We start from the raw sequence: 47,772 nt of genomic DNA, 5'->3' as shown, positions 1-47,772 counted from the left end.
GCCGAATCGTCGGCGCCGAGCAACGGCAATGCGCTGATACGTTGTTGCGGATGTGCCACGACCGCGTCCAACAGCCGATGGAAGGCACTGGCTAGACGTTCCATGCTGACCGCATCGAACAACTCGGCGCGATAGTGCCAACGGACCGTATAGCTATCTCCGTCGCGCTCGACAGAGATGTCGAGATCGACGTTCAACGGAATGAGCTGCGCATCTGCCTCGTACCGCAGCACCTGTACGCCGGGGAGGTCGAACGCCGGAATCGACTCGGTGCCGAAAGACAACATGATCTGGTAGAGCGGCGAAGCGCCCGGAACCCGTGCCGGCGCCACCTCGTGAACCAGGCGGTCGAACGGCAGCGCTTGGTGTGAGAAGGCGGACAGCACTTCCGTCTTGCTTCTCGCCAGCAGCTGCATGAAAGTCGGATCGCCAGATACATCGCTGCGCAGCGCCAGCGTATTGACGAAAAAGCCGATCAGAGGCTCGGTCTCTGGCCGGTCGCGGCCGGCAACGGGCACGCCGATGAGCAGATCGGTCTCTCCGCTCCATCGCCACAACAACGCACCCAGCATGGCGCGCAGTGCCATGAAGAAGGTCGCGCCTTGACCCTGTGCCAATGCGTGCAGCGCTGCGGCGGACGGCTGCGCGATGCGGGTGAGGAAATGACGACCGAATGCCTCAGCCTGCGGCGCACGCAGCCGATCCAACGGAAGCGCATGCAATGCTGGCGCACCATTCAAGGCACTGCGCCAGAAATCCAGCGACGGTGCCAGCACTTCGTCGGTAATCGTTCTCCGCTGCCAGACGGCATAGTCGGCGTACTGCACAGTCGGCGCTCGCAAGGCCATGCCGGGATCATCACCTCGCGCTGCCGCGGCATAGGCGGCACCAAACTCGCGCGCCAAGATCTCGATCGACCGGCCATCTGCAGCGATGTGATGGATGGTCAGCAGCAAGGTGTGGTCATGTGGCGCGAACACCACCAGGACCACGCGCAGTGGCAGTTCGGCGGCAAGGTCGAACGGCGTCGAAGCCTCGGTTCGCCAATATGCAAGCGACGCCTCGTTGCGCGCATGTTCCGGAATGGAGGAAGCATCGACGATGCGCGGCACGACCGTCCGCGCCAGCGTCACTTGAACAGGTTCGCCATCGCGTTCGGCGTAGATCGTGCGCAGCACAGCATGGCGCTGAACCACGGTCTCTAAAGCTACGGCCAGGGCGCTGCGATTCAACTCACCCAGCAAGCGCAGGGCTGCCGGAATGTTGTAGTGCGCGCCGGCACCTTCGATGCGGTCGGTCAGCCACAATCGCCGCTGCTGGAACGACAATGGTGGCGACATGCCGGCGGGCGCTGGCATGATGGGCTCGGATGCCACCGCAGTCCGCTCCAGGTAAATTGCCTGATCGTGGATGGTGCGATGTTCGAATACGTCGCGCAGTGTCCAGCTACGCCCGAACTCCTCCGTGAACGCAACCGCCAGACGCGAGGCCAGCAACGAATGTCCACCTAGCGCGAAGAAATCACTGTCGATGTCCACGTGGGCAATTCCCAGGATCTCGCCCCACAATCCGGCGATGCGTCGTTGCACTTCAGTGACGGGCGCACTCTCCGGCTCGGCATCGGTCGCGACGGGCATCGGCAGTGCATTCCGATCGACCTTGCCACTGGTGTTCAGCGGCATCCGGGCCAACCGCACCCATGCAGCCGGAATCATGTACTCGGGCAGATCGCGCCGCAGGAACTCCCGTAGTGTCGCGAACAACGCAGCATGGTCCAGACCGTTATCGGCGACGGGGACGACCCAGGCCACCAGACGCTTATCTGCGCCCTCGCCCACCGTGCCTACGAAGGCCGATAACAGCTCCGCACATTGATGCAAGGCGGCCTCGATCTCGCCCGGTTCAATACGCAAACCACGGATCTTGACCTGTGCGTCGACGCGACCAAGAAACTCAAGCGCACCGTCGCTATTGCGCCGGACACGGTCACCGCTGCGATACCAGCGCTGCCCGGCTAATGCGCCGCAGCCTTCGACAAAGCTTGCCGCGGTCAGGTCCGGGCGCCCGAGGTAGCCACGCGCCAAGCCTGGTCCGGCAATCCACAGTTCGCCCTGCGCGCCCATCGCCGCAAGACGACCGGCACGATCAACCACGTGCAATACGTAGCCCGGTAGCGCCGAACCGATCGTCACCGGCGCTTCCGGGGTCAACTCCGTTTGGCAGACGACCACGGTCGCCTCTGTCGGACCGTAGGCGTTGAACAGCCGGCACTTGCGCGACCACGCGTCTGCAAGTCGTGCTTCGCACACGTCGCCGCCGATGATCAGCGAACGCAACGCGTACTCTGGCCGGATGTCGAGATGAGCGAGGACCGCCGGAGGAATCAAGGCATGGGTGATGCCTTGTTGGAGAAGATAGCGCCCTAAGCCTTCACCGGAACTGCGCGTGTGCTCCGGACAAATGTACAGGGTTGCCCCTGCAGCGAATGCACGGCCCCAGTCCCAGGTCGCAGCATCGAAGGCGATCGAGGAGAACTGCAGCACTCGATCGTCCACGCCGAGTTCGTAGGTGTCTTGAAGGGACTGTGTTAGATGCGCCAAGCCGGCGTGCTCTAGCATTACGCCCTTGGGTGTTCCACTCGAACCAGATGTATAGATCACGTAGGCCAGATGCCCGGGACGCAAGCCGATCGCTTCAGGATCCAACCCTTCGCCCGCATCCTGCACACGCTCGTCGATGAACGCCTCCAACGCCAGCACCGGCGTGCTGCCCAAGTTGGCGATGCGCCCGGAGAGCACCGTATTGGTCAGGCAAAGCACGGGATTGGCATCCGCCAGTATCGCAGCAATACGTGTATCTGGCTGGGACGGATCGATTGGCAGATAGGCACCGCCGGCCTTAAGAATGCCTAGTACACCCAGTATCAAGCTCCAGTCACGCTCACCGCACAACGCAACTCGATCGTCTGGACCCACACCATATTCGCGCAGCGTCCGGGCCAAACGATTGGCACGCCCCTCAAGCTCGCCGTAAGACACGCGACGATGGTCGTCGACCACCGCGATCGCCTCGGGTCGACGCAATGCCTGAGCACGAAACAGTTGGTGGGCGTAAGCTAAAGCCGGAGTCCTCGCACACGGCCCGAGCGCCAGGCGCACGCAACTCGCCGCCTCGTCTTCGGGCATCGCGGCAACGTCGTCCAGAGTAATCCCTGGCGTTTCGATCAGTTGCTGCAGCACTGTCTGGAAACGTGCAGCGAACATGCGAGCCTCAACCGCATCAAGGTATGCCAAGTTGTGGTCAAAATGGAATTCGATCGGCTGCAAATGCCCGTATTCCCACACTGTAAGCGTCAACGGGGTTTGGCTATAGCCGTGACTAAGGTAATAGATCTCGGCGCTTCGTTCGCCCACCTGAAAGCGGCTGTCGAGCTTCAGATAGTTAAAACTAGCGTCGAACAAATGACGCCCGCTACCGGCAACGCCAAGATCGCGGCCGAGGTGCCCGATTGGATAGCGCTGGCGACGATAATCACTACGCTGTCGTTCTGTGATCACCTGCAGCAGTGCAGCGAAGCTGCTTTCACCCGGCAGGTTGAACGCTAGGGGAATCATTCCCGTGAATACGCCAATGGCCTGCTTCTGCGCATGCCCACGCCGATTGTGCACCGGTAGGCCGATCACCGCCTCCTCGCTGTCAGCTAGGCGTGCAACGCACACCGCGAACGCGCCGAGCAATAGTTGCGGCAGTCCCACGCGATAGTGCGCAGCCAGATCTGCCAAGCGAGCATAGTCTGCGACCTGTACGACGATTGTTTCACGGCCGCTAGGCGTCGCTCGTCCGGGTTCAAAACGCCGCCTATGATATGGCTGCAGCAACGGAACCGGCACTGCACCTATGCGCGCCTGCCAGTAATCCTGGTCCGCGGCATAGCGTCCGTTCGCCAGATAGACCTGGTCCTCTTCTGCCATATCACGCCATGTCAGCGACAACGCCTGGACTTCGCGGCGATAATGCCCTGCCAGGCAGCGCGCAAGATTGGCAAAACCCCACCCATCAATGATCAAGTGATGCGCAATCACACAATACCAGTGCTGCCGCGCAGAGATCCGCAGCACGCAAGCCAGGTATAGCTCGCTATCGTGCAGGTCGAACACGCGCTGAAAGCGCTCTTGCATCCATTCCTTCGCTTGACTCTCGGGATCGACGAATGCAGAGAAGTCGATCTCGGGCAATTCAGCATTTCGCTGTGCTGATACGTACTGCAGTACTCCTTCGCGACCGGCTCGCATGCGTAGACCGAAGGCGTCGTTGTCGCGAACAAGTAGTCGATGCGCCTCGCGCAGCCGCGCCAGGTCGATTTCTTGCAGGCTGATATAGCCACCGATGTTATAGACCGGATCGGCAGGAAAACGCTGCTGGTCGAGATAGATATCCGACTGCGCAAGGGTCAGTGGAAATGCAGCGATTTCGGCTCTTCTCATAAGACGATCCTGTCTCCCTTATCGCTCGGCCAGCAACGATTCGTACGCCCAAGTGCGCGCGAGAGCCTCGTCGGGAATGACGAGGCCCTCGCGCATCACGATCAGTTGATCGGCTAGGTGGAAATAGCGGTCGTCGTGCGAAATCGCAACCACCGCTTTGCCGCGTGCCTTCAGTTCTGGCAGGATGCGGTTATAGAAAACGTTCTTGAACGCAGGGTCTTGATCAGCGGCCCATTCGTCGAATAGATACATTTCGGCGTTCTCGATCATCGCCACTACTAGTGCGAGGCGACGCTTCTGCCCATCCGACAACGCTAGCGTGGAGAAGCGTCCATTCTCGAAACGCACCTTGTGATCAAGTGAAAATTCGCGCAGATAGTCATCTATCTCCGGACGCGCCTGCTCCAGATCAACCCCCAAAGGACGGTCGAACAGAAAGTAGTCGGAATAGATTGCGGAAATACCGCAGCGAAAACCAGAAATGTTGTCCCGGTCTACGCGCTCGGTGTCGAAGTACACGCTACCGCTATCGGGCAGGTAATGCAACGTGATGAGCTTGCTCAGCGTAGATTTTCCCGATCCGTTACCGCCCACAATGAAGGTAATCTCACCGCGGCGGATTTCCAGATCCAAAGGACCAACCGTGAAACCCCTGTCTTCGCCACGATCTGGGTAATGGTAGGTTGCGCTTTCCAATCGCAGGCTCGACCAGCCACTGCGCTTAGGGGCGGCATGGTCAATAGACTCCTCGGGAATGCGGTCGAATAACGCATTGAAGCGCTTCAAAGCGATCTGTGCCGTAGCGAACTGCGGAACGAAATTGAGGAGTGCACCCACGGGGCCGGTAACATAGAGCAGTGCCATAATCACCCCGCTTAGTTCCTGGCTATCAATCGCGTGATGGTTGACGAACACGAAGCTGACTGCACCGATCACGAAGAAAACAATCAGTCCGCCGTAGTTCACCGCCACGCCCATGATCGAGTGGCCGGTTTTTGCCGTTTCTCTAACACGCGTCTCGTTGTATGCCAGGACCCGTTCGAAGTAATCCACGCGCTTGTCGCGATTGAGCTTCAGTTCCTTGGCGCCGTGGACCAGGCCACGAATTGACTCATGCAGGTCGTCGAGATTGCGCCGCGCGCGAACCAGATAGCGGCGCCCGATCATCATCGGCAACTGATACGTCACGATGCCGAAACCGATGCAGCCCAGGACAAACCAGAATACGCCCGAATTCAAGTACAACAAAAAACCGAGCATACCGACCAAGGTGACGCCATTGGTCAGCAACTCGGGCAGCAAGCGAGCCCCGGCGATGATCACCGGAACATCGGCGGTGATCGATGCGATCAATCGCGGCATGCCGACGCGTTCAAGTTCGGCGATCGGTGCGCTGGAAATCCGGCGGTACATCCGGGTACGCAAATCAGTGGTCACATCCATCGAAATGCGCGTGAGAATGACCTGGGAAGCTGTGCGTGCGATCAATATGAGCACGCAAACCAGAGTAAACAGAACGGCATAACGGTAATTGGACACCTGCCATATGAGGAACACCGCGATGTCCGGATCGACTTTGGCGAACTGATCCTTACTCGGATCGATGGCATTAAGCACCAGCGGGATGATCAGCGCGTAGCAAACCCCAGCCAAGGCTCCCAGCAGGATGGAGAGAAAGACACGATTCGGTGCACGCTTGGCGAAGGTGCCCAGCAACTTCATCGTGCGGCCTCCGAGTTACCGGATAGCGCCGGCGTCAGATGGAGTACCTCACCCGCATGGGAGTGCGGCCAGGCACGCAACACCCCATCTCGGAAAGGCTCGACCATGTCGTCGTAATGGGTACTTGCGATGTTTCCCGATTGGCCGGTCGAGTTCATGTAAAAGTGCATCTCATCCTTGTCACCCAGCGCCATAACCTGACGAAAACCGGCACCAAAATCCTGAGTAAACTGCCCGGAACGATCATAGCGGTAAGACGCCACGTTGATGGTATCCGGCGAACCACCATTAGCTATTCTGCGCTCGAACACGCTGCGCAGCACGTTGATATTGCTGAAGGGAGTGTGCTTGTAAACCATAGCGTGCAACTCTCCCCACTTCCAATTGTCCATGGAAGAATCGCCGGTCATCTTCAGAAGCTCCCACAGGGCATCGTTGAGCGAGCTGTCGAGTACATCGTCGCAAGTATCGGGTTCCGGCGTCTCCAGGCTCTGACACCAGCTGTCGGGTCCATCCACTAGCATTGCCCCCAAAGTATCGAGGTTGACGTCGCCAGCAACGCTCTTGACATAACGATTCTGCACTTCCTGATTCCAGTTTCCGCGCAGCTCGTCGGCCATTAACTCGCGACGGAGGGTATGTACCCAGGCATTGAAGATGCTGGCCGCCTGGCTACTACGCGACATGTCTCCGTTCCAGGCGCGCAGAAGCGAGAACGCCCTGCGCTGCTGATCGTTTGAGGGCTGCAGGCGCAGCATGCGGGCTAGTAGCCGACGCGCCGGCTCACTTACTGTGTCTTTCTGAATACGACCCATGGCCTGCGGCGTCAGTGGTTCGTGCTTGTCTTTCAGGGCGAGCAGCAGGCGTTCGATCCGAAGTGAACGATCTGGTGGAGCCCATTCGCCGTTGAACGGATACGGATAATCAGATCCGAAGAATTTTTCGTTCGCCGACACTAGTACGCCGCTGGCCGGGTTATAGCGACGCGGCATTGCATCTGGATCGATGAATCCGCTCCATGCATGGTGCCCACCCCAGCCGGGGACGGGTACCTCACCCCCACCCGCAGGGCGGATCGGGATGCGCCCTGCTGTAAGGAGGCCGATGTTGCCTGAACCGTCGGCGTAGAGCAGGTTTAATGCAGGCGCAACCAGCGGCGCGAGCGCTTGGCGGAAGCCGTCCCAATCCTCCGCGTAGTTGAGCCGATAAAATGCTTCGTAGGAGGTATCGTCAGCGTCGAGGGCAGTCCACCGCATCGACACTGGATAGTCGAACACCTTGAACAGGTCGCTCACCACCGGGCCGTGACGCGTGCTGCGGACCTGGATACGCAGCGGCCGCAGCTTGGGACTGAGGATTGCAGGAAAATCCTGCCGTATTGCGATCAGCTCGGTCGTGCTGCTGAAGTTTTCCCAACCTTTTTCGGTACGATAGCGATTCGTATCGCTGGGGTCTGCTTGCTCGAAGTACAGGTCCTGCACATCCGCCATGGAATTGGTGCCACCCCAGGCGATATGCTGATTTCGGCCAAAGATCACCATTGGCAACCCCACGATGGTCGCACCGCGTGCGTCGATGCGGTCGCCCTTGATTGCCGCCATGTACCAGAGCGAGGGCATCTGTAACCCCAGGTGAGGATCGTTCGCCAGCATTGCTCCAGCGTTACCGGTCAGACGCCCTGACACGGCCCAGGCATTGCTACCTACATAGCGCCCACCGAGACCGAAATCGCGCTCCAGACGTTCTTGGAAGCCTGCCATGCGTTGCAGCGATGCTTCAACCGACGCAATCGCAAGCGGGGACTGTACCGACGGCTCCGCTTGAAGGTTCGGGTATAGCGTGGCGAACTTATGCTGATCGAGCATTTGCCGAGCCAGCATGTGCTCAACCTCCTGACGATAATTGCCGCCAAGATTGAGCGCGAACACTTTGATCCACGCCAGCGAGTCGTACACCGACCATGGTTCGGGTTCGATTCCCAGCGTTAAGAATTCCAAAGGTAGGCTGGGATTTCCTGCCAGCCAAGCGTTGATGCCGTCTGCATAGGCCTGTAACGAATCCTGCGCCTGGGGACTCAATGCTTTCCACGCATCATGAGCCGAGCGTCGCAACCCCAACGTTCGGAACCAGATATCTTGATCGATACTGTCCTTTCCGAAGACTTCGCTCAAGCGACCGCTGGCAATGCGCCGTTGCAGTTCGAGCTGCCACATCCGATCTTGCGCATGTGCATAGCCAAGAGCGAAAAAAGCGTCGCGGTCGTTGTCAGCAGAAATACTGGTGACACCTGATTCGTCGCGGTGTATGTCTACCGGCGCTCGCAATCCAGGCAGGGTGAGAGTTCCGCTCTGCTGAGGCAGGCTGGACCTAACAATCAAAGCACCCAAAACTGCCAATATCAGCAACGGAATGGCTATAAACAGGGTGAATCGCAGTAGTAGTGGGTATTGCCTCACATCGGTTCCCCAGCCTTTCCCTAGCTGAATCTCTTTCCCTAGCCGAGCCGCAGCGATCAATATCGCTAGCGCGTTTAGATGCAATCACCCAGGTGGAACTAAACGACGTGGTTACCCTCACTTAAATGCGGAAAACTCCAGACGGGTCGCCCTGAACAATTTATGATATTCACAAAACGCGCAACATCGTTCTGGGTTCTCCATACCTTCTTTTTACCAACGGACATCGCAGTACGCATGCGCAGGCGCGGCTCCAAGTTTCCGTCTTCCCCTGGATGGTAACTCAACACGGCAGCGAATAGCGCACTCTGGTATTGAGACAGGCATCACAATTACTCATGAATAGAAAATTCTAGCGATGTTGCGTGACACAGAGAGTGCATACATGAAATGTGTTCATGTGACTTAGTCAGGTAGAAGATAGAACTACCTCCATCAACCGCTCTCAAGCTTGCCATCTAGATCCACGGTACGACAGACCGTTGAACATACGCTATCCACTGAAGATTTTGTCATAGCGAGAGACGTCGCCGGCATGCCCGCCCCTCTCATCGTCACTAAAAGCGTCAAGCGATGAAGAAGCCACCAAGCTCTACCAAGAGGCAAATTGCTGATGCGCTAACGCAAGCCGAACTGGGAATTGTGGTTGGCGAATCCCGCTGGACATGGCATAGCGGAGGCTAGCGTGGCGCAAGAAGTTTGGTTGACTTGGGACGTCTGAGCTCAAGCACATTCCAGCTGTGGCAAGAGGAAAATCGTAAGCTCAAGCATTTGATGTCCGGATGCTATACATCCCTGATTCTGCAGATGGAACGCAACCGCCAGGAAGTTGCACCGGCAGATGTGCAGCACTCCATCCAGAATCTCGTGGCGCATCTGCAAACTCGGGTTGCCGAGATTGAACAGGCCATCGACGATCACGTCGAACAGGACCCGGATTTGCTTTAGCAGCGCAGGTTTTTGATCAGCATCAACGGCATGGTATTACCAGCGACGTCTTATTGTTTGCCGAGCTATGCTAAGTGGAGGGCTTTGCCGATGCAGGCGCGGTAACTTCCTTTGCCGACCTCAACCCACGACTGCAGGACTCGGGCAAGCATCAGGGCAAGGCATGCATCTCTCGCGCAGCCTGAGCGCAGCTGTGCGCCGACTGTACATGCAGGTATCGGTGGGCATGCGTTACAAACCAATGGTACGCGCACTCAAACAGCGCCTGTGCTCCCGCGGTAAGCACGTCAAGCAAATCGCCTGCGCGCCAAAGGTAAGTTGCCGACAACGTATTTAATCGCTGAGCATATGAGAACAGGGGGCACTGAATTTCTACCGGCGCCTTACGCTGACGATAACGCTTTAGCAGCAAGCTTCAACGGACGCCTGCGGCAGGAAGCGTCTCAGGAGAAATGGTTCTTGTCGATGAACGAGACACGGAGCAAGCTCAAAAATTTGCGGCGCCTCTATAACGAGAAGCGCCCCCATCGTGTACTGGTATGTGACACCCCTGCTTAAGTTCGCCCGAAATTACGGATCTCAAGCGAACTCCTAGACACCGCAGAAGCTGGAAACCTCGAGTTTACAACATGCCTGTTTGCTGGCAGGCGATCGCGCAGAATTCACGCCAGCGCTGCGGCATCTGCTTATTGCCAGCGTCAGATAGCCAAAGACGAAAATCTTTTCTCCTTCGGAACATCGTTTGGCCAATGTTTACGGGGTGTCACCCTACATGTTAGCTGACACGCTCGAGTCCCATAATGCGCCCAAGAGCGTTGTATTCCTCAGAACGGGATATCGTCATCCGCAAAGTCGTCCATCGGCGGCGCGGACTGCTGCTGGGCCGGCTGCTGACGGCGCGGGGCGTAATCCTGACCGCCGCCCTGACCGCCACCGCCGCCACCTTGCTGCTGGCGCGGCGCCTGCGCGCGCTGCGGGCGATCGCCACCCATGCCGCCGCCACCGCCGCCTTCACCACGGCCGCCGAGCATCTGCATCTCGTTGGCGACGATGTCGGTGCTGTACTTTTCCACGCCGTCCTGGCCGGTGTACTTGTCGTAGCGCAACTCGCCTTCGACGTACACCTGCGAGCCCTTGCGCAGGTACTCACCGGCGATTTCGCCCAGCTTTCCGAAGAACACCACGCGGTGCCACTCGGTGCGCTCCTGGTTGTTGCCTTCGCGGTCCTTGCGCATGCTGGTCGTGGCCAGGCTCACGCGGGTGATCGCCATGCCGGCCTGGGTGTACTTGGTGTCGGGATCGTTGCCGAGGTTGCCGACGAGGATGACTTTGTTGATGCCGCGGGCCATAGATATTTCCGAGATGGTGCGCCGGCGCCAGTGGGGCGCGGCGGTGAATGTCTTGGCGCCAATGTTACCGCACTCCCCGCGCCCGACACCGGCGCGTTGGCGCACCTGTGGGCCGGGGAATACCGCGCGGACAGGTCGGGATCCGGCATCTCCGAGCCATGCCGGCATCAAGCGCCACAAGGGTTTGCGACCGATGTGAAGGCCGGCGACAGCGCCGGCGGGACGGATCTGGCCCAGGCACCTATAATCCACGTACATCACGAACGCCTGCGCATGACCATCGCCGAAGACCTCCCCACCGTTCTGGGCCTGCCCCAGATCCAGTCCCTCGCCGCGCCCGACATGGCTGCGGTGGATGCGTTGATCCGCCGTCGTCTGGCGTCGGACGTCGTGCTGATCAACCAGATTGCCGATCACATCATCTCCGCCGGCGGCAAACGCCTGCGTCCGATGCTGGTGATGCTGGCCGGCCACGCCGCCGGCGGCTCCGGCCCGCAACACCATCAGCTGGCGGCGATCGTCGAGTTCATCCACACCTCCACGCTGCTGCACGACGATGTGGTGGACGAATCGGATCTGCGCCGTGGCCGCAGCACCGCCAACGCGCTGTGGGGCAATGCGCCCAGCGTATTGGTGGGGGATTTTCTGTATTCGCGCAGCTTCCAGCTGATGGTCGAGCTGGACCGCATGGAAGTCATGCAGATCCTGGCCGACACCACCAACCGCATCGCCGAGGGCGAGGTGTTGCAGCTGTTGCACGTGCACAACCCTGACACCGACGAAGCTGCCTATCTGCGCGTGATCGAGCGCAAGACCGCGGTGTTGTTCGCGGCCGGCACGCGCCTGGGCGCACTGGCCTCGGGCGCGAATGCCGGCGTGCAGCAACGCCTGTACGACTACGGCATGCAGTTGGGTTTTGCCTTCCAGATCGCCGACGACGTGCTCGACTATGCCGCCGACGCCAGCGACCTGGGCAAGAACCTGGGCGACGATCTGGCCGAGGGCAAGGCCACCTTGCCGCTGATCCACGCCATGGCGCACTCGGATGCGACCACCAGGGAGCGCCTGCGCCAGATCGTCGAACAAGGCGATGCCGGCGCAATGCCCGAAGTGCTGGCGGCGATTCATGCCACCGGTGGTTTGGACTACAGCCGTCAACGTGCCGCCGAATATGCCGCCGCTGCCGAACAGGCATTGGACGGCTTGCCAGCCAGCTCTGCGGTTGCCGCACTCCGCGGCCTGGCGCGTTACGCCGTGGAACGCACGCATTGATCGAGCGGCGTTGGCGCCGCACCGGTCGCCAACGCCTTCGTTGAAGAAATCTTCTAGCGCAGGGAATGCGTAGTTGGCTGCGCGCAGGCCCTACAGGCACACGGCGCCAACGCACTCGCCAGAGTGAAGCGGATGGACGAAACCGCGCCTGGTGCGAATGTTGTGATGCGCTGATCGGCACCTGATCGGTGCCGATAAAACCTACTGCACACCCAATCCAGGAATCGCACTGATCACGGCCGGGTCGAACCCCGCCAACTGCGCGAAGTGCCGGCCGCGCGCGACGTAATCGCGATACGCGCCGAAGCTGGGCGCACCCGGCGACAGCAACACCACCCCGCCCTGCTCGCCCAGCGCATCGCGCGCCAACTGCATGGCGTGCTCCAGATCGTTGGCAGCATGCAAACCGAAGCGACCGGCTTCCGCCAACGGGGCCAGCAGCGCATGGATACGCGGCCCGTTGGCTCCCATGGTCACGATTTCCAGCGGCGCGTGCTGCGCCATCTGTTCGGCAAACTCATGCCAATCAAGCCCGCGATCGTGTCCACCGACCAACAAGGCCACGCGACGCTGCACAAAACACGTCAGCGCCGCCAACGAGGCATGCGGCGTAGTGCTGATCGAGTCGTTGACGTAGCTGACGCCATCCACGCTGCCAAGCAACTGCAGGCGGTTCGGCAATGGGCGAAACGTCAGTGCGGCCGGCGCCAGTGCTGCAGCGTCCAGACCCAGCGCTTCCACGGCAGCCAACACTGCACACAGATTGCGCCGATTGTGTTCGCCCGGCAGCGGTACGTCGGCGGTATCGAAGATGGCCTGTTCGCCGCGATAGACCACATCGCCGCGCAGATGCCAGCCATCGGGATGGTTGAACCAGCGCACGTCGCTGTCGGGCAGTTGCAAACCGACAAGATGCGGGTCGGTGGCGTTGAGCAAGGCGATGCGCGGGCGGCCTTCGATCACCAGCGACAGCTTGTCGCGCACGTAGCGCGCCTCGTCGCCATGCCAGTCCAGATGCTCGGGAAACAGGTTCAACACCAGCGCCAGTTCCGGACGCGCGCCGCTGCGCCAGACTTCGCCGGTCTGGTAACTGGACAACTCGATCGCCCAATACACCGGTGGCGGCTGTGGCGCCAACACTTCCAGCAGCGGCTGACCGATGTTGCCGACCAAGGCGGTGCGGTGCCCGGCCGCGCGCAGCAGATGCGCCAGCAATGCGGTGGTGGTGCTCTTGCCTTTGGTGCCGGTGACGCAGATGGCGCCGGGCACGCTGCCATCAGGCTGCGCGTGTTCGGCGAACCACAATGCGGTGCCGCCGATGAACTGCGTGCCGTACTCGGCTGCCGCAGTTTGCGCTTGCGCGCCATACGGGCTGATACCGGGCGACTTCACCACAACCTCGAACCGGCCCAGCGCCTGCGCGCTGGCATCGGTTTCTACATGCAACGCGGGGTCGGCCAGCGCATCGAGCTCGCGCGCTTCTTCGGCGTTGCAGAACACCGTCAGCGATTGCGTGGGGAGCACGGCGCGCAGCGCGTGATACGCCGCGCGTCCTTCGCGCCCCCAGCCCCATAACGCAACCGCCCTGCCCTCAAGCTGCGAAATTCGCACGCACGCGCTCCCACAGCGCCGACGGAATACGGTGCTCGCCATCGATGGCCATCAACGGCTCCAGCTGCAGCTCCTGCTGGTCCAGTTGCGGCTGTATCTCACGGCTGAAGCGCATCACCAACGCGTCTTCCTTCCACTCGGCACGGCTGGCCAGCACCGCCATTGCCGCGCGCGATTCGCGGCCTTCGCCGACGCATTCGAACGGCTTGTGATCCTGGAATTCCAGCAGCGCATCGTAGCCGCCAGCCTGTGCGGGATCGTCGAGCAGATTGCGACCGAAGATATTGACCAGGCGCGTCTTCGGCATGAACGGGGCCAACGCCAGAAACACGAAATGGCACTTGGGGCACACCCCGCACCAGCGATGCACCGGGCGCTCGCCCATGATGTGGAAGTTGCGGTTGCAGCTGGAAAAATGCGCGTCGTAGTGGTCGGTCTTGGCGAACTGACGCGCCACCGCCAACTCCGACAACGGCCGCAGCAACGAGTAATAACGCAGATCCGCCGCAACATGCCGCTGCACGTAATCGCCGAACGCCTGCTCGAACGCCCAGCCCTTGGACCACTGATGATTGACCTCGCCGGTGCCGGGAATCTGGCTGCCATAACTGGCCGAACGCTCGTTGGAAAACACCACCTGATCCACGCCGTTGAGCAACGCAGCCAGCACAAGAATCGCCGAGTTCACCGCAGTGACCGGAATATGCCCGTTCCACGCGCCCTGGCGATTGAGTTCGAACAGCTCCGATGCCAGCACGCGGCCGATATTGAGCACCGGTAAACCGGTGCGCTCGGCGCAGGCGCGGATCAGCTGCGAGCCACCGATCCAGCTCACGGTCTGCTCGATGCCGGCATGCCGCAGCGCTTCGATACTGACCAGCGAATCCTTGCCGCCACCGATGGCGACCAAGGCATGCTCGCGCAGGCCGATCGCAGGCGCATCGCCAGCAGTTTGTGTGCCGACCGGAAAGTTGATCTTGCCGTGCAGGTTCAAGCCATTGCGATAGGCGAACTCGCCCAATCCATGCAGATAGACGCTCTCCACCAGCGCAGCGGTGTCGGCATCGATCGCATACTCATCGATCTGGATGGTCGGCGGCACGGCAGCCTTGAAGTAACTCACGCCCGCGATGAGATGCAGGATGCGCAGCGCCTGCTGCACGGCAGTGGCGTGCGCACCGTCCAGCGCGAACGGTGCGCCCGGCACCGCGACGGTCTCGACCAGCTCCGGGCCTTGATCGAAGGCATACACCAGCGTCGCCACGCCGGTCTGCGCATCCAGTGCGCAACGCACGAAACGAAAGGTGGAAATCTGGTGTTTGTCGAAAGCGCTCATGGACTACCTGCAGGAACACGTACGCGACGCAGATAACGTCGGCACAGGACATATTCAATCATGGAAAACGGCACCGCGGCCCACAGCAGGGGCAGGCACCCGAACAGCACCGCCAGCAACAGCACATCCAGACGTCCGGCCGTTGCACCGCCAGACACCGCGAAGGCAATTGCAAGATACAGCGCCACCGCCGGCACATAGCTCAGCGCACTCAACAGCACCGTGCGCACCGCCATTCCACCACTGCGACGCGTGGGAACCGGCGCATCGCCTCGACGTTGCCAACGCAAGGCCAACCACGCACCGATACCGGCGGCGACCAGCGCGGGCAGCGCCCATTTGAACGTATCGGACCACAGCATGCCAAAGCTCAGTTGTTGGAGCGCGGTGGCGAACATCATCGCAACACCACCGGCCAGCGTGCTGAGCGCGATGAACTCAGCCTGCGGGCGCATCGATCACCTCTTCGCGCGGCAATTCGCGCTGGTTGTAGGTGCTGGCCATCGAATACCCGTAGGCACCGCTATCGGCCACCAGCATCACATCGCCCGGCGCGGTGGCGGCAGGCAGACGACGACGCTTGCCGAACACATCGGAGGATTCGCAGATCGGACCGACGATATCGAATGCGCCATCGGCAGGCGCGTCCAGCTGGCTGAGGTTTTCGATGTCGTGCCAGGCGTCGTACAGCGCAGGGCGAATCAGCGTGTTCATGCCCGCATCCAGACCCACGCGCTGCACGCCGTCCTTTTCGATCACCTGGGTCACCTGCGCCAGCAACACGCCGGCTTCGGCCACCAGATAACGCCCCGGCTCGATCGCCAGCCGATAGCCCGGATGCACGGCCTTGACCTCGGCCAATCCCTTGGCCCAGACATCCAGATCGAACGGCTCGTCTTCGGCGCTATACGGAATCGGCAGGCCGCCGCCGATGTCGATGGTTTCCACCGTGCCAATGCGGCGCGCAAAGCCGGCCAGTTCGTCGTACATCATCCGCCAGTGCTCGCCGGTTTCCACACCGCTGCCCAGGTGCGCATGCACACCGGTGATGGTGACCTCGAGCGTGCGCGCCACTTCCACGAACTCATCCACCCGCGTGGACGACAACCCGAACTTGGACGCCTTGCCGCCGGTGTTGACCTTCTCGTGATGCCCGTCGCCATGCCCCAGGTCGATGCGCAACCACACGTTGCGGCCGCGGAACACCTCCGGCCAGCGCTGCAGCGCTTCGACATTGTCCACGGTCACGGTCACGCCCAGCGCAAAGCCGGCTTCGTATTCGGCCTTGGGCGCAAAGCTCGGCGTGAACAACACACGCCGCGGCGACAGCTCGGGCAAGGTGTCGAACACGCGGCGCAGCTCGCCGTGCGAAACGCATTCCAGCCCGAAACCGGCCTGCTCCAGCGCCATCAAGATCGCCGGATGCGCATTGGCCTTGATCGCGTAATAGCGCTGGTCCACTGCAGCAATCTGCGCCAGTGCATGCGCCCGCGCACGCACGGTGGGCAGATGATACACATAGCGTGGCGTGCCGGCTTTTGACAGCGACAACAGATGCGCGCGCTCGGCATGCCACCACGGTGTGGGCCGCGGGCGCACCGAGCCGATGATCTCGCGCCAACGCGGGCCGAACACTTCGCCTTCGCTCACCGGCATCGCGCCGCTGTCGATCAACTCCGCATGCAGGATCGGCAGCAGGCCATCGGCATCGGCTTCGTCGATGACGAAGGTCAGATTTAGGTCGTTGGACGACTGCGAAATCATGTGCACGCGCTCCTGCCCGAACGTGGCCCACACGTCCGACAGCTTGTGCAGCAGCGAGCGCATGCCGCGCCCGACCAGGGTGATCGCAGCACACGGCACAATGATCTTGACCTTGCAGATCTGCGACAGATCGGCCGACAGCGCCGCCAGCACATCGGTGTTGACCAGGTTCTCGGACGGATCCAGCGACACGGTGACATTGGTCTCGGCCGAACCGATCAAATCCACCGACAAACCATGCTTCTTGAACAGCGTGAATACATCGGCCAGGAAGCCGACCTGCTGCCACATGCCGATGCCTTCCATCGACACCAGCACGATCCCGTTGCGGCGGCTGATCGCCTTGACGCCCAACACCGGCTCGGCATTGCCGTCGATACTGGTGCCCGGTAGATCGGGGCGCTCGGTGTCCAGAATCGCCATCGGCACGCCGGAATCGCGGCATGGTTTGATCGAGCGCGGATGCAGCACCTTGGCGCCGGTGGTGGCGATTTCCTGCGCCTCGTAATAGTCCAGGCGGGTCAGCAGCCGCGCATCCGGCACTTCCTTCGGATTGGCGCTGAACATGCCGGGCACGTCGGTCCAGATTTCCACCCGGCTGGCGCCAAGCAGCGCACCGAAATACGCCGCCGAAGTATCCGAACCGCCACGCCCCAGAATCGCGGTGCCGCCATCGGCGTGCCGCGAAATGAAGCCTTGGGTGATCAACAAACGCGTGGGCTGCGCATCGAAACGCGCACGCCAATCGGCATCGGATTGCCACTGGCACGACACCGACAAACGCTTGGACCATTCGCTTTGATTGGGCTGCGCCGGCAACGCCGACAGCCACTGGCGCGCATCCAGCCAGCCCATGTCCAGGCCATTGGCGTGCAGATACGCCGCGCCGATGGTGGAGGACAGCAACTCGCCCTGCCCCAGCACCTCAGCCTGCCAGTCCAGCGTGCGCGTTGCCGCGCGCGCATCGCCCAGCAAGGCATGCAGCGCGGCGAGTCGCTCGCCCAGTACCGCATCGGCGTCCAGTTCCAGATCGGCCAGGAATTCGCGATGACGCTGCTCCAGCGCGGCCACGCGCTGTGCGCTGTCGGCGGCGCCATCGGCAATCGCGGTGAGTTCGTTAGTCACGCCCGACAGCGCAGACACCACCACCAGCACGCGGCCGCCGGTCTCGTTCGCCCGTTTGCTCGCCAGTGTTCCAATCGTGTCCCAGCGATGACGACGCGACACCGAGGTGCCGCCGAACTTGAGGACGATCCAACGATCGGTAGTGTGGGGAGCTGACATTGAGATAGGCGTTTAGAATGGGGGAAAGATGCCCGGTACGCCGGGCGGAACCTCCGATTCTACTGCCAATATCGCCCGCATGACCCCGGGTGCGATCACAGCACGCCGAGCGCTGCTTCCACTGCCGTAACGGTTTGCGCTGCAACCATCGCCGCGCATTCCCTCGACCGGAATTCCCCCCCATGAGCAAGTACCGCTACCTGCAACTGGATGTCTTCGGCGGCCAACACGGCAACGGCAATCCGTTGGGCGTGGTCCTCGAGGCAGACGCCTTGTCGTCAGAGCAGATGCAGCAGATTGCCGCGTGGCTGAACATGTCGGAGACGATCTTTTTCCTGCCAGTCAGCGCGCCCGATGCGGACTACCACATCCGCATCTTCACGCCACGCGCCGAGCTGCCGTTCGCCGGCCACCCCAGCGTGGGTGCGGCATGGGCGGCGGCAACGCACGGGCTGGTCGCGTTCAAGCCGGATGGCCGGATGCGCCAGCAATGCGGTGCGGGCGTGCTGCCGGTGCAGGTGATCGACCGGCATGGCGCACTGCTGGTGCGGCTGCGGGCACCGCGTGCGCGGGCGATCGAGACCGGCGAAGTGCATGCCGCAGCGTTGCACGAAGCATGCATTGGCCTGCACGCGGCCGATCGCCCGGCTGCACTCTGGAACAATGGCCCCAACTGGTGGCTGCTGGAATTAGCGGATGCACAGGCGGTACGCCAGGCGCTGCCCGATCTGGCCGCCATCACCCGTCTGAGCCAGGCAAGCGCAGCCACCGGGCTGGTCGTCTACGCGCCGGATACCCATGGCGACGCCGACCTGGTCGTGCGCGCATTTTGCCCCGGTGATGGCGTTCCGGAAGATCCGGTCACCGGCAGCGCCAACGCCTGCATCGCCGCGCGCCTGCACGGCGAAGGTCGCTTGCCGGGCACCGGGTCGCGCTATGTCGCCAGCCAGGGCCGCGAGGTCGGCCGCGATGGGCGCGTCCACATCGACGTCGATGACGAAGGCGAAGTGTGGATTGGCGGAACGACGCGACAAGTGATCGACGGTCGTATCGATTGGTAAGCTGCCGCGCCCTGTCCGCAGATCAGCCACCATGACCACCCGCCGTTTCCTGCAACTGGATGTGTTCTCCGCCCGCCCCGGCAGCGGCAATCCGCTGGCCGTGGTGCTCGATGCCGAAGGCCTGGACGATGCGGCGATGCAGGCCATCGCACGCTGGACCAAGCTGCCGGAAACCACCTTCGTGTTTGCGGCACCGGATGCGCACAGCAGTTATCGGCTGCGGATGTTTTCGCCGCAAAAAGAGGTGCCGTTTGCCGGCCACCCCAGCGTCGGCACCGCGCATGCGGTGCTGGAGGCCGGCCTGGCCGCGCCGCACGATGGCGTGCTGATCCAGGACGGCATCGCCGGCCAGCTACCACTACGCGTGGAGCAGATCGACGATCACCGCAGCATCGCCATCCGCACCCCGCGCGCGCGCGTGGCCGAGCAGGTGGAGGCCGACGACCCGCGCCTGCGCGATGCCTTGCGTGACTGGCCGCTCGGCAGACTGCCGCCTGCACTGATGGACGGCGGCCGCACCTGGTGGGTGGTGGAGCTGGCCAGCGAGGCCGCGCTGCGTGGCCTGCAACCGGAGTGGGAGGCGATCGCTGCGCTGGCCGAATCCACCGGCAGCATGGGCGTGTTCGCTTACGCCCGCGCCGCCGCGCCGGGCGCCTACGACCTCGCCGTCCGCGCCTTCGTCGGCAACGGCCGCCGCTTCGAAGATGCGGCTTCCGGCGCAGCCAATGCGGTGCTCGCCGCATGGCTGGACAGCCGCCAGGCACTGCCGGGCAAGGCGCGACGCTATGTGGTCAGCCAGGGCCGTGAAATCGGCTTCGATGCCTTGCTGGAATTGCGCATCGATGCCGACGGCGATGTGTGGTCTGGCGGCCAGGTGCAGACGGTGATTCGCGGGACGCTGGATTGGGCTTGATTGTTTGATTGCTTGATCGAGTCATCGCACACGGCATTGCATGCGCACTGTGGTTTGCGCAATAAAAAACGCTGCGAACGATCGCAGCGTTTTTGTTTTCGACAATGCAGCGTCCGTCAATCGACACACGCTACGCCTTCTCGCACCGATCAGTCAGGACGCACGTCCACACGCACACGGATGCGATCGCCAGGGTTGTAGTCGCTACGCGTGTGATAGGTACGGCCGGCGTATTCGTAGGTCACATCGTAACCTTCCACACGGTCGCTCTCGCGACGGTAGGAGACCGGCTCGCACACGCTGACGTTGCCTTGATAATTGCGATTGTTGGCCTCGTAGATCGAGCGGCCTGCCGCAACACCGGCCATGGTGCCGACCGCAGTACCAACCAAGCGGCCATTGCCGCCGCCAACCTGGCTGCCAAGCACCGCACCGGCGATACCGCCGATCACGCTGGCCACACCGCGATTGGACACGCCCGATTGGCCATAACCACCACCATCGCGATAGTAGCCATCGTTGCTGGTGTAGTAGCCGTTGGAAGGACGGTTGTAGCAGCGTTCGCTGCTGCGTTCGTTATACGAATCGGTCACGATGATCGGATCGACACGCACCACGCGTGCGTATTCGTAACGACCGTCCTCATACCCACTACGACCGCCATCGCGGTAGCCGCTGTCATAGCGCTGCGCCGTTGCGTTGCCCGCAACCGCCAGACCCATCACCAGAGCACCAAGCACAAGAGTTTTCATCGCGGCACTTCTACAGGGAGGACACGCTGCCGATGCTCGGCCTGCGCCAGTGAAACCGCCCTGAACCTGACCGGCCCTGCAAAGCCCTATTCAGGTTGCCGCCAGCTGCGTGCGCCGGCATGCAACACCGGCGCAGCGCAGCCCTGTATGCATCAGCTGGAAAATTCGGTTTCCAGGCTGATCGGCACTGCGCTCAGCGCCTTGGACACCGGGCAATTCTTCTTGGCGACATCGGCCAGTTCGCGGAACTTGGCTTCATCGATCCCTGGCACCACGGCCTTGAGCTTGAGCCGGATCTGCGACAGCTGCGGGCCGCCCTCCATCGACAGATCCACGTCGGCGCGCGTATCCAGCGAGGTCGGCGGAAAGCCGGCCTCGGTCAGCTGTGCCGACAACGCCATGGTGAAGCAGCCGGCATGTGCGGCCGCGATGAGTTCTTCCGGATTGGTGCCCTTCTCGTCGCCGAAGCGGCTGCTGAAGGCATAACGCGTGTTTTCCAGCAACCCACTCTGTGGCGTGCTGAGCTGGCCCTTGCCGGTCTTGAGGTCGCCTTCCCAGTGAGCGGTGGCGTGACGTGAAATACCCATTGCGATCTCCTGCGATGAAAGGAGCTGCCACGATAGGCCAGTGGGTGTTACGGCTTGGTGCCGGGATTTGGGATTTGGGATTGGGGATTGGGGATTCGCAAAGGCGAAGCGCGCTGCGCGATCTTGGCAGCAAGGTTCTAGGTGCTTGCGATGCCTATCCGAACAACGACCGCGCACTATGGCTACGCGGTCGCGTTGCTGCGTTTGCTTAGCCGAGCAAGGTTTCCAGCACGGCCATGCGCACGGCGACGCCGTTGGCGACCTGGCGCAGCACGCACGATTGCGCGCCGTCGGCGACCTCGTCGGTGATTTCCACGCCACGGTTGATCGGGCCTGGATGCAGCACGACGGCATCGCGGCCGGCACGCGCCAGTCGCGCGCGGGTGAGCCCGTAATCGGTGTGGTATTGCTCCAGCGACGGCACCAGGCCTTCTTCCATGCGCTCGCGTTGCAGGCGCAGCATCATCAGCGCATCGACGCCTTCGAGCATCGCGTCGAAATCTTCGCCGACCAAGCAGCCGTCCAGCATGTCGTCGTCGGGCAGCAGGCTGGCCGGACCACATACACGAATCTCGCCGACGCCCAGGGTGCGCAACGCGTGCAGGTCCGAACGCGCTACACGCGAGTGCTTCACGTCGCCGACAATTACCACCTTGAGCTTGGAAAAATCGGTGCCCTTGGCCTGGCGCAGGGTGAGCATGTCGAGCAGGCCCTGGGTGGGATGCGAGCTGCGTCCGTCGCCGGCATTGATCAATGCAGTGCCCTCGCCTGCAGCCTCGGCCAGCGCTTCCACCGCACCGTCGTCGGGATGGCGCACCACGAAGCCACGCACGCCCATCGCCTCGAGATTCTTCAAGGTGTCGCGCGCGGTCTCGCCCTTGCGGGTGGACGAAGTGGAGGCATCGAAATTGAGCACGTCTGCACCCAACCGCTGCGCGGCCAGATGAAACGAGCTGCGCGTGCGCGTTGAGGGTTCAAAAAACAATGTGCACACCGCAGTCCCGGCCAGCACGCTGCGCTTGCCGACGCGGCCTACCGCGGCATCGCGAATCTGGCCGGCACGATCGAGCAGTTGCAGCAGCGTGGTGCGCGGCAGTCCTTCCAGGGTGAGCAGGTGGCGCAGGCGTCCGTCCGAATCGAGTTGCATGGTGGTCATCGCAGGTCGGGAAATATCAGGAAAGAAGAGTGGCTTGGTCGGGCGCGGCCAACCAGCGTTCGACAATGACCGCGGCCGCCATCGCGTCCAGCGCTTCGGCATCGCGGCGACGCTTGCGTCCATCGGCGCGCTCGCGCGCGAAACGCTGCGCGGCTTCGACCGAACTGGAGCGCTCATCGATCAACACTACCGGCAGCGCATAGCGCTCGCGCAGTTGGCGGGCGAAGGCGTGCGCACGCTTACGCGCGGGTTGGTCTTTATCGTCAAGGGTGAGCGGGTCGCCGATCACCAGGCCGTCGGGCCGCCATTCCTTGTGCACACGATCCAGCGCGGCCCAGTCGGGACCGGTGGCATGCACGTTGATGACGGCGACCGCGCGCGCGCCGGCACCGAGCGCGGTGCCAACGGCCACACCAATGCGGCGCGACCCTACGTCGAAGCCCAGCACCGTGCCATCCGGGCGGATCGCGCCCGCCTCAGGCATGCCCGGAATAATCCGTCAGCCGGAACAGATCCACGCCGATGCGCCCGGCAGCAGTCTGCCAGCGATCTTCCAGCGCGGTGGCGAACAGCACGTTGGCATCCGACGGCGCGGTGAGCCAACTGTTCTCGCCCAGTTCGAACTCGAGCTGCCCCGCGCCCCAGCCGGCACAGCCCAGCGCCACCAGCGCATTGCGCGGGCCGTCGCCGGCCGCCATGGCTTCGAGAATATCGCGCGAGGTGGTCAGGAACACGCCCTGCCCCACTTCCAGGCAGGAATCCCATTCGCGCGCATCGTCGTGAATGACGAAGCCGCGCTCCGGATGCACCGGCCCGCCGCTGAGCACGATCTGCTCGCGCAGGTGCTCGTCGACGGTGTCGATGCCCATTTGCGACAGGACTTCGCCCAGCGTGTATTCGGAGGGCCGATTGACCAGCACGCCCATCGCGCCGTTCTCGTCGTGCTGACAGATCAGCGCGACGCTGCGCGAAAAGGTGGGGTCGGACAGCGCCGGAAGCGCAATCAGCAGTTGGTTGGCCAGAGGCGTGGGCAAAACGGACATGGCCGCATTCTAGCCGTTCGCTCCGCCGCGCGCAGAGCCGCTGCCATACTTGGCGCTTGCCTGGCGCTGTGGGCGGCCGATGCTGACGATGGACCGGACTGCGAACGCGGTGCCGGTGCCGTTTCTGACCTGCGCGTTCAGGTTGTCGCTGGCGATGCAACCCCGGACTCGTGCGACGCAGTGTGCGCTGCTAGCTTGTCCATCCAGACTTGGCGCTGGACGGCGCTGTATTCACACGGTTTGACCCATCTTTCCATCGCGCCGGCCCACCACCAGGCGCACATCACAGGCACCCCCATGAGCGGCTATTGCAGCATCGCCCCAGGCCATCCGGTCCACGGCCACTATCACGCGTACGAATACGGCTTCCCGCAGCGCGACGAACGCGAGCTGTTCGAGCGGCTGGTGCTGGAAATCAATCAGGCCGGATTGAGCTGGGAAACCATCCTGCGCAAGCGCAGCAATTTCCAGCGCGCCTACGACGGTTTCGATGTAGACACGGTTGCCGCGTACGGCGAGACGGAGATCGCCCGGCTGATGGGCGATGCCGGCATCATCCGCAACCGGCTCAAGGTGCTGGCGGCGATCCATAACGCGCAGGTCATCCAGACGCTGCGCGCCTCGCACGGCAGCTTCGCGCACTGGCTGGATGCACAGCATCCGCTCGCCAAGCCAGACTGGATCAAGCTGTTCAAGAAGACCTTTCGCTTCACCGGCGGCGAAATCACCGGCGAATTTCTGATGAGCCTGGGTTACCTACCTGGCGCGCATCATGAAGATTGCCCGGTGTTTGCGCATATCCAGGCACTGTCGCCGCCGTGGATGCTGAGCGAAAACGCGTAGCGGCACGAGGATCGAGCGCATGCCGGCAGATAGAGGCATGCCGCATACGTGGCAGTGCCGATGGATTACATGCCGCCCGGGATGCATAGCATGCAGTTGCCTAGCACGGTTGCGCCAGCGGCACGCCAGCCATCGCCTGAGTCACACGCCCATATAGCGGTGCGGGCGATGGTTGAACATCAGCACCAAACTCAGCATCAACGCACCCAGCGCCGAATACAGCACCTTGTCCGGGGTGAGGATGGTGAAGGCCACCAGCATCAGCATCGCATCGAAACTCATCTGCACCTTGCCCGCGCTCCAGCCGCGCTCGCGCTGCAGGTACACCGCCAGGATGCCGATGCCGCCCAAACTGCCGCGATGGCGGATGAAAAACAGGATGCCCAGGCCCGCCAGCGCACCGCCGACGATGGCCGAAAACAGCGTGCTGATATGCGCGTACTCGGCCCAGCGCGGTATCAGGTCGGTGAGCGCACCGCAGGCACCCACTGCGGCGAAGGTCTTCAAGGTGAATTCCCAGCCCATGCGGCGCACGCTCAGCCAATAGAACGGCAAATTGACCAGCACGAACACCAGACCGAAATTCCAGTGCAACGCGTAATGCAGCAGGAATGCGACACCGGCCATGCCACCGATCATCAAGCCGCCCTTGGCGAAGATCGCCAGGCCCAACGAGGCCACCAGCGTCGCCAGCACCATGCCTTGCGCGTCTTCGGCCACCGAGTGGTGATAGGCATGATCGTCGGCCGCGGTGCCGGCCGAATCCGGCGGCGGCGTCAACGGGCCGGAGGTGACCACAGCGCCGTCATCGGGCAGCGGTTCTTGCTCCGGACGCAGATCGGAATCGGGAAGGCTCACAGGTTCGGGCACTGCAATGGGGTGCGATATTAGACACTATCGGCCCGCCTGGTTACATCTGAAACGTCACCGCAGGCGCGCACTGCTGCGCTGCATGTTCATCGACCACAGCGCGGTCTTTACCCTGTCTTTTTGCAGCAGACGCCTGCGTGCAGAGATGACGCGCCAAGTTCCGGCAACCTTGTGCAGGTGAATTTCTTCAGCGTGCTACGCCACGACCATGCACCGGAATGCACCATGGCGCAGCGGTCCTGCGCGACTCACCGAACCTCGGCAATCTCCACACCATCCATCCCCTGCGCCAGGGTCTTGGCGTCGCCGCCCTGCGAGAGCTTGATGCGCAGGCGCACTTCGTTCTGGGAGTCGGCGTAACGCAGCGCGTCTTCGTAGCTGATTTCGCCGGCCTGATACAGCTCGAACAGGCTCTGATCGAAGGTACGCATGCCCAGGTTGGTGGACTCCTTCATGATCTCCTTGAGCTTGTGGATCTCGCCGTCGCGGATGTAATCCTGCACCAGCGGGGTGCCCAGCATGATCTCCATCGCCACGCGGCGGCTGCGCCCGTCCGGAGTCGGAATCAATTGCTGCGCGACCACACCCTTGAGATTGAGCGACAGATCCATCAGCAGTTGATTGCGGCGATCTTCCGGGAAGAAGTTGATGATGCGGTCCATCGCCTGGTTGGCGTTGTTGGCGTGCAGGGTGCACAGCACCAGATGGCCGGTTTCGGCGAATGCCACCGCGTGGTCCATGCCTTCGCGGGTACGTACCTCGCCGATCATGATCACGTCCGGCGCCTGGCGCAGGGTATTTTTCAGCGCATTTTCCCAGCTGTCGGTATCGATGCCGACTTCGCGCTGGGTGATGATGCAGCCTTCGTGCTTGTGCACAAATTCGATCGGATCTTCGATGGTGATGATGTGCCCGGTGGAATTCTGGTTGCGGTAACCGATCATCGCCGCCAGCGATGTCGACTTACCGGTACCGGTGGCGCCGACGAAAATGATGATGCCGCGCTTGGTCATCGCCAGCGTCTTGATCACCGGCGGCAGGCTCAATTCTTCCACCGTGGGGATGCGCGTTTCGATCCGGCGCAGCACCATGCCGACCTGGTTGCGCTGATAGAAGCAGCTCACACGAAAACGCCCGACCCCTGACACGCCGATGGCGAAGTTGCACTCGTGCGTCTTTTCGAATTCTTCGCGCTGCGATGGCGTCATCACGTTCAACACAAGATCGCGACTTTGTTGCGCCGTCAGCGGTGTCTGGGTGATCGGGCTGATCTTGCCATTGACCTTGATCGCCGGCGGCATGCCCGAAGTGATGAACAGATCCGACGCCTTCTGGTGCGCCATCAGCTTGAGGAACGAGGTGAAGTCGATAGTGCTCATGGCGTGCTCCTTTGGAGCAGGGATTCGGGATGGGAGATTCGGGATTCGCAAGAGCGGGGTCCGGTCCGGGAGATCGCCATTGCGAATCCCGAATCCCGAATCCCGGCTACTCGAATATCCGCTTGTCCTTGGCGTACTCGCGCGCCTGGTTGCGCGTGATCAGGCTGCGCTTGACCAGGTCCTGCAGGTGCTGATCCAGCGTCTGCATGCCGTATTGCTGGCCGGTCTGGATCGACGAATACATCTGCGCCACCTTGTCCTCGCGGATCAGGTTACGGATCGCCGGGGTGCCGACCATGATTTCCCAGGCGGCGGTGCGTCCGCCGCCGACCTTCTTCAATAGTGCCTGCGAGATCACCGCGCGCAGGGATTCGGACAGCATCGAGCGCACCATCGGCTTTTCGCCGGCCGGGAACACGTCGACGATACGGTCGATGGTCTTGGCCGCCGAGCTGGTGTGCAGGGTACCGAACACCAGATGGCCGGTTTCCGCAGCGGTCAGCGCCAGGCGGATGGTTTCCAGATCGCGCAATTCGCCGACCAGAATGATGTCCGGGTCTTCGCGCAAGGCCGAGCGCAGCGCCTCGTTGAAGCCGTGCGTGTCGCGGTGCACTTCGCGCTGGTTGATCAGGCACTTCTGCGAGGTGTGCACGAATTCGATCGGATCCTCGACCGTGAGGATGTGGCCGTATTCGTTCTTGTTGATGTAGTCGATCATGCCGGCCAGCGTGGTCGATTTGCCCGAACCGGTCGGCCCGGTGACCAGGATCAGCCCCTGCGGCTGGTCGATCAGCTGGCGGAAGATCGGCGGGCAGCCCAGGTCTTCCAGCGTCAGCACTTCGGAGGGAATGGTGCGGAACACCGCACCGGCGCCACGGTTCTGGTTGAACGCATTGACGCGGAAGCGCGCCAGCGAGGGAATCTCGAACGAGAAATCGACCTCGAGGAATTCCTCGTAATCGCGGCGCTGCTTGTCCGACATGATGTCGTACACCAGCGCATGCACCTGCTTGTGGTCCAACGCCGGAATATTGATGCGACGGACATCGCCATCGACACGGATCATCGGCGGCAAGCCGGCCGACAGATGCAGGTCCGATGCCTTATTTTTGACAGAAAACGCCAATAGTTCAGCGATATCCATGCGCTGCTTTTCCCCTAGGCTGCGATTGGAAGGTACTCCCCGAGCGGCAGTATAGCGTTCTGCCCCCGCCCTGGAAGAGCCCGCGCATCGGTTTCATTGCAACGAACTGGCCGCCTGCTGCCGGCGTCCACTGCGGCCAGCCCAGCCCGCCAGATTCACGGCAGAACCTGCCTACGCCCAGCAATCGTCGCGCCGGCTGCCATGCCGGCATGAACGGTAAAGCTGCGAGGCCGGTTCTCGAGACCCCGCAATCATCTCCAGCTTGCGCAAGCGCCGGCCAAGCGCCGATCGCCGTACGACGCAGCGCGATCCAGCTACACGCCGATTGTGCGCAAACGCACCGTCCGGCCGCGCAGTTATGCCTGAAATTCAAGCTGTCATCCACACAACATCGTGACGCAATCCGGCTGCGCACAATGGCGCAGGCGGAGCGGACTGAACGATGACGCGTTGCCCCGGGGCCGGCACATGTACAGCCCGTGGCACACGTTGGCGACCGCTCCTGCATCCGTTGCAGCGCCCTCCCCAATGAGTGAAACACCATGAAATCGCTGCTGATCGCCAGCGTCGTCGCTTTGCTTTGCCCTTTTGTCACACATGCGAACGAAGCCTGGAACCACGACGACATCAAACCCATCCCCGAGAAGGTTCCCGCAGGCCCGATCGGCCAGCGCGACTGGGATTACCGACCGTACCTGTTCGTGCACAACGGCTGCGTGCCGTTTCCTGCAGTCGACCAATGGGGGCATCCCAGCAAGGGTTTGAAGCCCACCGGGGCGTCCAATGGCGGCTGCAGCCACAGTCCCGGCCAGGTCTACGTGCGCTCGGGCTGGTACCGGGGCGTCTGGGCCATCATGTACAGCTGGTACTTCCCGAAAGACTCGCCATCCAGTGGTTTGGGACATCGCCATGATTGGGAAAGCATCGTCGTCTGGATCAACAATCCATCGGTGCCGCGGCCGACGGTGTATGCCCTTTCCTACTCGGCACATGGCAACTACTCCTACCTGCGCAATCCCGCTGCCAGCCTGCGCGACAATCACCCCAAGGTGGTCTACGGCAGTACCTGGCCGACCAACCATGAGATGTTCATCGGGCCCTACAACCCCGTCGGTGGCATGCAGCCGCTGATCGCATGGGAATCGATGGATCAATGGGTAAAGGATGCATTGACCTATACAAACTTCGGTGCAGCCAACGTTCCTTTCATCGACAAGAACTTCAACCAGAATCTCGGCAAGGCCTGGTACTACAACTGACCCGGCACCTGCATAGATCGCGTGCGGCAAACCGATGTCCGGTGGCCAACAGACCGGACATCGGCGCCCATGCGCTGCCCCGAATGCACCACCTGCTGGAAGGACCAGGGCGCTGGCCTCACTATAGGCGGCCCTCCCTCAAGCCAAGGGCGCCACGTGCCGGCCTCGTCGCTGCAGCAGATTCTCGACCGCATCCGAGTCGCATCGGAAAACGCCGCTGGGCGTCCCGCCCGGCTACTGGCGGTCTCCAAGACCCAGTCCGCCGGCGCAATCCAGGCGCTGGCGGCGCAAGGCCAGCAGGCGTTCGGCGAAAACTATGTGCAGGAGGCGCAGGCCAAGATCGCCGAACTGCATGCGCTGGGATTGGAATGGCATCTGATCGGCCACCTGCAATCCAACAAGGCCGAACTGGCCAGCCACTGCTTCGACTGGATACAGACCGTGGACCGCGCCAAACTGATCCCGCTGCTGGCGCGCTACCGCCCGGACGATCGCGCGCCGTTGAACGTGCTGATCCAGGTCAATATCGACGACGAGGACAGCAAGCACGGTTGCGCGCCGGAGGCGATCGATGCGCTGGCCCGTGACATCGCGCTGCAACCGCGTCTGCAGTTGCGCGGGCTGATGGCGATTCCCGCGCCGTTTCCCGAGCAGGCACGGCGCGCGGCTGCGTTTACGCGCATGCAGGCGCTATTCGAAGACCTCAAGGGCCGCTATCCGCAGGTGGATACCTTGTCGATGGGCATGAGTTCGGATTTCGCCGAAGCGATCGCGGCCGGTGCCACCATGGTGCGTGTCGGCACCGCGTTGTTTGGCGAACGCGCCTCGTCGCCGGCCGCCGCGTCCTGATCGGCCTCGCGTGCCGACCACTGATCTTTCTGACCAAGGTGCTGCAATGACTCTGCCCTCTTCGTCCGCGTCTTCGCATACCAACGCTGCAATCACCGCGTTCGTCGGTGGCGGCAACATGGCGCGCAGCCTGATTGCCGGGCTGATCCGGCAAGGCGTGCCCGCAACCAGCATCCGCGTGGCCGAGCCGATTGCCGAATTGCGCGAGGCGTTATCGCGCGACTTCGGCGTGCACGCCGTGGAAGACGCCCGCACTGCTGTGGACGGCGCGGCCATCTGGGTATTGGCAGTCAAACCGCAAGTGCTGCCTTCGGTGTGCGCACAGCTGGCCGACCTTGCGCAGGCGCAGCAGCCGCTGCTGCTGTCCATCGCTGCCGGCATCACTGCAACGCAACTGCAGCGCTGGTCGGGCGGTGACGTGGCAGTAGTGCGCGCAATGCCCAACACGCCCGCCCTGCTCGGCGCCGGCGTCACCGGGCTGTACGCCACTGCGCGCGTTTCCGACGCGCAACGCGTGCAGGCGACCCGCTTGCTGGACAGCGCCGGCGTCACCGTGTGGATCGACGACGAAGCGCAGATGGACGCGGTGACCGCCGTCTCCGGCAGCGGCCCGGCCTATGTCTTTCTGCTGGCCGAAGCGATGGAGGCTGCTGCGCAAGCGCAGGGTCTGCCCGCCGACACCGCACGCACGCTGGTGCTGCAAACCCTGCTTGGCGCCGCGCGCATGCTGACAGAATCCGGCGAAGCACCGGAGCAGCTCCGCCACCGCGTGACCTCGCCCAACGGCACCACGCAGGCTGCGATCGAGGCATTCCAGGCCGGCGGCTTCGAAGCGCTCACCGCAAGCGCAATCGCCGCAGCCACCGAGCGCGGCCGTAGCCTGTCGGCCGCCAACGATTAGCGAATCCACTATCGAAGAAGCGCAGGATTTCCTCGCAACCAAAGCTGATCGCAGGTATGCAGTCGATCTGTCGGCACTACAGAGATCCTGCATAACGGCGATCCATCCGCGCTGGCCATGCCGACCAACGCCATCAGCCAGCCGCAGATTTCGGCAACACCCAACACCAGATCGCCGGCTCGATCATGCATGCAAGCTCGCGCTGAAGACCTGCTGCTCTGCGTCAGACGCTTCGTCAACGCGCACATCGCAACCGACTCGACAATGCGTTTCGTACGCGTTTTCTGCCGCTGGTGAACGAATCCCCGTCGAAAGACGCTTTTTTCGCGTTGTTTCATCGTTTGCCTATTGGCGGCGCGCAGCAGTTGCCCTACATTTCGCGTTGCCGACTGGGTCGGCAGACCCAACACCACCTACGAATACGGAATACATAACTCATGGCAAAAACCGCCGCTAAGAAGGCTGCCCCCAAAAAGGCAGTGAAAAAGGTCGCCGCCACCAAGACCGCAAAGCCGGCGAAGGCCGCCGCTGCCAAGTCCGCCGCGCCGAAGCCGATCAAGGAAGCACTGAGCAAGACCGGCCTGGTCGCGCACATCGCCGAATCCACCCAGCTGGCTCCGAAGGACGTCCGCGCCGTTCTGGCGACGCTGGAATCCGTTGCACATTCCTCGCTGAGCAAAAAGGGCGCCGGCTCGTTCACTCTGCCGGGCATGCTGAAGCTGACCAGCGTCCATGTGCCGGCCAAGCCCAAGCGCAAGGGCATCAACCCCTTCACTAAGGAAGAGCAGACCTTTGCCGCAAAGCCGGCCAGCTTCAAGGTCAAGGCTCGCTTGCTGAAGAAGTTGAAGGATGCCGCGCTCTAATCGAGCACGCATCCGGTGTAACGAAGGCGGCCTGCGGGCCGTCTTTTTTTTTGCGCGCGCGATACCGCATGCGTGATTACCCACATGCCGCTCATCGCCGCTTGCCTACCCTGCGTGCTGATTCGCAACCCAGCAGGTGCATGTGACCGATCCATCGCCCCACCCTCCATCGACTACACCGCCGTCCACCGCCCGCAGCCCCGCACGCCGCGTGCGCCGCCTGCTGGTGTCGGTCGCCCTGCTGTGCGCCTTGGGTGTCGCCGCACGCTGGGCCTGGCAGTTGCCGATCGCCGAGCAGCTGCGCACCAGCTGGGAGCTGTCACGGATGCCGCCGCCGACGTCTCTGCAGATCCCGGTCGAAGGCGTGCAGGCGCGCCGCATCGCCGATACCTTCGGCGCGCCGCGTGGCCGCGATCGCAGCCATGCCGGTGTAGATATCTTCGCGCCACGCGGCACGCCGGTGCTGTCTGCAACCCGCGGCGTGGTCAGCGCCATTCGCGATCAAGGCCTGGGCGGCAAGCAGGTCTGGGTGCTGGGGCCGGCCATGCAGCGGCATTACTATGCGCATCTGGACGACTGGGCCGCAGGCTTGGAGGTGGGCGATGTGGTCGAGCCCGGCACACCGCTGGGCATGGTCGGCACCACCGGCAACGCGCGCGGCACGCCGCCGCATCTTCACTATGGGGTCTATGGGCGCAACGGTGCGTACGATCCGCTGCCGCTGCTGCGCAAACCCGCACCACAGCCGGCACAGTGAACATGTTGGAACACTGCGTCATGGCCTGCCCTATCGAGGCCACCGCACGCTGCGCCTATGGTGGAGACAGCCCAGCAACGACGCCATCTCCATGCCCCGAAAACGCTATCGCATTACGGTCACGCCCATCGAAAGCGATGGCCGCCCCTGCGACGACCGCTGCACCATCGAGTTCGAACAGCGCTCGCGCGCCGACTGGATGCGGCTGCTCGAAGAGTTGCACCTGCGCCGCGACCTGAGCAGCGACGAATGCGCCGCGCTGACAGTCGGCTCGCAGCTGCTGGAAGATCTGGCCGCCCGCCCGCGCGCGCAGCCCAGCGATGCGTTGGATGTATTGCGACCGAAGCTGCAACTGCTGCTGGAGCGCCTGCAGCGCGTGCACCCAACGCCAGGCGCTTGAGGCCTGCATCGCCGCATTGCGCGGACCGTTACACTGCGCGCATCGGGGATGGGGACGCGCCATGCGCTGGGCTGGAATCGTGGTATTTGCCGCTGCAATCGCTGGCTGCAGTTGTCAGCGCACCGAAGACAAACGCACGCCTGTTGCTGCGCCCTCGTCGCCAACCGAGGCTGTGACAGGCACTCCAGGCACAGTCACCAACGCTGGAGCGCCTGCACCACTGGTGCCGGCACCGGACCCCAACGACGCCACAGCGCGCAGCAACTTCGCCAAAGCAAGCGCCACCGTGCATCGGTATCTGGGCGCACTGCCCGGTACGGCACGCGCGGATGCCGATGCGCTGTGGACCGGCGGTCGTCCCTCACCGGTGCCGGATGACGCAGCGCTACGCGGCATCACCAATATCCAATCGATGCGCATCAACAACGACCCACCCATTGCCTTGGACCAGCAGCATCCGCCCAAGCTGATCGAAGTACCGGTGCAACTGACCGTGCGCACCACCGCCGGCACGCAGCGTCTGGTCGGTGCGTATCGACTCCAACCCCGTGCCGGCAGCGACACATGGGAGATCTATTCGGCGACGCTGCAGCCGGTGCTGCGCTAACCCGTGGTTCACCGGCGCAGACTAAGGTGATGTCATCTGCCACCGGAGTCACCCGATGAAACTGCGTTCGCTTGCCGGATCCATGCTCGCTCTTGCCCTGGCAATGCCCATCAGCAGTGCCTGGGCCACGCCGCAGATCCAGGGGCACCAAATCAGCGTGCAGGGCAGCGATCTGCAGCAATTCCTGGGTGGCCGCTTCCCGCAGACGCATGACGCACTGGGTGGTTTGGTCGAAATGACGGTCAGCAATCCGGCGCTGTCGCTGCCGCCGGGCGACCGGCTCAAGATGGCCTTTGATCTGGCCCTGGCCACCGCAGGCGGCGCGCCGGCACCGGTCGGCAACGTGACCTTGACCAGTGCGCTGCGCTACGACGTGGCCAAGCAAGGCTTTTATCTTGATCAACCCACCATCGATGACTTCCGCCCTGCCAATGCCGGCGCCAAGCTTGATCACAGCACCCGCCAGTTGCTCAATGCCTGGCTGGCCGATTACGCGCGCAAGGAGCCGATCTATCGCATCGACCCGGCCATCGCGGCGGTGATGGGCAATGTGCAGGTGGAGTCGGTGGGCATCCAGAACGGACGAGTGGCGGTGAACTTCAATCAGAACATCGAGCAACTGGTGCCGGCGACAGCGCTTTCCGGCAAGTAGACGATCCGCGCTGCGCCAGCGCGGGGCTCGCTGACCGGTGCCACTGCGCGACAGGCGTTGCACACACACACAAAGGCCCGGCGCATCGATCGCCGGGCCTTTGTTGCGAAAGACGTCTGGTAAGACGGCAATGCTGTTGTTGGAAGCGATCCACTAACAAGTGAATCGACTGCGTCAGCATGCAGGTCGAACCCGCGTATTGCGCATTCCCGGTTGCGCACTCCTCAAAGAGAGTGCGCATCGCATCATCGCGATGCCGGTACGCGCGTGCTCAGCGCTTGGGCTGCAGCATCGTGCCGGTGCAGTTCTTGGAGCCGCAGCGGCATTCCCAGATCTTCTTCAAACGCGGTGTGTGGCGCTCGGCCAGCGTGATGCCGTAGTTATAGGTGAGCTCTTCGCCGGCCTTGATCGCACGCTTGGCCTCGATGAAGATTTTGTCCTTGCTGCGATCGTCGCCTTCGGCCTCTTCGATCACCGCTTCGCAATTGGGCTTGCAGCTGTGGTTGATCCAACGTGCCACGTTGCCTTCGTAGTTGGCATCCAGCACGTAGTCGTCGCTGAGCGTGAACAGGAAGGTGTGGCCACTTTCCACATCGCCGGTGTCATCGGCATCCACTTCCGCATGCGTGCGCAGGCGCCCTTTGTATTGAATGATGCGCTCGCCCTTGCGGAGCGCGGCGAGGGCGAACATGCCATTGCCGTGGATACGTGACTTGCGGGCGGCAACTTTGCGCGACATGAACGGGGTCCAGTGATGGGGCCGCTCATTGTGACCGCAGCGCGGCGATGCGCCAAGCACAAGCGCATTGCCAACGGCAACGTCCAACGCTTGCCGGCGGCTGAACCGCGCGGTTGGCCCTGCCCCGCTCGAAAGAGTACAATTTCGGTCCGCTTTAGGATTTACCTGGCCTTCTCATGTTGCGCGTCACCAAACTCACCGATTACGCCACCGTCGTGCTGACCGTACTGGCTGCACGCGGCGATCAGGTGCTCAGCGCGAGCGAGCTGGCCGAGCAGGCCGGCCTGGAAGCACCGACCGTGAGCAAGATTCTCAAACCGTTGTCGCAAGCGGGCCTGGTCGAAGGTTTGCGCGGCGTGCATGGCGGCTACCGGCTTGCGCGCGCGGCCAGCGAGATCACACTCGTTGAAATCGTCGAGGCAATGGAAGGCCCGCTGGCGATCACCGAATGCAGCCAGGACCACGGCCAGTGCGGCATCGCGCAGACATGCGGCGTGCGCTCCAACTGGCGTTTGATCAACGACGTGGTCGGCGATGCATTGCGTCGCGTCACGCTCGCACAGATGTTGCAGCCCCTCTCTCTCCCTGGCGACGGCAGTCGGCGTTCCATCGCCGCACGCGTCGCGACCACCTGACCTGTAGGCAGCCCGATGGCCACCGAACTTGCTCCCCCGCAGAACGCCGAGATTATCGAACGGCTGGGCCGACGTTACGACGCAGGCTTCATCACCGACATCGAATCGGACTCGCTCCCGCCCGGCCTGGACGAAGACGTCATCCGTGCCTTGTCGGCCAAGAAAGAAGAGCCGCAATGGATGACCGACTGGCGTCTTGAGGCGTATCGGCATTGGCTGAAGATGCCGATGCCGGAATGGGCGAAGTTGCAGATCTCCCCGATCGATTTCCAGGCGTTGAGCTATTACTCCGCGCCCAAGGGCCCGAAGTACGCCTCGCTGGACGACGTGCCGAAGGAACTGCTCGATACCTACGACAAGCTTGGCGTGCCGTTGCACGAGCGTGCCCGGCTGGCCGGCGTGGCGGTGGATGCAGTATTCGATTCGGTCTCGGTCGGCACCACGTTCCGCAAGGAACTGGCCGAAAAGGGCGTGATCTTCTGCTCGATGTCCGAAGCCATCAAGGAACATCCGGAGATCGTCAAACAGTATCTGGGTAGCGTGGTGCCGGTTGGCGACAACTATTTCGCCGCGCTCAACTCGGCGGTGTTCTCCGATGGCAGCTTCGTGTTCATCCCGAAAGGCGTGCGCTGCCCGATGGAACTGAGCACCTATTTCCGCATCAATGCCGGCCATACCGGCCAGTTCGAGCGCACCTTGATCGTGTGCGAGGATAAGGCGTATGTGTCGTATCTGGAAGGCTGCACCGCGCCGATGCGCGACGAAAACCAGCTGCATGCAGCGGTGGTCGAGCTGGTGACGCTGGAAGACGCCGAGATCAAGTATTCGACCGTGCAGAACTGGTACCCGGGCGATGAAAACGGCGTTGGCGGCATCTACAACTTCGTCACCAAGCGTGCCGAATGCCGTGGCGACCGCAGCAAGGTCACCTGGACCCAGGTCGAAACCGGCTCGGCGATCACCTGGAAGTATCCGTCCTGCGTGCTGCTGGGCGACGACTCGGTGGGCGAATTCCATTCGGTGGCACTCACCCATCATCGTCAGCAGGCCGATACCGGCACCAAGATGATCCACATCGGCAAGCGCACCAAGAGCAAGATCGTCAGCAAGGGCATCAGCGCCGGGCGTGGCCAGAACACCTATCGTGGTCTGGTCAAGGTGGATCGCAACGCCGATGGCGCGCGCAACTACACCCAGTGCGATTCGCTGTTGATCGGCAAGCAGTGCGGCGCGCATACCTTCCCGTACATCGAGGTGAAGAATCCCGGCGCCACCGTCGAGCACGAGGCCACCACCTCCAAGATCAGCGACGACCAGTTGTTCTACTGCCGCGCGCGCGGCATCAGCCAGGAAGATGCGGTGTCGCTGATCGTCGACGGTTTCTGCAAGCAGGTGTTCCGCGAACTGCCGATGGAATTTGCAGTGGAAGCCAAGAAACTGCTGGAAGTTTCCTTAGAAGGCAGCGTCGGCTGACACCTTTCCCCTTCTCCCCTCGGGAGAAGGTGGCGCGCAGCGCCGGATGAGGGTACGGGCGAAGCCAAGTGCACCCAAACAGCACGCTGCTTCGCACGAACCCTCACCCCAACCCCTCTCCCGGCGGGAGAGGGGCTCAATCACTGGATACGAATATGCTCAAGATCAACAATCTCCACGCCAGCATCGCCGGCAAAGAAATCCTCAAAGGCCTGTCGCTGGACATCAAGCCGGGCCAGGTGCACGCCATCATGGGGCCCAACGGCGCGGGCAAATCCACGCTGGGCAATGTGCTCGCCGGGCGCGATGGCTACGAAGTCAGCGCAGGCAGCGTGCAGTTCGAAGGCAAGGACCTGCTCGACCTTCCGCCGGAAGAACGTGCCGCCGCCGGCCTGTTCCTGGCCTTCCAGTACCCGGTGGAAATCGCCGGCGTCAACAACACCTATTTCCTGCGTGCCGCGCTCAACGCGCAGCGCAAGGCGCGTGGCGAAGAAGAGCTGGATTCGATGCAGTTCCTCAAGCTGGTGCGCCAGAAACTGGCGGTACTGCATCTGAAGGACGAGCTGCTGCATCGCGGCGTCAACGAAGGCTTCTCGGGTGGCGAAAAGAAGCGCAACGAGATCTTCCAGCTGGCCGTGCTCGAGCCCAAGCTCGCCATCCTGGACGAAACCGATTCGGGCCTGGATATCGACGCACTCAAGAGCGTGGCCGACGGCGTCAACGCGCTGCGCTCGCCGGAGCGTTCGTTCCTGGTGATCACCCATTATCAGCGCCTGCTCGACTACATCACCCCGGACGTGGTGCATGTGCTGGCCGAAGGCCGCATCGTGCAGAGCGGCGGCCCGGAACTGGCGCTGGAGCTGGAAAAACACGGCTACCACTTCCTCAAGGACCGCGTGGTGCCCGAGGCGGCTGCCTGATGAGCGCCCTGCTGGAATCCCTCGCACGCGGTTTCTGCGGCAACGATGTACGGCGTGCCGAACTCGATGCCGCGCTGCAGACCGGCCTGCCCGGCCCGCGCGCCGAAGCCTGGAAATACACCTCGCTGCGGCAGCTGGAGCGGCGCAGTTTTCAGACGGCGCCCTTGGTACCGACGCTGGTCGATGCCTCCGTGCTGGACGATATCGCCTCGCCACGGCTGGTGTTCGTCAACGGGCGCCCGTCTGACGCACTGAGCGACCTGTCCACGCTGCCCGACGGCGTGCAGCTGGAGACCTTGTCTGCCTCGCTGGCTGCCAGCGATGACGCGCAGCAGCTGCTCGGTCGCCGTTTCGAAGGCAGCGATGAAATCTTCGCCCGTCTGAATGCCGCGCTTGCCGACGAAGGCGTGCTGGTGCGCGTGCAGGAAGGCACGCAGATCGATATTCCGCTGCAGCTGGTCTTCATCAGCGTGGCCGGCGAGCACGACCTGTCCTGGCACCACCGCCACTTGATCGAACTACGTGCCGGCGCTGCGCTGAACGTGGTCGAGCATCACCTGCATGTCGGCGATGCCGCGCATCTGGATAACAGCCTGATGCATGTGCATCTGGCCCAGGATGCGGTGTTGTCGCATGCGCGCGTGCAGGCCGACAGTGCGCACGCCACCTCGTTGTTGCGTACCGATGCCGTGCTGGCGCGCAATGCGCGCTACCAGCGCGTGGATCTGGAACTGGGCGCCAACCTGTCGCGGCACGAGCTCAACGTGCGCCTGGAAGGCGACAACGCGCAGCTCACCGCCAATGGCGTACTGCTCGGCAACGGCCGCCGCCATGTCGATACGCGTCTGGGTATCCAGCACATTGCACGCGATACCAGCTGCGAGCTGGTCTGGCGCGGCGTGGGCGCCGATCGCAGCCGGGTGGTGTTTCATGGCGGCATCCACATTCGTCCCGGTGCCGACGGCAGCGACGCGCGGCTGTCGAACAAGAATCTGCTGCTGTCGGCCAATGCCGAGATCGACACCCAGCCGGTGCTGGTGATCGATGCCGAAGAAGTGCAGGCCGCGCACGGTGCCACCGTCGGTCAGCTCGACGACAACGCCTTGTTCTATTTGCGCTCGCGCGGTCTGCCGCAGGCTGATGCACAGCGGTTGCTGAGCGCCGCGTTCTGCCACGAACCGCTGCGTGTGCTGCCCACCGCGCTGACTGCGGTACTGGCGTTGCAGCTGGACCGCGCACTGACCTCGGCAGGCGTGGCATGAACGCGCCCGCCGTCCCGCAACTGGCCGCGCCGGATTGGGAGCGCGTGCGCTCGGATTTCCCGTTGTTGATGCGGCAGGTGCACGGCAAGCCGCTGATCTATTTCGACAACGCCAACACCGGCCAGAAGCCGCTGCAGGTGATTGCCGCGACCGACGAGTTCTATCGTCGTCAAAACGCCAATGTGAGCCGCGCGGTGCATGCGCTGGGCACCGAAGCCACCGATGCGTTCGAAGGCGCGCGCAGCAAGCTCGCACGTTTTCTCAATGTGCGCGCCGACGAGCTGGTGCTGTGCAGCGGGACGACCTTTGCGATCAATCTGGTCGCTTATTCCTGGGCGCTGCCACGTTTGGGCGCCGGCGATGTGATCCTGATTTCGCGCATGGAGCACCACGCCAACATCGTGCCGTGGCAACTGGTGGCGCAACGCACCGGTGCGACCATCCGCGTGGCCGAGATCACCCCAGACGGCGCGCTGGATCTGGATGCCTTGCGCAAGGCGATGACGCCGGAGATCAAGCTGCTGGCGATCACGCACGTGTCCAATGTGCTGGGCACGGTCAACCCGGTGCGCGAGATCTGCCGCGAGGCGCGCAAGCGCGGCATCGTCACCGTGGTAGACGGCTCGCAAGCCGCGCCGCATCGGCGTATCGACGTGGCCGGCATCGGTTGCGATTTCTACGCCATCACCGGCCACAAGATGTGCGGGCCGACCGGCACCGGCGCGCTGTGGGCACGTCGCGAACACTTGCAGGCAATGCCGCCGTTTTTAGGCGGCGGCGAGATGATCAAGGAAGTCAGCTTCGAGGGCACGGTGTTCAACGATGCCCCGCACAAGTTCGAAGCCGGCACGCCCAACATCGCCGGTTTCATCGGCCTGGGCTCGGCAGTGGATTACCTGGAGTCGGTCGGGCTGGCGCACGTGGAAGCACGCGAAACCGAGTTGCTCGCACACTTCACCGAAGAACTGCAGCGTATCGAGGGCCTGCGCATTTTCGGCACCACGCCGGACAAGGCCGCAGTGGTGTCGTTCCTGGTCGAAGGCGCGCATGCACATGATCTGGCCACCCTGCTCGACCTGGAAGGCATCGCCATCCGCTCGGGCCAGCATTGCGCGCATCCATTGCTGCAGTACTACGGCGTTGCCGCCACTTGCCGCGCCTCGCTGGCGTTCTACAACACGCACGACGAGATCGAGCGTTTTGTTGCTGCGTTGAAGAAGGTGCGGACGTTGCTGGGGTGAATGTGGGGCCGGGAGTGGGGATTGGTAATTCGGGATTGTGATGCGGGATTTTTAGCTGGTGATTCGTGATTCGTAAGTACTGAACCCTTCGAGCTCCAAGACATCGCAGTTCCTTCTCCCACCGGGAGAAGGTGCCCCGAAGGGACGGATGAGGGTACGTGCGAAGCCTCGTGTAATCCTGCTCCACTGCAGCTTCGCTCCGTACCCTCACCCCAACCCCTCTCCCGATGGGAGAGGGGCTCGATCCCGGATCGATCGTTTCTGCGTTGACTGACGGTGTGCAACTCAGTGGATTTCGCGTACCGGAGAAGCATGTAGTGCATCTCTAAGCGCAACGAGCAAGCTCCAGCCAATCCCAAATCACCAATCCCCGATTCTCGCTAAACTGCTCCCCATGCAGACCACCACTTTCCGCACCGCCACCGTCGACGATATCGACGCCCTCGTTTCGCTGGTGACTTCGGCCTATCGCGGCGATGTCAGCCGCGTTGGCTGGACCACCGAAGCCGACTTCCTCGACGGCGCGCGGATCGATCCCGCCGTACTGCGCGAAGACCTGTTGCGTGACCGCAGCCTGGTGCTGCTGGTCGAACAGGACGGGTGGCTGCTGGCCTGCGCACATATCGCCGACGACCACGGCGCCGGCTACTTCGGCATGTTTGCCGTCGATCCTTCGCTGCAGGGCAGCGGGCTCGGCAAGACGCTGCTGGCCGAAGCCGAACGCATCGCTTTCAACGAGTGGCAGCTGCCGGTGATGCGCATGACGGTGATCGACATCCGCGATGAGCTGATCGCCTTTTACGAGCGACGCGGCTATCGCCGCACCGGCATCACCAAGCCGTTTCCGTATGGCGACGTGCGTTTCGGCGTGCCGCTGCGCCAGGACCTGCGCTTCGAGGTACTGGAAAAACCGCTCGGCGGCGCAGCGCTGTGAGCGAGACCTGGACCTTCGTCTGCGCCAGCGAGGCGCTGCTGCCCGGCGAGTTGCAGACCGTCTGGGATGAGGTGACAGACGCCCCGATCGTGGTTTTCAACCTCGACGGCGAGCTGTATGCGCTGGAAGACCGCTGCAGCCACGAAGACTACGAGCTGTCGCCTGGGGCTTTCGACCCAGCGGCCGGCACCATCGAATGCCTGCTGCACAGCGCCCGCTTCGATATCCGCGACGGCCGCCCGTTGTGCGCACCCGCCTACACCGCCGTGCCCAAATTTCCGGTCAAGCGCGAACACGGCGGCATCTGGGCACGCGACGACCGCTGAGAGCGATTAGATCAGTGAGTGCGGCAGGTCGGCTGTGGCTGTGATCGTGGCTTTGCCCGTAGAAGCCAAGGTTAAAAAGCCTAGTGAGTCGAGCGCGCGGTGCCCTCGCCGCTCGCGGGACACGCCGTGAACCCGTCCCTGGGGCTCGGTGGCGGCATCCATGCCGCCACACGGTCCCGCAAGCGGCAAGGACACCGCACCAGACAGATTGCTGGTTGCTTGAAAACATGCACACCGACCACCTCGACTGGTCCTTGCCCGCCCACCGTCGCGGGACCTTACGCGGCATGGATGCCGCGTAAGAGCTTACAAGGACGTACTTGCAGCGTGTCCCGCGATGGTGGGTGGGCAAGGGCCCTGCAGCCAAACAGCAGATCAGCGGCCCTTGCAGCAAACCTTCATGAAGTAGTTCGGTCCGCCAATTGAAATAGCGCACAAACCTTTCTGCCACAACCGCGCGACGTCGGCCAACAACAAAGATTGCAAAGAAGAATGATTTGCATTTAAGATCGCAGCCCTTCAGGCCTTCTTAACAACTGGCCTGCCCTGCGATCCCATGCGCCCAGCTCTGCCAGACCGTTTTCTCCTGCGTTCGCCCCGCCTGCGCCCTTCCGCGCGGCGCCTTGACGTATGCGACATCGGGTCATGCCAGCACATCGCATCGGGCTAGCCGGCGCGCACTGTCGATCCACCTTTTTCAATCCTCACCCCATCCCCGCATCCGCCGAGCCATCGCCAGGCCGGAGCCTCGCTTTCCTCTTCGAGACGCCTCATGACTCCCAGGATTTCCCCGCTCACCTCGGCCGTGCTGCTGACGCTGTCCGCTCCTGCCTTCGCCCAGCCTGGCGATGCGCCGGCACCTCCGGGCGCGGTGGATCTGGATGCCATCCGGGTGCAGCAGGAACGCGCGCAAAAACCATCCTCGCCCAAGTACACCGAGGCCCTGCGCGACACGCCGCAGACGATCACCGTGGTCACCAAGCAGACCATGGACCAGCAGAACCTGCTGTCGCTGCGCGACGTGCTGAGCACCCTGCCGGGCATCACCTTCGGCGCGGGCGAAGGCGGCGGCGGCTATGGCGACAGCATCAACCTGCGCGGTTTTACCGCCAGCAGCGACATCACCACCGACGGCGTGCGCGACAGCGCGCAGTACAGCCGCAGCGACACCTTCAACCTGGAAGCGGTGGAGCTGATCAACGGCGCCAACTCCGCCATGTCCGGCGCCGGTTCGGTCGGCGGCAACATCAATCTGGTCACCAAGACCGCCGGCCAGGGCGACTTCACCAATGTCGTGGTCGGTGGCGGCAGCGACCGCTACGGCCGGCTCACTGCCGACAGCAATTACGACTTCGAAAACGGCACCGCCGTGCGCTTGAACGCGATGGGCCACACCCAGGACGTGCCGGGCCGCGATGAAGAATTCCGTCACCGCTGGGGCTTTGCGCCGTCGGTCGCATTCGGCCTGGGCTCGGATACGCGCTTTACGCTGAGCTACCTGCACCAGCACGACAACAACCTGCCGCAGTACGGCGTGCCGTTCGCGCTGAGCCCGTTCAACAACGGCCCGCTGCCGGGCGTGGACCGCGAAACCTATTACGGCTACCGCAACGTGGCACGTCAGGAAATCGACGTGGACATGCTGACCGGCGTGCTGGAAATGGACTTCGACGACAACGTCAAACTGCGCAGCCTGGCGCGCGTGCAGCGCGTGGACCAGACCACCTCGGCCACCGCACCGGAAGGCACCTGGTGCCTGCCCAACAACACCAACGCCTACACCGGACGCGCCTGCGTCGGCCAGCCGCCGGCCACCTGGAATCCCAACAGCGGCCCGCGCGGCCTGGTGCGCGAGACCGAAAATTTCATCGCGCACAGCCAGACCGACCTGACCGCCACCCTGCATACCGGCGCGATCGAGCATCGTCTGGTCGCGGGCGTCGCTTTCAGCAAGGAAGACTTCGAACTCAATAGCGGTTCGATCTTCCGCAACGCCGATGGCTCCACCACCGGCATCACCTATCCGCTGCAGTCGTTCGACAATCCGTACAACATCTGGACCGGCCCGCAGAACTACTTCCGCACCGGTCGCAGCAAGGGCAGCCTGACCAATCAGGCGGTGTATCTGTTCGACACGCTGCAGTTCAACGAGCAGTGGATGCTCAACCTGGGCGGCCGCTACGAGCACAACGAAGGCGACAGCACCACCTACACCGTCAACGCCGCCGGCAATGTCACTGGTGTGACCCCGGGCTTCCCGGCCGGCAGCGAGGAGGATCTGTTCTCGTATCGCGCCGGTCTGGTGTTCAAGCCGGTCGAGAACGCCAGCCTGTATCTGTCCTACGCCAACAGCAAGACGCCGTCCAAGGCCTCGGTCAACGGCTCGTGCACGCCGATCGCTACCGCCACGGCGGGCGCCAATTGCAATGTCGAGCCGGAAAGCGCGGTCAACATCGAACTGGGCGGCAAGTGGGACGTGTTGAACGAGCTTCTGGCGCTCACCGCGGCGGTGTTCCGCAACGAGCGCGAAAACTACAAGGTCAACAGCGGCGACCCGCTGATTCCCGAGCAGGTGCTCGACGGCAAGGCCCGCGTGGACGGCATCGCGCTGGGCGCGGCCGGCTACCTGACCGAGCGCTGGTCGATCTTCGCCAACTACACCTTCCTCGATAGCGAAGTGCTGCAGAGCGTGTCCAACCGCACCGAAAGCCTCACCGGCGATCCCATCGCCGGGCGCGAGCTGGTGCAGACGCCGCGCAATGCCGGCAACATCTGGACCACCTATCAGCTCAACCAATGGACCTTCGGTTACGGCGTCACCTATCAGGGCGGCTTCTATCCGAATAATTCCTCGGCGGCCGGCTACGTCAAGACCGACGATTACTGGGTGCACCGCGCGATGGTCGGCCTGCGCGTCAACGACTGGCTCAGCCTGCAGTTGAACGTCAACAACCTGTTCGACGAGGAGTACTACACCAGCGTGCGCAACAACCTCACCGTCAATGCGGCCGGCACCGTCACCGCCGGCAGTGGCTGGGCGCTTCCGGGCGAAGGCCGCTCGGCGGTGTTGAGCGCCACCTTCAGTTTCTGACCCACTGGCACGCCGCCCGCACAACGCGGGCGGCGTGGAGACCACCGCATGTTGCTGCCCATTCCCGATGTTCTCAGCCCCGCCCAGCTCACCGAGCTGCGCGCGCGGCTGGACGCGGCCGACTGGGCGGACGGCCGCATCACCGCCGGCCATCAGTCGGCACAGGCCAAGGACAACGCACAGCTGCCCGAAGACAGCGCCATCGCGCGCGAAGCCAGCGCGCTGGTGCTGGACGCGCTGGCGCGCAGCAGCACGTTCTTTTCGGCGGCATTGCCACGGCGCATCTATCCGCCGCTGTTCAATCGCTACAGCGGCGGGCAGTCGTTCGGGTATCACGTCGACAACGCGATCCGCTACGACCGCAGTCGCGGCGGCGCAGACCCCATCCGCACCGACGTCTCCGCCACGCTGTTTCTCAGCGACCCGGACAGCTACGACGGCGGCGAGCTGGTGATCGAAGACACCTACGGCACGCAATCGGTGAAGCTGCCGGCCGGGCACCTGGTGATCTATCCCGGCACCAGCCTGCATCGGGTGATGCCGGTGACCCGCGGCACCCGCGTGGCGTGTTTTTTCTGGACCCAAAGCATGCTGCGCGACGATGCGCAGCGCCGCCTGTTGTTCGAGCTGGATGTCTCGATCCGCCGGCTGACGCAAGACACGCCCGGTCACCCATCACTGATCCAGCTCACCGGCGTGTATCACAACCTGTTGCGGCAATGGGCCGATGTCTGAGCACGCACCGGACACCGCGCAGCTGATCGACCTGCTGCGCACCCAACCCGATCAAGCGCTTGCACTGCTGCGCAAGGCCGCTGCGCGCCAGGACGTGGAGGCACAACTGCTGCTCGCGCAGATCTATGCCGAAGGTCGCGGCGTCGCGGCCGATCCGGCCATGGCGATGCTGTGGTACGAAGTCGCCGCCAATGCCGGGCATGCGGAAGCGATGAATCAGCTGGGGCGCTGCCACGAACTCGGCTTCGGCACCGCGTGCAATATCGTATTGGCCGCGCTGTGGTATCGCCGCGCCGCCGAGCACGGGCTCGATTGGGGCATGTACAACCTCGCGCATCTATATGGCTCCGGCCGTGGCGTGGCGCAGGACCACGCACAGGCGTTGGCGCTGTATCGCACTGCTGCCGAGCGCGGGCATGCTAAATCGATGAACTTTCTGGCGCGTTATCTGGATGAAGGACTGGCCTGCGATGCCGATCCAATCACTGCGCGCGACTGGTATCGCCGCTCTGCCGAAGCAGGCGATTTCCGCGGCCAGGCCAGTTACGCCACCTTGCTGGCAGATGGTGGCGACCTCGATCAGGCCGAATACTGGATGCGACGTGCGATCGCAGGCGGGCATGCCGGCTTTCTGCAACAACTCACACCGCTGCTGGCGAGTGCGCGCCATCCACGCTTGCAGGCATTGCTGAGCGAAATCGCTGCACGGCAAGTGCTGCTGCAGGTATCCGCCGCAGCGAATGCGGCCTGAGCGCAGCATGTCGACCTCCAACGACACCATGGCCACCACCCAGCAACGTCGCGGTTTCTGGCTGCGCATGCTGCATCAATGGCACTGGATCAGTTCGGCGCTATGCCTGATCGGCATGCTGCTGTTTACCCTCACCGGGCTGACCTTGAATCACGCCGCGCGCATCGAAGCCAGCCCTTCGACCGAACACCGCACGCTCACGCTGCCGCCTGCCTTGCTCAAGACTTTGGGCAACCGGCAGGACGGCAATGCACCGCTGCCGCCGCGCGTGGCGCAATGGCTGGGGCGCGAACTGGATATCAGCGTCGGCACACGCAGCGGCGAATGGTCGGCCGACGAGGTGTATGTCGCGTTGCCACGGCCAGGTGGCGATGCGTGGTTGAGCCTTGACCGCAGCACCGGCGCGATCGAGTACGAACGCACCGGACGTGGCGCAATCGCCTATCTCAACGATCTGCACAAGGGACGCAATGCGGGGCCGGCCTGGGGCTGGTTCATCGACGTGTTCGCCATCGCCTGCCTGGTGTTCTGCATCACCGGGCTGTTCCTGCTGCACCTGCATGCGCGCCAGCGTCGCATGACCTGGCCGCTGGTCGGCCTGGGTCTGCTGATTCCGCTGCTGCTCGCCCTGCTGTTGATCCACTGACTTTTTCCCACCGGAGACGATCATGCGCGCCACCCTGACCATCGCCCTGAGCGGCCTGCTCGCCATGCCGGCGTATGCGGCCACGCTCGACATCAATGTCGAAATCCCCAAGCTCAACGTCGCCGAATATCACCGCCCGTATGTGGCGATCTGGCTGGAAGGTGCAGACCAGAAAGTCGCTGCCAATCTGTCGGTCTGGTATCAATCCAAGGACACCGCCGAAGGCCACGGCACCAAGTGGTTGCCGGACCTGCGCCAGTGGTGGCGCAAGAGCGGTCGCACGCTGGATGTGCCGGTTGATGGTGTCACCGGCCCCACTCGCCCGGCCGGCGCACACGCGCTGTCGTTCTCCGATACCAAGGGGGCGTTGAGGTCGCTGCCGGCCGGCCAGTACACGCTGGTGGTGGAAGCCGCGCGCGAAGTCGGCGGCCGCGAATTAGTCAAGGTGCCTTTCACCTGGCCGGCGACGACTTCGCAAACCGCAAAGGCCAGCGGCAGCAGCGAGCTCGGTGCCGTCAGCCTGGTCGCAAAGCCCTGAGCGTTGCGCTGTTGTTGGCAGCCGCACGGAGCGTGCGCTGCAAGTAACGGCGCACGCGCGCTTCATCGCTTTGGCAAAGACATATCGCTTCCCACGCATCCACGCAGCGCCGCACCCTCGCGCTGATCAGACACGTGATTCACCGTCCTCATCGTCCTTCAAGGAGTTGTCATGAAACGTTCTCTCGTCCTGATCGCCATGCTCGCCGCACTGCCCGTC

Annotated in this window: 44 protein-coding genes and 1 pseudogene (1 of these 45 cut by a window edge); 27 read left to right on the top strand and 18 right to left on the bottom strand. The window is 62.9% G+C overall.

The features are described 5' to 3' along the window. From AC1KVG_RS18210 to AC1KVG_RS18200, 3 genes are all read right to left on the bottom strand, one after another. A partial coding sequence (locus AC1KVG_RS18210; protein ID WP_481095305.1) for an amino acid adenylation domain-containing protein occupies window positions 1-4,484 on the bottom strand: 4,484 nt, incomplete at its 3' end. Between the two features lie 18 nt (window positions 4,485-4,502). After that, window positions 4,503-6,206: a cyclic peptide export ABC transporter gene (locus tag AC1KVG_RS18205; protein ID WP_481095304.1), complete on the bottom strand. Its 1,704-nt coding sequence runs from the start codon at window positions 6,204-6,206 to the stop codon at window positions 4,503-4,505. Further along, the gene (locus AC1KVG_RS18200) at window positions 6,203-8,662 is read right to left on the bottom strand and encodes a penicillin acylase family protein (RefSeq protein WP_481095303.1); all 2,460 of its coding nucleotides are present in this window, start codon (window positions 8,660-8,662) and stop codon (window positions 6,203-6,205) included. The genes AC1KVG_RS18205 and AC1KVG_RS18200 overlap by 4 nt, the downstream gene beginning before the upstream one ends. Before the next feature lie 807 nt (window positions 8,663-9,469). Here AC1KVG_RS18200 and AC1KVG_RS18195 point away from each other — a divergent pair. Continuing rightward, complete coding sequence (locus AC1KVG_RS18195) at window positions 9,470-9,610, top strand: hypothetical protein (RefSeq protein WP_481095302.1); 141 nt, start codon at window positions 9,470-9,472, stop codon at window positions 9,608-9,610. A gap of 348 nt (window positions 9,611-9,958) precedes the next feature. After that, a complete protein-coding gene (locus AC1KVG_RS18190; protein ID WP_481095301.1) occupies window positions 9,959-10,168 on the top strand; it encodes an integrase core domain-containing protein in 210 nt (69 codons plus the stop codon). 266 nt (window positions 10,169-10,434) lie between these two features. Here AC1KVG_RS18190 and ssb read toward each other — a convergent pair whose 3' ends face one another. Then, entirely contained in the window at window positions 10,435-10,959 is a 525-nt protein-coding gene (ssb, locus tag AC1KVG_RS18185) for a single-stranded DNA-binding protein (RefSeq protein ID WP_168958897.1), read from the bottom strand. Window positions 10,960-11,232: 273 nt separating this feature from the next. On the opposite strand from ssb, the gene AC1KVG_RS18180 reads away from it, so the two are divergent. Continuing rightward, window positions 11,233-12,231 (top strand): polyprenyl synthetase family protein, encoded by a 999-nt coding sequence (locus AC1KVG_RS18180; protein ID WP_481095300.1) that lies wholly within the window; start codon window positions 11,233-11,235, stop codon window positions 12,229-12,231. 201 nt (window positions 12,232-12,432) lie between these two features. Here AC1KVG_RS18180 and murD read toward each other — a convergent pair whose 3' ends face one another. Genes murD through AC1KVG_RS18160 form a run of 4 tightly spaced genes read right to left on the bottom strand, consistent with a single transcriptional unit; the run spans window position 12,433 to window position 18,226 of the window. Then, complete coding sequence (gene murD, locus AC1KVG_RS18175; RefSeq protein ID WP_481095299.1) at window positions 12,433-13,842, bottom strand: UDP-N-acetylmuramoyl-L-alanine--D-glutamate ligase; 1,410 nt, start codon at window positions 13,840-13,842, stop codon at window positions 12,433-12,435. Continuing rightward, on the bottom strand, window positions 13,823-15,178 hold the full coding sequence (murL, locus tag AC1KVG_RS18170) for a UDP-N-acetyl-alpha-D-muramoyl-L-alanyl-L-glutamate epimerase (RefSeq protein WP_481095298.1): 1,356 nt from the start codon (window positions 15,176-15,178) through the stop codon (window positions 13,823-13,825). The genes murD and murL overlap by 20 nt, the downstream gene beginning before the upstream one ends. Continuing rightward, a complete protein-coding gene (locus tag AC1KVG_RS18165; protein WP_104551994.1) occupies window positions 15,175-15,633 on the bottom strand; it encodes a hypothetical protein in 459 nt (152 codons plus the stop codon). Before AC1KVG_RS18165 ends, murL begins: the two co-directional genes overlap by 4 nt. Then, entirely contained in the window at window positions 15,617-18,226 is a 2,610-nt protein-coding gene (locus AC1KVG_RS18160) for a bifunctional aspartate kinase/diaminopimelate decarboxylase (RefSeq protein WP_481095297.1), read from the bottom strand. The genes AC1KVG_RS18165 and AC1KVG_RS18160 overlap by 17 nt, the downstream gene beginning before the upstream one ends. A 182-nt stretch (window positions 18,227-18,408) precedes the next feature. On the opposite strand from AC1KVG_RS18160, the gene AC1KVG_RS18155 reads away from it, so the two are divergent. Beyond that, the gene (locus AC1KVG_RS18155; RefSeq protein ID WP_481095296.1) at window positions 18,409-19,287 is read left to right on the top strand and encodes a PhzF family phenazine biosynthesis protein; all 879 of its coding nucleotides are present in this window, start codon (window positions 18,409-18,411) and stop codon (window positions 19,285-19,287) included. Window positions 19,288-19,318: 31 nt separating this feature from the next. Next, window positions 19,319-20,200, top strand: a complete 882-nt coding sequence (locus tag AC1KVG_RS18150; RefSeq protein WP_481095295.1) for a PhzF family phenazine biosynthesis protein — start codon at window positions 19,319-19,321, stop codon at window positions 20,198-20,200. 149 nt (window positions 20,201-20,349) lie between these two features. Here AC1KVG_RS18150 and AC1KVG_RS18145 read toward each other — a convergent pair whose 3' ends face one another. The 5 genes from AC1KVG_RS18145 to AC1KVG_RS18125 all read right to left on the bottom strand — a co-directional run bounded on the left by AC1KVG_RS18145 (window position 20,350) and on the right by AC1KVG_RS18125 (window position 23,738). Then, complete coding sequence (locus AC1KVG_RS18145; protein ID WP_074057700.1) at window positions 20,350-20,952, bottom strand: glycine zipper 2TM domain-containing protein; 603 nt, start codon at window positions 20,950-20,952, stop codon at window positions 20,350-20,352. 152 nt (window positions 20,953-21,104) lie between these two features. Further along, entirely contained in the window at window positions 21,105-21,539 is a 435-nt protein-coding gene (locus AC1KVG_RS18140; RefSeq protein WP_006448877.1) for an OsmC family protein, read from the bottom strand. Between the two features lie 208 nt (window positions 21,540-21,747). Then, window positions 21,748-22,695 carry an aspartate carbamoyltransferase catalytic subunit gene (locus AC1KVG_RS18135; protein WP_481095294.1) on the bottom strand — a complete coding sequence of 316 codons (948 nt, stop codon included), beginning with the start codon at window positions 22,693-22,695 and terminating at the stop codon, window positions 21,748-21,750. 16 nt (window positions 22,696-22,711) lie between these two features. Next, window positions 22,712-23,179 (bottom strand): Holliday junction resolvase RuvX, encoded by a 468-nt coding sequence (ruvX, locus tag AC1KVG_RS18130; RefSeq protein WP_481095293.1) that lies wholly within the window; start codon window positions 23,177-23,179, stop codon window positions 22,712-22,714. Continuing rightward, the gene (locus AC1KVG_RS18125) at window positions 23,172-23,738 is read right to left on the bottom strand and encodes a YqgE/AlgH family protein (RefSeq protein WP_006448880.1); all 567 of its coding nucleotides are present in this window, start codon (window positions 23,736-23,738) and stop codon (window positions 23,172-23,174) included. The genes ruvX and AC1KVG_RS18125 overlap by 8 nt, the downstream gene beginning before the upstream one ends. 297 nt (window positions 23,739-24,035) lie before the next feature. Here AC1KVG_RS18125 and AC1KVG_RS18120 point away from each other — a divergent pair, with 297 nt between their 5' ends. Next, window positions 24,036-24,581 carry a DNA-3-methyladenine glycosylase I gene (locus tag AC1KVG_RS18120; protein WP_115040570.1) on the top strand — a complete coding sequence of 182 codons (546 nt, stop codon included), beginning with the start codon at window positions 24,036-24,038 and terminating at the stop codon, window positions 24,579-24,581. Between the two features lie 141 nt (window positions 24,582-24,722). Here AC1KVG_RS18120 and AC1KVG_RS18115 read toward each other — a convergent pair whose 3' ends face one another. From AC1KVG_RS18115 to AC1KVG_RS18105, 3 genes are all read right to left on the bottom strand, one after another. After that, the gene (locus AC1KVG_RS18115; RefSeq protein WP_043889842.1) at window positions 24,723-25,397 is read right to left on the bottom strand and encodes a YitT family protein; all 675 of its coding nucleotides are present in this window, start codon (window positions 25,395-25,397) and stop codon (window positions 24,723-24,725) included. A 302-nt stretch (window positions 25,398-25,699) separates the two neighbouring features. Beyond that, window positions 25,700-26,830: a PilT/PilU family type 4a pilus ATPase gene (locus AC1KVG_RS18110; protein ID WP_006448884.1), complete on the bottom strand. Its 1,131-nt coding sequence runs from the start codon at window positions 26,828-26,830 to the stop codon at window positions 25,700-25,702. 106 nt (window positions 26,831-26,936) lie between these two features. Next, on the bottom strand, window positions 26,937-27,974 hold the full coding sequence (locus AC1KVG_RS18105) for a type IV pilus twitching motility protein PilT (RefSeq protein ID WP_006448885.1): 1,038 nt from the start codon (window positions 27,972-27,974) through the stop codon (window positions 26,937-26,939). 542 nt (window positions 27,975-28,516) lie between these two features. Between AC1KVG_RS18105 and AC1KVG_RS18100 the strand changes: the two genes are divergently transcribed. From AC1KVG_RS18100 to AC1KVG_RS18065, 8 genes are all read left to right on the top strand, one after another. Further along, on the top strand, window positions 28,517-29,233 hold the full coding sequence (locus AC1KVG_RS18100; protein WP_115040571.1) for an NPP1 family protein: 717 nt from the start codon (window positions 28,517-28,519) through the stop codon (window positions 29,231-29,233). Between the two features lie 156 nt (window positions 29,234-29,389). Continuing rightward, window positions 29,390-30,082: a YggS family pyridoxal phosphate-dependent enzyme gene (locus AC1KVG_RS18095; RefSeq protein ID WP_481095292.1), complete on the top strand. Its 693-nt coding sequence runs from the start codon at window positions 29,390-29,392 to the stop codon at window positions 30,080-30,082. A gap of 46 nt (window positions 30,083-30,128) precedes the next feature. Beyond that, window positions 30,129-30,983, top strand: coding sequence for a pyrroline-5-carboxylate reductase (gene proC / locus AC1KVG_RS18090; protein ID WP_481095291.1), 855 nt, complete (start codon window positions 30,129-30,131; stop codon window positions 30,981-30,983). A 437-nt stretch (window positions 30,984-31,420) separates the two neighbouring features. Further along, window positions 31,421-31,846 carry an HU family DNA-binding protein gene (locus AC1KVG_RS18085; RefSeq protein ID WP_043889331.1) on the top strand — a complete coding sequence of 142 codons (426 nt, stop codon included), beginning with the start codon at window positions 31,421-31,423 and terminating at the stop codon, window positions 31,844-31,846. Between the two features lie 136 nt (window positions 31,847-31,982). Further along, entirely contained in the window at window positions 31,983-32,603 is a 621-nt protein-coding gene (locus AC1KVG_RS18080; RefSeq protein ID WP_481095290.1) for a M23 family metallopeptidase, read from the top strand. A 91-nt stretch (window positions 32,604-32,694) separates the two neighbouring features. Further along, window positions 32,695-33,003 carry a DUF3861 family protein gene (locus tag AC1KVG_RS18075; protein WP_006448891.1) on the top strand — a complete coding sequence of 103 codons (309 nt, stop codon included), beginning with the start codon at window positions 32,695-32,697 and terminating at the stop codon, window positions 33,001-33,003. Window positions 33,004-33,223: 220 nt separating this feature from the next. Continuing rightward, window positions 33,224-33,610: a hypothetical protein gene (locus AC1KVG_RS18070; RefSeq protein WP_481095306.1), complete on the top strand. Its 387-nt coding sequence runs from the start codon at window positions 33,224-33,226 to the stop codon at window positions 33,608-33,610. 55 nt (window positions 33,611-33,665) lie between these two features. Continuing rightward, window positions 33,666-34,262: a YceB family lipoprotein gene (locus AC1KVG_RS18065; protein ID WP_481095289.1), complete on the top strand. Its 597-nt coding sequence runs from the start codon at window positions 33,666-33,668 to the stop codon at window positions 34,260-34,262. A gap of 271 nt (window positions 34,263-34,533) precedes the next feature. Here the strand turns inward: AC1KVG_RS18065 and AC1KVG_RS18060 are convergent, their stop codons facing one another. Beyond that, on the bottom strand, window positions 34,534-35,001 hold the full coding sequence (locus AC1KVG_RS18060; protein ID WP_006448894.1) for an SET domain-containing protein: 468 nt from the start codon (window positions 34,999-35,001) through the stop codon (window positions 34,534-34,536). A gap of 176 nt (window positions 35,002-35,177) precedes the next feature. Here AC1KVG_RS18060 and AC1KVG_RS18055 point away from each other — a divergent pair, with 176 nt between their 5' ends. The 7 genes from AC1KVG_RS18055 to AC1KVG_RS18025 all read left to right on the top strand — a co-directional run bounded on the left by AC1KVG_RS18055 (window position 35,178) and on the right by AC1KVG_RS18025 (window position 41,792). Next, window positions 35,178-35,636, top strand: a complete 459-nt coding sequence (locus tag AC1KVG_RS18055; protein WP_481095288.1) for an SUF system Fe-S cluster assembly regulator — start codon at window positions 35,178-35,180, stop codon at window positions 35,634-35,636. 15 nt (window positions 35,637-35,651) lie between these two features. Then, window positions 35,652-37,109, top strand: coding sequence for a Fe-S cluster assembly protein SufB (gene sufB / locus AC1KVG_RS18050; protein ID WP_006448896.1), 1,458 nt, complete (start codon window positions 35,652-35,654; stop codon window positions 37,107-37,109). A 155-nt stretch (window positions 37,110-37,264) separates the two neighbouring features. Then, entirely contained in the window at window positions 37,265-38,029 is a 765-nt protein-coding gene (gene sufC / locus AC1KVG_RS18045) for a Fe-S cluster assembly ATPase SufC (protein WP_006448897.1), read from the top strand. Further along, the gene (gene sufD, locus AC1KVG_RS18040; protein WP_481095287.1) at window positions 38,029-39,291 is read left to right on the top strand and encodes a Fe-S cluster assembly protein SufD; all 1,263 of its coding nucleotides are present in this window, start codon (window positions 38,029-38,031) and stop codon (window positions 39,289-39,291) included. The genes sufC and sufD overlap by 1 nt, the downstream gene beginning before the upstream one ends. Beyond that, window positions 39,288-40,532: a cysteine desulfurase gene (locus AC1KVG_RS18035; protein ID WP_481095286.1), complete on the top strand. Its 1,245-nt coding sequence runs from the start codon at window positions 39,288-39,290 to the stop codon at window positions 40,530-40,532. The genes sufD and AC1KVG_RS18035 overlap by 4 nt, the downstream gene beginning before the upstream one ends. A 394-nt stretch (window positions 40,533-40,926) precedes the next feature. Further along, complete coding sequence (locus AC1KVG_RS18030) at window positions 40,927-41,466, top strand: GNAT family N-acetyltransferase (RefSeq protein ID WP_481095285.1); 540 nt, start codon at window positions 40,927-40,929, stop codon at window positions 41,464-41,466. Beyond that, complete coding sequence (locus tag AC1KVG_RS18025) at window positions 41,463-41,792, top strand: non-heme iron oxygenase ferredoxin subunit (protein WP_115040578.1); 330 nt, start codon at window positions 41,463-41,465, stop codon at window positions 41,790-41,792. The genes AC1KVG_RS18030 and AC1KVG_RS18025 overlap by 4 nt, the downstream gene beginning before the upstream one ends. A gap of 87 nt (window positions 41,793-41,879) precedes the next feature. Here AC1KVG_RS18025 and AC1KVG_RS18020 read toward each other — a convergent pair. Next, a pseudogene (locus AC1KVG_RS18020) lies at window positions 41,880-42,070 on the bottom strand (hypothetical protein); the annotation flags it as partial. A 494-nt stretch (window positions 42,071-42,564) separates the two neighbouring features. Between AC1KVG_RS18020 and AC1KVG_RS18015 the strand changes: the two are divergent. The 6 genes from AC1KVG_RS18015 to AC1KVG_RS17990 form a co-directional block, all read left to right on the top strand. Beyond that, window positions 42,565-44,883 carry a TonB-dependent receptor gene (locus AC1KVG_RS18015; RefSeq protein ID WP_481095284.1) on the top strand — a complete coding sequence of 773 codons (2,319 nt, stop codon included), beginning with the start codon at window positions 42,565-42,567 and terminating at the stop codon, window positions 44,881-44,883. A 48-nt stretch (window positions 44,884-44,931) separates the two neighbouring features. Further along, the gene (locus AC1KVG_RS18010) at window positions 44,932-45,618 is read left to right on the top strand and encodes a Fe2+-dependent dioxygenase (protein WP_481095283.1); all 687 of its coding nucleotides are present in this window, start codon (window positions 44,932-44,934) and stop codon (window positions 45,616-45,618) included. Beyond that, window positions 45,611-46,369, top strand: a complete 759-nt coding sequence (locus AC1KVG_RS18005) for a tetratricopeptide repeat protein (protein WP_481095282.1) — start codon at window positions 45,611-45,613, stop codon at window positions 46,367-46,369. The genes AC1KVG_RS18010 and AC1KVG_RS18005 overlap by 8 nt, the downstream gene beginning before the upstream one ends. 7 nt (window positions 46,370-46,376) lie before the next feature. Beyond that, window positions 46,377-47,015, top strand: coding sequence for a PepSY-associated TM helix domain-containing protein (locus AC1KVG_RS18000; RefSeq protein WP_255085697.1), 639 nt, complete (start codon window positions 46,377-46,379; stop codon window positions 47,013-47,015). A 22-nt stretch (window positions 47,016-47,037) separates the two neighbouring features. After that, entirely contained in the window at window positions 47,038-47,553 is a 516-nt protein-coding gene (locus tag AC1KVG_RS17995; RefSeq protein WP_481095281.1) for a DUF2271 domain-containing protein, read from the top strand. A gap of 171 nt (window positions 47,554-47,724) precedes the next feature. Beyond that, on the top strand, window positions 47,725-47,772 hold the start of the coding sequence (locus AC1KVG_RS17990) for a DUF4198 domain-containing protein (RefSeq protein ID WP_481095280.1). Its footprint extends 756 nt past the window's final position; 48 of the gene's 804 nt are visible here — the first part of the coding sequence; the start codon lies at window positions 47,725-47,727; its stop codon lies off the right edge, out of view.

Source organism: Xanthomonas sp. NCPPB 3959, assembly GCF_056675575.1.
The sequence above is the reverse complement of the archived record's forward strand: the minus strand, read 5'-3'. Positions and strand labels throughout refer to the sequence as shown.

Bases quoted from the DNA above. Each gene is read 5' to 3' on its own strand.
- AC1KVG_RS18205 (WP_481095304.1), bottom strand. From the start codon at position 6,206: ATGAAGTTGCTGGGCACCTTCGCCAAGCGTGCACCGAATCGTGTCTTT.
- AC1KVG_RS18195 (WP_481095302.1), top strand. From the start codon at position 9,470: ATGGAACGCAACCGCCAGGAAGTTGCACCGGCAGATGTGCAGCACTCC.
- AC1KVG_RS18190 (WP_481095301.1), top strand. From the start codon at position 9,959: ATGAGAACAGGGGGCACTGAATTTCTACCGGCGCCTTACGCTGACGAT.
- ssb (WP_168958897.1), bottom strand. From the start codon at position 10,959: ATGGCCCGCGGCATCAACAAAGTCATCCTCGTCGGCAACCTCGGCAAC.
- AC1KVG_RS18180 (WP_481095300.1), top strand. From the start codon at position 11,233: ATGACCATCGCCGAAGACCTCCCCACCGTTCTGGGCCTGCCCCAGATC.
- murL (WP_481095298.1), bottom strand. From the start codon at position 15,178: ATGAGCGCTTTCGACAAACACCAGATTTCCACCTTTCGTTTCGTGCGT.
- AC1KVG_RS18165 (WP_104551994.1), bottom strand. From the start codon at position 15,633: ATGCGCCCGCAGGCTGAGTTCATCGCGCTCAGCACGCTGGCCGGTGGT.
- AC1KVG_RS18160 (WP_481095297.1), bottom strand. From the start codon at position 18,226: ATGTCAGCTCCCCACACTACCGATCGTTGGATCGTCCTCAAGTTCGGC.
- AC1KVG_RS18155 (WP_481095296.1), top strand. From the start codon at position 18,409: ATGAGCAAGTACCGCTACCTGCAACTGGATGTCTTCGGCGGCCAACAC.
- AC1KVG_RS18150 (WP_481095295.1), top strand. From the start codon at position 19,319: ATGACCACCCGCCGTTTCCTGCAACTGGATGTGTTCTCCGCCCGCCCC.
- AC1KVG_RS18145 (WP_074057700.1), bottom strand. From the start codon at position 20,952: ATGAAAACTCTTGTGCTTGGTGCTCTGGTGATGGGTCTGGCGGTTGCG.
- AC1KVG_RS18140 (WP_006448877.1), bottom strand. From the start codon at position 21,539: ATGGGTATTTCACGTCACGCCACCGCTCACTGGGAAGGCGACCTCAAG.
- AC1KVG_RS18135 (WP_481095294.1), bottom strand. From the start codon at position 22,695: ATGACCACCATGCAACTCGATTCGGACGGACGCCTGCGCCACCTGCTC.
- ruvX (WP_481095293.1), bottom strand. From the start codon at position 23,179: ATGCCTGAGGCGGGCGCGATCCGCCCGGATGGCACGGTGCTGGGCTTC.
- AC1KVG_RS18125 (WP_006448880.1), bottom strand. From the start codon at position 23,738: ATGTCCGTTTTGCCCACGCCTCTGGCCAACCAACTGCTGATTGCGCTT.
- AC1KVG_RS18120 (WP_115040570.1), top strand. From the start codon at position 24,036: ATGAGCGGCTATTGCAGCATCGCCCCAGGCCATCCGGTCCACGGCCAC.
- AC1KVG_RS18110 (WP_006448884.1), bottom strand. From the start codon at position 26,830: ATGAGCACTATCGACTTCACCTCGTTCCTCAAGCTGATGGCGCACCAG.
- AC1KVG_RS18105 (WP_006448885.1), bottom strand. From the start codon at position 27,974: ATGGATATCGCTGAACTATTGGCGTTTTCTGTCAAAAATAAGGCATCG.
- AC1KVG_RS18100 (WP_115040571.1), top strand. From the start codon at position 28,517: ATGAAATCGCTGCTGATCGCCAGCGTCGTCGCTTTGCTTTGCCCTTTT.
- proC (WP_481095291.1), top strand. From the start codon at position 30,129: ATGACTCTGCCCTCTTCGTCCGCGTCTTCGCATACCAACGCTGCAATC.
- AC1KVG_RS18085 (WP_043889331.1), top strand. From the start codon at position 31,421: ATGGCAAAAACCGCCGCTAAGAAGGCTGCCCCCAAAAAGGCAGTGAAA.
- AC1KVG_RS18075 (WP_006448891.1), top strand. From the start codon at position 32,695: ATGCCCCGAAAACGCTATCGCATTACGGTCACGCCCATCGAAAGCGAT.
- AC1KVG_RS18065 (WP_481095289.1), top strand. From the start codon at position 33,666: ATGAAACTGCGTTCGCTTGCCGGATCCATGCTCGCTCTTGCCCTGGCA.
- AC1KVG_RS18060 (WP_006448894.1), bottom strand. From the start codon at position 35,001: ATGTCGCGCAAAGTTGCCGCCCGCAAGTCACGTATCCACGGCAATGGC.
- AC1KVG_RS18055 (WP_481095288.1), top strand. From the start codon at position 35,178: ATGTTGCGCGTCACCAAACTCACCGATTACGCCACCGTCGTGCTGACC.
- sufB (WP_006448896.1), top strand. From the start codon at position 35,652: ATGGCCACCGAACTTGCTCCCCCGCAGAACGCCGAGATTATCGAACGG.
- sufC (WP_006448897.1), top strand. From the start codon at position 37,265: ATGCTCAAGATCAACAATCTCCACGCCAGCATCGCCGGCAAAGAAATC.
- sufD (WP_481095287.1), top strand. From the start codon at position 38,029: ATGAGCGCCCTGCTGGAATCCCTCGCACGCGGTTTCTGCGGCAACGAT.
- AC1KVG_RS18035 (WP_481095286.1), top strand. From the start codon at position 39,288: ATGAACGCGCCCGCCGTCCCGCAACTGGCCGCGCCGGATTGGGAGCGC.
- AC1KVG_RS18030 (WP_481095285.1), top strand. From the start codon at position 40,927: ATGCAGACCACCACTTTCCGCACCGCCACCGTCGACGATATCGACGCC.
- AC1KVG_RS18015 (WP_481095284.1), top strand. From the start codon at position 42,565: ATGACTCCCAGGATTTCCCCGCTCACCTCGGCCGTGCTGCTGACGCTG.
- AC1KVG_RS18010 (WP_481095283.1), top strand. From the start codon at position 44,932: ATGTTGCTGCCCATTCCCGATGTTCTCAGCCCCGCCCAGCTCACCGAG.
- AC1KVG_RS18005 (WP_481095282.1), top strand. From the start codon at position 45,611: ATGTCTGAGCACGCACCGGACACCGCGCAGCTGATCGACCTGCTGCGC.
- AC1KVG_RS18000 (WP_255085697.1), top strand. From the start codon at position 46,377: ATGTCGACCTCCAACGACACCATGGCCACCACCCAGCAACGTCGCGGT.
- AC1KVG_RS17995 (WP_481095281.1), top strand. From the start codon at position 47,038: ATGCGCGCCACCCTGACCATCGCCCTGAGCGGCCTGCTCGCCATGCCG.